This window comes from Bradyrhizobium sp. LB8.2, from assembly GCF_040548035.1.
Classification (GTDB): domain Bacteria; phylum Pseudomonadota; class Alphaproteobacteria; order Rhizobiales; family Xanthobacteraceae; genus Bradyrhizobium.
Genome location: NZ_JBEPQV010000001.1, coordinates 399009 through 455532 on the forward strand (window position 1 = coordinate 399009; position 56524 = coordinate 455532).

55 protein-coding genes (2 of these 55 only partly in view) are annotated in these 56524 nt (G+C 64.6%); 28 read left to right on the plus strand and 27 right to left on the minus strand.

Going from position 1 to position 56524, the window contains the following annotated elements; genetic code table 11:
* A protein-coding gene (locus tag ABIB06_RS01810) for a lytic murein transglycosylase (protein WP_354045740.1) crosses the window boundary here: on the minus strand, positions 1–802 show its 5' portion. Its footprint begins 500 nt before the window's first position; 802 of the gene's 1302 nt are visible here — the first part of the coding sequence; the start codon lies at positions 800–802; its stop codon lies off the left edge, out of view.
* A gap of 186 nt (positions 803–988) precedes the next feature.
* On the opposite strand from ABIB06_RS01810, the gene htpX reads away from it, so the two are divergent.
* Together htpX and ABIB06_RS01820 are read left to right on the plus strand one after the other, a co-directional pair.
* Positions 989–1921, plus strand: a complete 933-nt coding sequence (gene htpX, locus ABIB06_RS01815) for a zinc metalloprotease HtpX (protein WP_247340440.1) — start codon at positions 989–991, stop codon at positions 1919–1921.
* 134 nt (positions 1922–2055) lie between these two features.
* Positions 2056–2700: a tetratricopeptide repeat protein gene (locus tag ABIB06_RS01820; protein WP_354045742.1), complete on the plus strand. Its 645-nt coding sequence runs from the start codon at positions 2056–2058 to the stop codon at positions 2698–2700.
* A 5-nt stretch (positions 2701–2705) separates the two neighbouring features.
* Here the strand turns inward: ABIB06_RS01820 and ABIB06_RS01825 are convergent, their stop codons facing one another.
* Positions 2706–3053, minus strand: coding sequence for a hypothetical protein (locus ABIB06_RS01825; protein WP_354045744.1), 348 nt, complete (start codon positions 3051–3053; stop codon positions 2706–2708).
* 164 nt (positions 3054–3217) lie between these two features.
* Positions 3218–4024, minus strand: a complete 807-nt coding sequence (locus tag ABIB06_RS01830) for a hypothetical protein (protein WP_247340435.1) — start codon at positions 4022–4024, stop codon at positions 3218–3220.
* A gap of 229 nt (positions 4025–4253) precedes the next feature.
* On the opposite strand from ABIB06_RS01830, the gene ABIB06_RS01835 reads away from it, so the two are divergent.
* Positions 4254–4547, plus strand: coding sequence for an antibiotic biosynthesis monooxygenase (locus tag ABIB06_RS01835; RefSeq protein ID WP_027543691.1), 294 nt, complete (start codon positions 4254–4256; stop codon positions 4545–4547).
* 112 nt (positions 4548–4659) lie between these two features.
* On the opposite strand, the gene ABIB06_RS01840 is transcribed toward ABIB06_RS01835, so the two are convergent.
* Positions 4660–6105 carry a helix-turn-helix domain-containing protein gene (locus ABIB06_RS01840; RefSeq protein WP_354045748.1) on the minus strand — a complete coding sequence of 482 codons (1446 nt, stop codon included), beginning with the start codon at positions 6103–6105 and terminating at the stop codon, positions 4660–4662.
* Between the two features lie 228 nt (positions 6106–6333).
* Here ABIB06_RS01840 and ABIB06_RS01845 point away from each other — a divergent pair, with 228 nt between their 5' ends.
* The 3 genes from ABIB06_RS01845 to ABIB06_RS01855 all read left to right on the plus strand — a co-directional run bounded on the left by ABIB06_RS01845 (position 6334) and on the right by ABIB06_RS01855 (position 8942).
* Positions 6334–7965 carry an isocitrate lyase gene (locus ABIB06_RS01845; RefSeq protein WP_354045750.1) on the plus strand — a complete coding sequence of 544 codons (1632 nt, stop codon included), beginning with the start codon at positions 6334–6336 and terminating at the stop codon, positions 7963–7965.
* Positions 7966–7995: 30 nt separating this feature from the next.
* On the plus strand, positions 7996–8202 hold the full coding sequence (locus tag ABIB06_RS01850) for a DUF4170 domain-containing protein (RefSeq protein ID WP_007595122.1): 207 nt from the start codon (positions 7996–7998) through the stop codon (positions 8200–8202).
* A gap of 185 nt (positions 8203–8387) precedes the next feature.
* Positions 8388–8942, plus strand: coding sequence for a hypothetical protein (locus tag ABIB06_RS01855; protein WP_354045753.1), 555 nt, complete (start codon positions 8388–8390; stop codon positions 8940–8942).
* A 31-nt stretch (positions 8943–8973) separates the two neighbouring features.
* Here ABIB06_RS01855 and ABIB06_RS01860 read toward each other — a convergent pair whose 3' ends face one another.
* Positions 8974–9855 (minus strand): metallophosphoesterase family protein, encoded by an 882-nt coding sequence (locus tag ABIB06_RS01860; protein WP_354045755.1) that lies wholly within the window; start codon positions 9853–9855, stop codon positions 8974–8976.
* Positions 9856–9946: 91 nt separating this feature from the next.
* On the opposite strand from ABIB06_RS01860, the gene ABIB06_RS01865 reads away from it, so the two are divergent.
* From ABIB06_RS01865 to ABIB06_RS01890, 6 genes are all read left to right on the plus strand, one after another.
* Entirely contained in the window at positions 9947–10438 is a 492-nt protein-coding gene (locus ABIB06_RS01865) for an NUDIX domain-containing protein (protein ID WP_247440758.1), read from the plus strand.
* 59 nt (positions 10439–10497) lie between these two features.
* Complete coding sequence (locus tag ABIB06_RS01870; protein WP_247340425.1) at positions 10498–11445, plus strand: glycosyltransferase family 2 protein; 948 nt, start codon at positions 10498–10500, stop codon at positions 11443–11445.
* A gap of 123 nt (positions 11446–11568) precedes the next feature.
* Positions 11569–12084 (plus strand): GNAT family N-acetyltransferase, encoded by a 516-nt coding sequence (locus tag ABIB06_RS01875; RefSeq protein ID WP_354045758.1) that lies wholly within the window; start codon positions 11569–11571, stop codon positions 12082–12084.
* A gap of 37 nt (positions 12085–12121) precedes the next feature.
* Positions 12122–12823 (plus strand): methyltransferase domain-containing protein, encoded by a 702-nt coding sequence (locus tag ABIB06_RS01880; RefSeq protein WP_354045760.1) that lies wholly within the window; start codon positions 12122–12124, stop codon positions 12821–12823.
* Positions 12824–12856: 33 nt separating this feature from the next.
* A complete protein-coding gene (locus ABIB06_RS01885; protein WP_354045762.1) occupies positions 12857–14014 on the plus strand; it encodes a hypothetical protein in 1158 nt (385 codons plus the stop codon).
* 307 nt (positions 14015–14321) lie between these two features.
* Positions 14322–15011: an alpha/beta fold hydrolase gene (locus ABIB06_RS01890; protein WP_354045764.1), complete on the plus strand. Its 690-nt coding sequence runs from the start codon at positions 14322–14324 to the stop codon at positions 15009–15011.
* Positions 15012–15070: 59 nt separating this feature from the next.
* Here ABIB06_RS01890 and ABIB06_RS01895 read toward each other — a convergent pair whose 3' ends face one another.
* From ABIB06_RS01895 to ABIB06_RS01920, 6 genes are all read right to left on the minus strand, one after another.
* Positions 15071–17437 (minus strand): TonB-dependent receptor, encoded by a 2367-nt coding sequence (locus ABIB06_RS01895; protein ID WP_354045766.1) that lies wholly within the window; start codon positions 17435–17437, stop codon positions 15071–15073.
* Positions 17438–17585: 148 nt separating this feature from the next.
* Positions 17586–17990 carry a DUF2946 domain-containing protein gene (locus ABIB06_RS01900; RefSeq protein WP_354045768.1) on the minus strand — a complete coding sequence of 135 codons (405 nt, stop codon included), beginning with the start codon at positions 17988–17990 and terminating at the stop codon, positions 17586–17588.
* 150 nt (positions 17991–18140) lie between these two features.
* Complete coding sequence (locus tag ABIB06_RS01905) at positions 18141–20204, minus strand: hypothetical protein (protein ID WP_354045770.1); 2064 nt, start codon at positions 20202–20204, stop codon at positions 18141–18143.
* Positions 20205–20271: 67 nt separating this feature from the next.
* Entirely contained in the window at positions 20272–23085 is a 2814-nt protein-coding gene (locus ABIB06_RS01910; protein WP_354045772.1) for a DUF4159 domain-containing protein, read from the minus strand.
* Entirely contained in the window at positions 23082–24026 is a 945-nt protein-coding gene (locus tag ABIB06_RS01915) for a DUF58 domain-containing protein (RefSeq protein ID WP_354045774.1), read from the minus strand. Before ABIB06_RS01915 ends, ABIB06_RS01910 begins: the two co-directional genes overlap by 4 nt.
* Positions 24026–25024 carry an AAA family ATPase gene (locus ABIB06_RS01920; RefSeq protein ID WP_247340414.1) on the minus strand — a complete coding sequence of 333 codons (999 nt, stop codon included), beginning with the start codon at positions 25022–25024 and terminating at the stop codon, positions 24026–24028. Before ABIB06_RS01920 ends, ABIB06_RS01915 begins: the two co-directional genes overlap by 1 nt.
* A gap of 260 nt (positions 25025–25284) precedes the next feature.
* Between ABIB06_RS01920 and ABIB06_RS01925 the strand changes: the two genes are divergently transcribed.
* The 8 genes from ABIB06_RS01925 (at position 25285) to ABIB06_RS01955 (ending at position 31985) form a co-directional block, all read left to right on the plus strand.
* Positions 25285–25896, plus strand: coding sequence for a DUF1285 domain-containing protein (locus ABIB06_RS01925; RefSeq protein WP_247340413.1), 612 nt, complete (start codon positions 25285–25287; stop codon positions 25894–25896).
* On the plus strand, positions 25893–26564 hold the full coding sequence (locus ABIB06_RS01930) for a CoA pyrophosphatase (protein ID WP_354125554.1): 672 nt from the start codon (positions 25893–25895) through the stop codon (positions 26562–26564). The genes ABIB06_RS01925 and ABIB06_RS01930 overlap by 4 nt, the downstream gene beginning before the upstream one ends.
* Positions 26561–26824 carry a DUF6111 family protein gene (locus tag ABIB06_RS01935; protein ID WP_247340410.1) on the plus strand — a complete coding sequence of 88 codons (264 nt, stop codon included), beginning with the start codon at positions 26561–26563 and terminating at the stop codon, positions 26822–26824. Before ABIB06_RS01930 ends, ABIB06_RS01935 begins: the two co-directional genes overlap by 4 nt.
* 10 nt (positions 26825–26834) lie before the next feature.
* The gene (locus ABIB06_RS01940) at positions 26835–28091 is read left to right on the plus strand and encodes a CCA tRNA nucleotidyltransferase (protein ID WP_354045780.1); all 1257 of its coding nucleotides are present in this window, start codon (positions 26835–26837) and stop codon (positions 28089–28091) included.
* Positions 28088–28858 carry a sulfite exporter TauE/SafE family protein gene (locus ABIB06_RS01945; protein ID WP_354045782.1) on the plus strand — a complete coding sequence of 257 codons (771 nt, stop codon included), beginning with the start codon at positions 28088–28090 and terminating at the stop codon, positions 28856–28858. Before ABIB06_RS01940 ends, ABIB06_RS01945 begins: the two co-directional genes overlap by 4 nt.
* A 324-nt stretch (positions 28859–29182) precedes the next feature.
* On the plus strand, positions 29183–29344 hold the full coding sequence (locus tag ABIB06_RS38855) for a DUF6894 family protein (protein WP_502916516.1): 162 nt from the start codon (positions 29183–29185) through the stop codon (positions 29342–29344).
* Positions 29345–29382: 38 nt separating this feature from the next.
* Complete coding sequence (locus ABIB06_RS01950; protein ID WP_354045784.1) at positions 29383–30384, plus strand: glycosyltransferase family 2 protein; 1002 nt, start codon at positions 29383–29385, stop codon at positions 30382–30384.
* Positions 30385–30911: 527 nt separating this feature from the next.
* Positions 30912–31985 carry a TauD/TfdA family dioxygenase gene (locus ABIB06_RS01955; protein ID WP_354045786.1) on the plus strand — a complete coding sequence of 358 codons (1074 nt, stop codon included), beginning with the start codon at positions 30912–30914 and terminating at the stop codon, positions 31983–31985.
* A gap of 113 nt (positions 31986–32098) precedes the next feature.
* Here ABIB06_RS01955 and ABIB06_RS01960 read toward each other — a convergent pair whose 3' ends face one another.
* From ABIB06_RS01960 to ABIB06_RS01985, 6 genes are all read right to left on the minus strand, one after another.
* Positions 32099–32302 (minus strand): YodC family protein, encoded by a 204-nt coding sequence (locus tag ABIB06_RS01960; protein WP_247340403.1) that lies wholly within the window; start codon positions 32300–32302, stop codon positions 32099–32101.
* Positions 32303–32638: 336 nt separating this feature from the next.
* Positions 32639–33391 carry an HAD family hydrolase gene (locus ABIB06_RS01965; RefSeq protein WP_354045788.1) on the minus strand — a complete coding sequence of 251 codons (753 nt, stop codon included), beginning with the start codon at positions 33389–33391 and terminating at the stop codon, positions 32639–32641.
* Complete coding sequence (gene hemF / locus ABIB06_RS01970) at positions 33382–34281, minus strand: oxygen-dependent coproporphyrinogen oxidase (RefSeq protein ID WP_354045790.1); 900 nt, start codon at positions 34279–34281, stop codon at positions 33382–33384. The genes ABIB06_RS01965 and hemF overlap by 10 nt, the downstream gene beginning before the upstream one ends.
* 4 nt (positions 34282–34285) lie before the next feature.
* Complete coding sequence (locus ABIB06_RS01975) at positions 34286–34651, minus strand: 6-pyruvoyl trahydropterin synthase family protein (RefSeq protein WP_247340587.1); 366 nt, start codon at positions 34649–34651, stop codon at positions 34286–34288.
* A 17-nt stretch (positions 34652–34668) separates the two neighbouring features.
* Positions 34669–35301 carry a 7-carboxy-7-deazaguanine synthase gene (queE, locus tag ABIB06_RS01980; protein WP_354045792.1) on the minus strand — a complete coding sequence of 211 codons (633 nt, stop codon included), beginning with the start codon at positions 35299–35301 and terminating at the stop codon, positions 34669–34671.
* A gap of 27 nt (positions 35302–35328) precedes the next feature.
* Entirely contained in the window at positions 35329–35796 is a 468-nt protein-coding gene (locus tag ABIB06_RS01985; protein WP_354045794.1) for a tRNA (cytidine(34)-2'-O)-methyltransferase, read from the minus strand.
* Positions 35797–36075: 279 nt separating this feature from the next.
* Between ABIB06_RS01985 and petA the strand changes: the two genes are divergently transcribed.
* The 6 genes from petA (at position 36076) to ABIB06_RS02015 (ending at position 43796) form a co-directional block, all read left to right on the plus strand.
* Positions 36076–36606: a ubiquinol-cytochrome c reductase iron-sulfur subunit gene (petA, locus tag ABIB06_RS01990; RefSeq protein WP_247340393.1), complete on the plus strand. Its 531-nt coding sequence runs from the start codon at positions 36076–36078 to the stop codon at positions 36604–36606.
* Positions 36607–36668: 62 nt separating this feature from the next.
* The gene (gene fbcH / locus ABIB06_RS01995; RefSeq protein ID WP_354068492.1) at positions 36669–38741 is read left to right on the plus strand and encodes a cytochrome b/c1; all 2073 of its coding nucleotides are present in this window, start codon (positions 36669–36671) and stop codon (positions 38739–38741) included.
* Between the two features lie 150 nt (positions 38742–38891).
* Positions 38892–39566, plus strand: coding sequence for a dienelactone hydrolase family protein (locus ABIB06_RS02000; RefSeq protein WP_354045798.1), 675 nt, complete (start codon positions 38892–38894; stop codon positions 39564–39566).
* A gap of 82 nt (positions 39567–39648) precedes the next feature.
* Positions 39649–40833, plus strand: coding sequence for a DMP19 family protein (locus tag ABIB06_RS02005; RefSeq protein ID WP_354068490.1), 1185 nt, complete (start codon positions 39649–39651; stop codon positions 40831–40833).
* A 248-nt stretch (positions 40834–41081) separates the two neighbouring features.
* The gene (locus ABIB06_RS02010; protein ID WP_354045802.1) at positions 41082–43247 is read left to right on the plus strand and encodes an anthranilate synthase component I; all 2166 of its coding nucleotides are present in this window, start codon (positions 41082–41084) and stop codon (positions 43245–43247) included.
* A gap of 9 nt (positions 43248–43256) precedes the next feature.
* Positions 43257–43796: an adenine phosphoribosyltransferase gene (locus ABIB06_RS02015; RefSeq protein ID WP_045005226.1), complete on the plus strand. Its 540-nt coding sequence runs from the start codon at positions 43257–43259 to the stop codon at positions 43794–43796.
* 25 nt (positions 43797–43821) lie between these two features.
* On the opposite strand, the gene ABIB06_RS02020 is transcribed toward ABIB06_RS02015, so the two are convergent.
* The 9 genes from ABIB06_RS02020 to ABIB06_RS02060 form a co-directional block, all read right to left on the minus strand.
* Positions 43822–44154, minus strand: a complete 333-nt coding sequence (locus tag ABIB06_RS02020; RefSeq protein ID WP_354045804.1) for a GIY-YIG nuclease family protein — start codon at positions 44152–44154, stop codon at positions 43822–43824.
* Positions 44155–44239: 85 nt separating this feature from the next.
* The gene (locus ABIB06_RS02025; RefSeq protein WP_247440802.1) at positions 44240–44908 is read right to left on the minus strand and encodes a hypothetical protein; all 669 of its coding nucleotides are present in this window, start codon (positions 44906–44908) and stop codon (positions 44240–44242) included.
* A gap of 62 nt (positions 44909–44970) precedes the next feature.
* Entirely contained in the window at positions 44971–45723 is a 753-nt protein-coding gene (locus ABIB06_RS02030) for a P-loop NTPase family protein (RefSeq protein ID WP_247340374.1), read from the minus strand.
* Between the two features lie 216 nt (positions 45724–45939).
* Complete coding sequence (locus tag ABIB06_RS02035) at positions 45940–47160, minus strand: M48 family metalloprotease (RefSeq protein ID WP_354045806.1); 1221 nt, start codon at positions 47158–47160, stop codon at positions 45940–45942.
* Positions 47161–47192: 32 nt separating this feature from the next.
* A complete protein-coding gene (locus ABIB06_RS02040; protein WP_247340369.1) occupies positions 47193–47753 on the minus strand; it encodes a LemA family protein in 561 nt (186 codons plus the stop codon).
* 136 nt (positions 47754–47889) lie between these two features.
* Positions 47890–48870, minus strand: coding sequence for a small ribosomal subunit Rsm22 family protein (locus ABIB06_RS02045; RefSeq protein ID WP_354045808.1), 981 nt, complete (start codon positions 48868–48870; stop codon positions 47890–47892).
* A 79-nt stretch (positions 48871–48949) separates the two neighbouring features.
* On the minus strand, positions 48950–52414 hold the full coding sequence (gene smc, locus ABIB06_RS02050) for a chromosome segregation protein SMC (protein WP_354045810.1): 3465 nt from the start codon (positions 52412–52414) through the stop codon (positions 48950–48952).
* Positions 52415–52632: 218 nt separating this feature from the next.
* Complete coding sequence (locus ABIB06_RS02055; protein WP_354045811.1) at positions 52633–53289, minus strand: DsbA family protein; 657 nt, start codon at positions 53287–53289, stop codon at positions 52633–52635.
* Between the two features lie 127 nt (positions 53290–53416).
* Positions 53417–53911 carry a DUF721 domain-containing protein gene (locus ABIB06_RS02060; RefSeq protein ID WP_247340360.1) on the minus strand — a complete coding sequence of 165 codons (495 nt, stop codon included), beginning with the start codon at positions 53909–53911 and terminating at the stop codon, positions 53417–53419.
* Between the two features lie 122 nt (positions 53912–54033).
* Between ABIB06_RS02060 and mutY the strand changes: the two genes are divergently transcribed.
* Both mutY and ABIB06_RS02070 read left to right on the plus strand, forming a co-directional pair.
* Entirely contained in the window at positions 54034–55134 is a 1101-nt protein-coding gene (gene mutY, locus ABIB06_RS02065) for an A/G-specific adenine glycosylase (RefSeq protein ID WP_354045813.1), read from the plus strand.
* 68 nt (positions 55135–55202) lie between these two features.
* A complete protein-coding gene (locus ABIB06_RS02070; RefSeq protein ID WP_354045815.1) occupies positions 55203–55631 on the plus strand; it encodes a PaaI family thioesterase in 429 nt (142 codons plus the stop codon).
* A 194-nt stretch (positions 55632–55825) separates the two neighbouring features.
* Here ABIB06_RS02070 and ABIB06_RS02075 read toward each other — a convergent pair whose 3' ends face one another.
* On the minus strand, positions 55826–56524 hold the 3' portion of the coding sequence (locus ABIB06_RS02075) for a flavin-dependent oxidoreductase (RefSeq protein ID WP_354045816.1). It continues 582 nt past the right edge of the window; the window shows 699 of its 1281 coding nt (coding positions 583–1281); its start codon lies beyond the right edge, outside the window — the gene reads right to left on this strand; the stop codon is at positions 55826–55828.

Genomic DNA, 56524 nt, shown 5'->3' on the forward strand with positions numbered 1-56524 from the left:
GGTTTTGCGGCACCTTGATCTCCTCCAGCCACGGCTCGCCGCGCCGCCACTTCAACCCGTTGGCGATGTAGTTCGCGGTCGAGCCGATCACGTCGTCTTCGCTGCGCAAAAGGTCGCGTCGTCCGTCGCCGTCGTAGTCGACGGCATAGTTGACGTAATGCACGGGCAGGAATTGGGTCTGGCCGAGTTCGCCGGCCCAGGAGCCGATCATCTCGTCGGGTGTGAGATCACCGCGGTCGATAATCTTCAGCGCGGCGATGGTCTCGTTCACGAACATCTCTGAGCGGCGGCAGTCATAGGCCAGCGACACCAGCGATTTCAGTGTCGGCAGATTTCCCATGTTGACGCCGAAATCGCTCTCCAGTCCCCAGAACGCGGCGATCACCGCCGGCGGCACGCCGTATTCCTTTTCGGCGCGCGCGAACGCGGCCGCATGTCGCTTGATGTGCTGCTGGCCGTTCTGCATGCGATAGGGCGCGGCCATGCGGCCGGCAAATTCAGTGAAGAGCTGGCCGAACACGCGCTGGCCGCGGTCGCGATTGACGATGCCCTGGTCGTAGACGAGGTAGGGCGAGGCCTGCGCCATCGTTCGCTGCGACACGCCGGTCGCCACCGCCTGCTGTTTTACGTCAGCCAGGAAGCGATCGAAGTTCGCGCCATTGTGGCACGACGCCGCGCGCGGGGAGGGCGCAGTGGCCCTGGGGGCCGCTGGCTTTGCGGGCGGTGGCGCGAACTGTGCGGAGGCGGGAAAGGCGAGTGTGAGCAGAGCGGTGGCCGCGATCGCAATTCGGGTCTGGAGCATGAGGTTTCCGCAAGGGGAGGAGACGCTTGGATTCTTGACCAAGCTTAATGGAGCGATTGCCTTCAAACCAGTGCCGCGGCTCCGCGACGCACCTGGAAACCTTGCGGGTGGGGCGGGGTCGTCCCTACCTCATGCTTGCCGGCCTGCAGCGCCTCCAGCGGCGGCGACCGGACCCGGGAGAGGGCCATGAACTATCTTCGTACCGCAATGCTGCTCGCAGGCCTCACCGCCCTGTTCATGGGCGTCGGCTATCTGATCGGCGGTGCTGGCGGCGCCATGATTGCGCTCGTCATTGCCGCGGCGACCAATCTCTTCACCTACTGGAACTCCGACCGCATGGTGCTGAGCATGTACGGGGCTCATGAGGTCGACCGCAGCAGCGCGCCGGAGCTGGTCGGGCTCGTCGCCGAGCTTGCGCGCCGCGCCGGCTTGCCGATGCCGCGCGTGTTCCTGATGGACGAGCCGCAGCCCAACGCGTTTGCCACCGGGCGCAATCCCGAGAATGCCGCGGTTGCGGTCACCACCGGGTTGATGCAGCAGCTCAGCCGCGAGGAGCTCGCCGGCGTGATCGCGCACGAGCTCGCCCATATCAAGCATCACGACACGCTGCTGATGACTGTTACCGCGACCATTGCCGGTGCGATCTCGATGCTGGCGCAGTTCGGCATGTTCTTCGGAGGCAACCGCGACAACAACGGCCCGGGCATCGTCGGCTCGATCCTGATGATGATCCTCGCTCCGATCGGGGCCATGCTGGTGCAGATGGCGATCAGTCGTACGCGCGAATACGCCGCGGACAATCTCGGCGCACGCATCGCCGGTCAGCCGATTTGGCTCGCATCGGCGCTGGTGAAGATCGAAGACGCTGCGCATCAGGTCCCGAACCTCGAGGCGGAGCGAAATCCCGCCACCGCGCATATGTTCATCATCAATCCGCTATCGGGCCACGGCGTGGACAATCTGTTCGCCACCCATCCGTCGACGCAGAATCGTATCGCGGCGCTTCAGCAACTCGCAGCCGAGCTTGGCGCTCAGGCGTCGCCGTCGATCGGCGCCAACGAGAACTATCCGCCGCGGGGTCCGTGGGGTCGCTCCTCTTCACGCGGCCCTTGGGGCTGATGCGGACGCGGCTGGAATTTGCATGCTTTGTGACCTGACGCACACAGGCTGGTCCCAGCCGGTGTTAACACCCTGGCGAAACTGTTCCTTCGAAAGGGGATGCGTGGCCGGCCCGCTGCCTGCCACGGTCGAAGATGACCAAAGCTGCAGTACCATTGCTGATCGTCCTGGGCGTGCTCATTGGCCTGTCCACGCACACGGTCGTCAATTGCGGGGACGAGGACGATCCCGACATCTGCTCGGCGGTGATCGGCTTCTCGCCGCTCCGTGGATCGCTGATCGCCTTTGCCTATGAGGGGCGCGGACGGATCGCGCTGCGCCATGGCGACTGGCGGCGGGCGATCGCGGATTTCGACGAGGCCATCCACCTCAATCCCAACCGCGCCTCGCTCTATCGCGACCGCGCTCTGGCGCGCCGGCAGAACGGCGATTTCGAACTTGCCATCGAGGATTACGACGAGGCGATCGCGCATGATCCGAGGCTCGCCGCGCCCTATCACCAGCGCGGTCTCGCGCTCGCCGCCACCGGCGATCTCGATCGCGCGATCCTGAGCTACAACACCGCGGTCCGCCTCGACCCCTCGGATGCGCAGGCCCGGCTCGCCCGCGGCCTCGCATTCCTCGCCCGCGGCCGGGCGGATGACGCACGCGCCGATTTCGAGGCCACGCTGGCGCTGCCCGCCGGCAAGGATGATGCCCACACTCGCGATGCGGCGCGCGCAAAACTCGCCGAACTCGCGAGCGCCGAGCCAACCGAAGTGGCCGCGCCAAGACGGTGAGTAGCTTACTTCGACTTCTTGGCTTTGGCCTTCTTCGCCTTCTTCACAGGCTTTTCCTTGGCGGCTTTCTTCTCCACCTTCGCCGCGGCCGGCGTGCTGGCGGCGATCCGCATCGACCGTGCGTAGCTGTCGGCGACATTGTCGGCGGACATCTGCAGGCGCTTGGCGGCGGCGGTAGCCTGCTCCATGGTAGCCTTGGCCATCATCTTGAAGCGATCGCCGGTCTCCTTGCCTTTGGCCTTGGCCGCAAGGCCGTTGAAGCGATCCCGCCGCTCCTTGGCGCGGGTCATCAGGCCCGTATGCAGCTGTCTGGCCAGTTGCCGGATCACGACATCCAGGTCGGCGTCCGCCATGTTGTTCTATCCTCTTCGAAAACAGTATCGATGCGGGCGGGACTATGCAGATCGGGCCCCGCCTTGGCAATTCCCCGCCGGGAGTCATCCGCAGCTTCCGGTTTACAAAACAAAAGAGCCGCGCATTTCGCGCGGCTCTTTTGTTTGGTTTGGCGCTTTCCGCCTCACTTCAGCGAGGCGACCGGGCCACTTGAAGCTGCCGGATCGGGGTCGAAGCCGAACACTCCGACCAGATATTTGTAATAGTCCGGCATCTTCTCCTTGAGCGTCTCGCGCGACTTCGGGTCGTGGAATTCGCTCTTTCCGGCCAGGAAGATGCTGGCGGTCACCGCAAAGAACTCCATGTGATTCTTCATCGCATAGGCTTCCTTGGGCAGGAGGTCCTTGGACTTGGCAAAGGCGTAATAGCCGATCACGCCCTTGTTGGCGTAGCCGTCCGGCAACAGCCGCGCGTGATAGGCGTGCAGGAGTTCGTGCAGCAGCACGGCCTCCTTCTCGTAACGCATCATGTCGGGCCGCAGCATGATTACGCCGAGGCCCGAATCGACCGCGAGGTCGACGGCATTGGGATTGGTCCAGCGCTGCGTGGCATGGTCCCAAACAGTGAGCGTTCGCGGCACGCGGCGCTCGACGTTCGGGGCGACCCGGCCGTAACAGGCAGTCGCGGCGCCGTCGTCGAGGCAGGCGAGCTCGCTCGCAATGATCGGGACGGTGCGGAAGAAGCGCAGGACGCGCGGCGAGAGGCCGGCACCCTCGACCACGTCGATCTGGCTCTTCAGATTCTCGGTGAGCTTGTCGACATCCTTGCGGTCGGAATTCTCCGAGATGTCGAACATGTAGCCGCGGTAGCTCTGGAAGCCCGGCGGCAGCGCTTGCGCCGCGCCGGCGGACGCATCGAGCGGTCCGGCATTGGATGGATTGGCCATGAGCGCGCCGACAATGGTCGCGGTCAGCAGCAGCGCAATGCGCATGATGAACCCCCTGATGTCACTTGACGCGGCAGACTAGGCCATCGTTCTTTGCGAAAAGTGAGTGGGGCGAGACTAAGGCACCGATGTTGAGGCGTGCTTAACCGTTGGTTGCAGATCGCGGAAGTGGATTAGTGCCGGGTTAACCAACCGTGGATCGCCCGCACGGTTCGGCGTAGCATGCGGTGCGGGCACCAGGTCCGTAGATCAAGACAGCCGGTAGGAGGATGCCATGTATGCCGCCATCCGTCAGGCCAAGGCGAAAAGCGGGAGCGCCGAAGAGCTGGCGCGCCGCATCAAGGACGGCGCCGTTCCGATCATCAGCGACGTCGACGGTTTCCGCGCGTATTACGTCGTCTATGCCGGCGACGACACCGTGACCGCGATCTCGATCTTCGACAAGTTCGAGCAGGCGGAGGAGGCGAACCGGCGCGCGATCGCCTGGATCGAGAAGGATCTGGGCCCGCTGCTTGCAGGCGACGCCCGCGCCGCCGCGGGGCCGGTGATCGTGCATACGCTGGCGTGAGTCTTTCGTCATTGCGAGAAGCGAAGCGACGAAGCAGTCCAGGCTGTCACTGCGGAGACCGTCTGGATTTCTTCGCTTCGCTCGCAATGACGAGAAGGCTACTGCGCGCCCCTCACAGCTCCCTCGCATTCGAGAACGCGAAACTCGACACCCGCCGCGTCGTCTCGTCCAGGATCAGCGTGCGCGTGATCGGTGGCTCCGCGCGCTGAGCGCAGTTTTCGCGCTCGCAGAGGCGGCAGTTGACGCCGATCGGCGTGCCCTCTGTTTTCTCCAGATCGATGCCGGCGGCGTAGACGAGGCGCGCGGCGTGACGGATCTCGCAGCCGAGGCCGATGGCGAAGCGCGGCTGCGGCAACGGGTGCGGCGCGACGGGACGGCGCACCATCTGCGCGATCGAGAAATAACGCGTACCGTCGGACAGCTCGATCACCTGCTTGAGCAGGCGATCCGGGGTGTCGAAGGTCGAGTGCACGTTCCACAGCGGACAGGTGCCGCCGAATTTCGAGAACGGGAATGTGCCGGAGGAGAAGCGCTTCGAGACGTTACCGGCATTGTCGACACGCAGCAGGAAGAAGGGAATGCCGCGGGCGTTCGGCCGCTGCAGGGTGGTGAGCCGGTGGCAGACCTGCTCGAAGCCGGAATTGAAGCGCTGCGCCAGCAAATGGATGTCGTAGCTGAGCGCTTCCGCAGCGGCGAGGAACGCCGGGTACGGCATCATCACGGCGGCCGCAAAATAATTGCCGAGCGTGATGCGGAATAGGCGCCGCGGTGTGTCGTCGAGCGGGCCGGCGCGGCCGATGATGGTCTCCAGTTGCTGCGCGCATTCGCCCAAGCCGAGCTGGAAGGCGAGCTGGAACGCGCGGCCGGGCGCGTCGACCAGCTCGGAGATCAGGAGCTGGCGGCGGTGGCGGTCGAAGCGCCGCAGCGTCTCGCGCATCACGTCCACCGGCATGATGCGGGTCTGGATCGAATGCTTTTCGCGCAGTCGTGCCGCGAGCGCCGCATAAAGCTCTTCGGCCGGCACGTTCAGTTCGTCGCGCAGAGTTTCCGCGGCTTGCTCGAGTTCCGGAAAATAGTTGCGGTTGGCCTCGATAAGCTCGCGGACGCGTTCGACCGGATTGGCCTCATAGCGCGTGCCGACGTCACGGTCGGCCATTTGCGCTGCCGCCAGGGTCTCGCCCTGGCGCGCCTCGGTATAGGCGGCGTAGAGCCGCTGCAGCGCATGGGTGACGCCGGGGCAGAGTTCGGCGAGATCGCGCAGTTCCTGCTTGGGAACGTCGATCTGGCGGAACAGCGGGTCGGAGAAGATCTCGTTGAGCTCGGCGAAAAAGCGATCCTCGTCGGCGGTGGCGAGGTCGCGCAGGTCGAGGTCATAGGTTTCGGCCAGCCGCAGCAGAATCTGCGCGGTCACTGGACGCTGGTTGCGCTCGATCAGGTTGACATAGCTCGGCGAGATCCCGAGCCCCTCGGCCATCTGGGTCTGCGACAGCCCCAATTGCTGCCGGATCCGCCGAAAGCGCGGGCCGACGAAGAGCTTCTTGCTGGAACCGGCGGGCATTTTCAGGTCTCCCGAGGCATCAAGGACAGTTTGATTGACCTGCGTCATTACAAAATTTACAAAATAACATCCATTACACGTTCCGATGTTACACGACATCATCATTCAAATACAAGGCCTCTATACGACCTGAGCTTTCTCGCGTTTAGCTCCTGACACGCATCTCGCAATGCATTGTCAAGAATGTCGATGGCAGACATCGCCGTTGTCAGCGAAAGGATCAGGCACATGAACTACCAGCCCCGCGGCATCAGCACTCTCCAGGGCCCGGCCTCGTATCAGAGCGAGATCGAGGCGGCCCAGTCGCTCCTTGAGACCCAGCCGACCTGGAACGGTGTGTCGGCCGAGGCCGTCGCCCGCATGCGCCTGCAGAATCGCTTCAAGACCGGTCTCGACGTTGCCCGTTACACCGCGGCGCTGATGCGAGCCGACATGGCCGCCTATGACAGCGACCCGACCAAGTACACCCAGTCGCTGGGCTGCTGGCACGGCTTCATCGCCCAGCAGAAGCTGATCTCGGTCAAGAAGCACTTTGGCAGGACCGATCGCACCTATTTGTACCTGTCCGGCTGGATGATCGCGGCGCTGCGCTCCGAGTTCGGTCCGCTGCCCGACCAGTCGATGCACGAGAAGACCTCGGTGCCGGCGCTGATCGAAGAGCTCTACACCTTCCTGCGTCAGGCCGATTCGCGCGAACTGAACGACATCTTCCGCAGCCTGGATGCCGCCCGCAAGGAAGGCGACAAGGCGAAGGAAAAGGCGCTGATCGAGAAGATCGACAACTTCAAGACCCATGTCGTGCCCGTCATCGCCGACATCGACGCCGGCTTCGGCAATGCGGAGGCGACCTATCTGCTCGCCAAGAAGATGATCGAGGCGGGTGCCTGCGCGCTCCAGATCGAGAACCAGGTCTCGGACGAGAAGCAGTGCGGCCATCAGGACGGCAAGGTCACCGTGCCGCACGAGGTGTTCCTGGCGAAGATCCGCGCCTGCCGCCACGCCTTCCTCGAGCTCGGGGTCGAAGACGGTGTCGTCGTGACCCGCACCGACTCGCTCGGTGCCGGCCTGACGCAGCAGATCGCCGTCAGCCACAAGCCCGGCGACCTCGGCGACCAGTACAACAGCTTCCTGGATTGCGAGGAAGTGACGGCGGAGAACGCCCGCAACGGCGACGTCATCATCAACCGCAACGGCAAGATGATGCGTCCGAAGCGGCTGCCCTCCAATCTCTATCAGTTCCGCCCGGGCACCGGCGAAGACCGCTGCGTGCTCGACAGCATCACCTCGCTGCAGAATGGTGCGGACCTGCTGTGGATCGAGACCGAGAAGCCGCATATCGAGCAGATCGCCAAGATGGTCGATCGGATCCGCAAGGTCGTTCCAAACGCCAAGCTGGCCTACAACAACTCGCCGTCGTTCAACTGGACGCTCAACTTCCGTTGGCAGGTCTACGACGCGATGAAGGAGGCCGGCAAGGACGTCAGCAAGTACAATCGTGCCGAGCTGATGAAGCAGGAATACGACGATACGCCGCTGGCGAAGGAAGCCGACGAGCGCATCCGCACCTTCCAGGCGGATTCGGCCAAGCGCGCCGGCATCTTCCACCATCTGATCACGTTGCCGACCTACCATACGGCGGCGCTCTCGACCGACAATCTGGCGAAGGAGTATTTCGGCGACCAGGGCATGCTCGGCTATGTCAAGAACGTCCAGCGCGCCGAGATCCGTCAGGGTATCGCCTGCGCCAAGCATCAGAACATGGCCGGCTCCGACATCGGCGACGACCACAAGGAATACTTCGCCGGCGAAGCTGCCCTGAAGGCGGGCGGTGCCCACAACACGATGAACCAGTTCGGCTAACGCATCACGCTATTCGACAGGAGACTGACAATGACCAACAGCAATTTCTGGGTGATCGGCGGCGAGTTCGGTTCGATGAACTTCCACAAGCTGGTGGAAGGTTCGGCCCAGGTGCAGGGTCCGTTCAAGACCCGCAAGGAGGCCGAGGACGCCTGGCGCTCGGTCTCGGAAGAGAACCGCCACAAGGCCGGAGTTCGCTTCTCGATCGTGGAAGAGCCGTCGCGGGTCTCGGCCTGACAATCTGAACTGATAAGAAGACGTCCAAGGACGGATGGTCCCATCCGGCGCAAGCCGGGTGGGATCGTCTGTTTTTGGCACAGGTGAACGGCCTGTGGGCGCCGTAAGTAACTGGAATTGTGGGGCCTTTGCGGACACATTGGTTGCTGATAGGTTAATGGAAGGAAGTCAGGACGAGGCCGACAATGTCAGAGCCCGAAACCAGCGGGATCCACCCCGGCCAGCCACGCCCGGTGCGGCTGCGCGATGCGCTGTTGCGGGCGCGGATCGAGGCCGCCGACCGGACCGGCGTCGTCGTCGATTTGCGCGATGCCGAAGTGGCAAGGCTCGAGATCCTCAACGATTCGCTCGATCCCCTGTTCGCGCAGGTGCCCGAGCGGATCGACCTGTTCGACCGCGGCATCAGCCAGGGCGATACGCCGAGACTCTGGATCGACGTCGTCGCGCACATCGTGATGGGCCGCGACAAGCGGATGTACCGCTTCGTGCAGGACACCCGCTTCGGCCGCATCGTGCTCGCCGAATCCCACGACACCGCTGTCATCGTCGAGGCCGTGACTGATTACGTCGCCCGCCGCATGATCGAGCGCGAGCATGCGATGGTGGTCCCGCCTGAGCCGAAGCCCGAGGTCGCGCCGCCGTCGCGCCGGTCGCGCGTCTGGCCGTTCGTGTTCGGATTTGTGCTCGGCGCCGCCGCGCTGTTCGGGGTTGCCGTGCTGGCGGCCCTGCGAAACTTGTGAATTTCTCCTCCGTCGCAATGACGGCGTGGCCTCAAATCAACCTGACATGCTTCATCTGTACGATCTGAAGCCCAGCCCCCAGGCTCCGCACCGCCTGCTCGCAACGCCAGCCGGCATTGTCCTTCTCGATCGTGAACAGATTATAGGCCGCGGCCGGGGTGTGCCCGTGCGCGAGCGCGGAGGCCGACGGCGCGCCGATCGCGGGAATGTTGCCGTTGGGGCCCTCGAACCACATCGTCGAATGAACGTGGTCGTGTCCGTGCAAGATCAGCTCGACGCCGTGGCGTTTCAAAAGCGTCAGCAGCCCGGCGGAGTCAGTCATCCGCTTGTGGTACGCGCCGGACTTCAACGGATGATGCACCAGCAGCACGCGAAAGACGTCCTCGGCTGCAAGTCGTTCGAGCACCTCTTCGAGGGCCGCGAGCTGATCGCGTCCGAGCGTGCCCGTCGCCATCAGCGGCAAGGTGGGCACCGCCGTGGACAGGCTGATCAGCGCGAGCGGCCCGCGCCGGCGCACGGAAGGAAAGCCGATACGGCCGTCGTCGCCCGCAAGATAGGGCGCGAAGGTCTCGCCGAAACGATGCGAGGTGGCGCGGACATAGGCGTCGTGATTGCCGGGAATCGTGGTGACGCGGTCGGGCGGGCCGACGCCGTCGAGCCAGGCCCGCGCCGGCGCGAATTCGGCTTCCAGCGCGAGATTGACGAGATCGCCTGTGACCGCGATGTGGTCGGGACCTTGCGCCTTCACGTCGGCGACGAGTGCGTCGAGCACCTCGCGGCGCTGGTATTTGTGACGGTTGCGCGTCCAGTTGATATAGCCGAGCGCGCGCTTGCCGGCGAGCTCGATCAACCGCGGCTTCGGCAACTGCGGCAGATGCGGGTCGGACAGATGGGCGAGCGTGAAGGGGGCCATGGAGCGCGATTGCCTCGCTATTCGTCCGCTGTAATGGCAAGGTCGCAGGCAACGCGCAAGCGAAGCCTGAACGGGGCGCCACGGGAGCCTGATGGGAGATCGTCTCAATAGCGTCCGACGGATATTCGAGCCGCTGCTGCGGCGAATCTTCCACGCCTATTTCCTGCTCGTCCGCGGCATGACGCTCGGCGTTCGCGCCGTGGTGCTGGATGCCGAGAGCAGGGTGTTCCTGGTCAGGCACAGCTACGTCACGGGCTGGTATCTGCCCGGCGGCGGCGTCGATCTCGGCGAGACCATGGAGCAGGCGATGCGGCGCGAGCTCAAGGAAGAGGGGGATATCGATCTCACCGGCGCCGCCGTGCTGCACGGCATCTTCCTCAACAGCCACGTCTCCCGCCGCGATCATGTCGCGGTCTACGTTGTCAGGCAGTTCAAGCAGGATCGCCTGCCGCAGCCCAACCGCGAGATCGCCGAATGCGGGTTCTTCGCCGTCACGGCGCTGCCCGAGGGGACCACGCCCGGCACGCGGTTGCGGATCGCGGAAGTCCTTCACGACAGGCCGCAGATTGCGACGTGGCGATGATGGCTGCCTGTGCTAGTAAACCGCGCCTGCGGTCTCGGCGCATGGACGAGGGATGAAGATTGTCTGAATCGACGAGGTCATGGCCATTCCGGGTCGCCGTGCTGGTTCCCTGCTACAATGAGGAAGCCGCCGTTGCGACGGTCGTCGCCGATTTCCGCAAGGCACTGCCTGCGGCCGAGGTCTACGTGTACGACAACAACTCGACCGACCGCACCGCGGCGATCGCGCGCGAGGCCGGAGCAATCGTGCGCAGCGAACGGCGCCAGGGCAAAGGCCATGTCGTGCGCCGCATGTTCGCGGACATTGAGGCCGACATCTACGTGCTCGTCGATGGCGATGCGACCTACGACGCGCCGAGCGCGTCGCGCATGATCGACCAGCTCCTCGATGATCATCTGGATATGGTTGTGGGTCTGCGTGTCGATCAATCGCAGGCGGCCTACCGGCGCGGTCATCGCATCGGCAACCGGCTGTTCACCGGTTTCCTGGCTTCGACCTTCGGCCACGCCTTCACGGACATCCTGTCCGGATACCGCGTGTTCTCGCGCCGCTTCGTCAAATCCTTTCCCGTCCTGTCCGGCGGTTTCGAGATCGAGACCGAGTTTGCGGTCTATGCGCTGGAATTGTCGCTGCCGGTTGCCGAGGTCGAGACGCCCTATTATGCGCGCCCGGAAGGCTCCTTCTCCAAGCTCAATACCTGGCAGGATGGGTTGCGCATCTTCAACACAATGCTGAAGCTCAACCGGTCGGAGCGGCCGCTGCGCTTCTTTTCGGCGATCGGCATCGTCCTCGCGCTGCTGTCGATCGCTTTCGGAGTGCCCGTCGTGATCACCTTTCTCGAGACCGGTCTCGTACCGCGCCTGCCGACCGCCGTGCTCTCCATGGGCCTGATGATCATGGCGCTGCTTTCGGCTTCGTCGGGGCTCGTGCTCGACACCGTGACGCGCGGCCGGCGGGAAATGAAGATGCTCGCCTACCTGTCCCAACCACCGCTCGGGAGGAACTGAAAACCTCCGGGGGCGGGCGCAATCCCATGGACCGTTGCCCTCCAAGGTGATATCCCGCCGACGCCGCCTGACGCGTTTTTCCGACGCGAACCGATGACTCCCGCCTGAAGATGCCGTGACGCGATGAACGATCTCTCCCTCACCATCCGGTCGGAAGCCGCCGGCGATGCTCAGGCGATCGAGCGGCTGCACGAACGCACCTTCGGACCCGGCCGCTTTGTGCTCAGCGCGTACCGCATTCGCGAGCATGTGGATCACGTGCTCGATCTATCCTTCACCGCGCGCGTCGGTACGTTGCTGGTCGGATCCGTACGGCAATTGCCGGTTTGCGTCGGCGACACGCCTGCACTGCTGCTCGGGCCCCTGACGGTCGAGCCTCCGTTCCGCGGCCGCGGCGTTGGCCGGCTGCTGCTCGAGCGCGCGCTGAAGGACGCCAAGGCGCAGGGGCATCGCCTGGTGCTGCTGGTCGGCGACGAGCCCTATTACAGCCGCGTCGGCTTCAAGCCGGTGCCGAAGGGGCGCGTCACCATGCCGGGTCCGGTCGATTACAGCCGGCTCCTCGTCGTCGAGCTCGTCGAGGGCGCGTTCGAAGGCGTGTCGGGGCCGGTCGGTCCCGACTGGAGCAAGACGCAAACCTGACGCGCCATCGCTTCGAAGCTCACATGAAGGTAGGGCAGTGCCGGTCGATCAACAATATTACCGGGAGGTGGCGTCCGGGAGCACGGCGGAAAAGCTGCTGATCGCGGCGCGCGACCGCATCTTCCAGGATTTCATCGCCCAGATGCAGCCGTCTGCCTCGGACGAGATCCTGGACGTCGGTGTTTCCGACGTGATCAACGACGGCGCAAACGTGCTGGAAAGAAGCTACCCGCATCAGCACAGGATCACGGCTTGCGGGCTTGGCGAAGGAATAGGGTTCAAGGCGGCTTTTCCGCTTTGCCGTTACGTGCAGATCGAACCGAATACGCGGCTGCCGTTTGACGACAATGCGTTCGATGTCGCGACGTCCAATGCTGTGCTCGAGCATGCCGGCAGCCACGGAAAACAGGTGCTCCTGGTCAAGGAGCTTTGCCGCGTTGCGAGGCGGGTGTTCATCACGGTGCCCAACAGGTTCTTTCCGGTCGAGCACCACACGGCCATCCCGCTGGCGCACTATCTGGACGGCACCTTCAGGATCGCCTGCAGGATCGCCGGCAAGTCGGAATGGACCGACGAGCAGAACCTGATCCTGATGACGCGAAAACGGCTGCTGGGGCTCGCTGCGCTGGTCGCCAGGTCCGAGATCGTCAAGTCTGCGGGTGCCAAGTCCGCAGCAGTGGGCTACACCGGTTTGTCGCTCGGCCCGCTATCGTCCAATCTCTATCTCGCATTCCGCTAAAGCAGCGCCGCCTCCCGCCGCATCATGATCCCGATGAAGAAAATCCATACCAGCAAAGCCGTCTTCGCCGTGTTGTTTCTCGCGGTGCTGGTCGGCCATTTATGGACAATGCTGCGATGGAATGAGGCGCGCGGCGTCTATGACGACATCTGCTACCTGCGGCAGGCACATCTTTTCCAGAGGTTCGGTCTCGCGGAGGGCTTCGACACCAGCCTCACCCGCGACGATGATGGCTATCTGAAAGCAAAACTGAGGGAGATCGGCTACCCCAACTGGGACGATACGACCGCTGCGCCCTGTCACAATTTGATGCCGGCAACGGGGAAGGTCGTCATTCAATACCCGCCGGGTGTCGGCCTCGTGTTGGCGTTGTTTCCCCCAGGGCACCAGGTCGTGCCCATGTACATGCTGGCGACCATCGTCGTCCTCGGTTTTGCGCTATTTGCTCTTTCGCTCGCGCGCAGCACGAGATCGGTCCTGATGGCCGGGACGTTCGGCTGTCTTGCGATCTACCTGATGGTCAATCCGGTCAAGGCGAGCTATTCGATGGCCCCGACGGTCGTCGTGTGCGCGCTCGCAGGATGTCTCACGGCGCGATGGCTGGCGAGCCCGCGATCCCAACCGAGGATCTGGCTGCTGGCGCCAATCGGTTTCCTGCTCGGATTGACCGTCGATTTCCGATTGGCCAACCTCTTCCTGGCGTCCGGCTATGGCCTGTTTCTCCTCGTCATGTTCCTTGCGGAACGGACGATGTCCCGGTTTTTGCAGGGGGCGGTGTTCGGCGTCGCGTTGCTGGCCGGCGTGATACCGACCATCCTCTCTTACGCCGTCAACGCCGGCAATCCGTTCGCGTCGACCTACGGCAACAACCCCGATGTCAGGCCGCTGGATTTTTCGTTCGCAGTGGTCCGGGACTATCTCGCCGACCCGCTCCAGACCTTGCTGATCGTCTTCGGAATTGCAGGCTCGATCTGGCTGCTGCGGCAGGCGAATGGCACTCGCCGTGTCGCGCAGCTCACGATGGCCAATCTGGCGCTCAATCTCGCCTTCTTCTTCACCTATCCGATCGCGACGCCATACTATACGATCCCCATTTCCCTCCTGACAGTGTGGAGCCTGCTGTTTGCCGTCCTGTTTCAGGAAGCGGCAGAGGATGCCCCTGGAGCGGCCGCTTTAGCCAAAGCGCGATGAATTCAGGTTAGCTGTCGCGCTTTCGGCGTCGCAGATGCTTCGTCCTGTCGTGCACTTCCGCTCCATCCGAGCTACGCCGCGGCCTTTCGTTTTCCCGTTCCTTTTGTCCATTCGCACGGAAAAGCTCAGCGGCTGTGCTTGAACAGCTTCACCAACGAAGCTCAAACGATATTGTCTCACGGGCAACGGATGTTGCTTCACTGACAGGATGACGACGGCGCGACAACACCTGGTGATGTGTGCGGCCGTGTGCCTCCTGAAGGACGCGAATCCGGCTCATCCAAATCGAAGGAAAAGGAGACGTATCATGGCAATCGGAACCGTCGTGCTCGTGCACGGAGCTTTCGCGGATGGCTCTTGCTGGGCCAAGGTCATTCCTCTTCTCACCAAGCGCGGGCTGAAGGCTCTCGCCGTGCAGAACCCGCTGAGCTCGCTTGCCGATGACGTCGTCGCCACTCACCGGGTCGTGGACATGCAGAAGGGTCCGGTGCTCATGGTCGGACACTCCTGGGGGGGAGCCGTCATCACCGAGGCCGGCAATCATCCCAAGGTCAAAGGTCTCGTCTATGTCGCCGCGGGCGCGCCGGACAGCGGCCAGTCGTTCGACGCGTGGTGGAAGCCCTACAAGCCGGCCCCCGGAGCGGCCGAGATCAGGCCTTACGGCGAGGGCTATGTGGCCTTGACGCAGGAGGGCGTCCGCAAGCACTTCGTCCAGGATATTCCGACAGACGAAGCCGACATCGTCTACGCAACGCAAGGCCCGCTTGCGGTCAAATGCTTTGGCGACACGATCTCGACGGCGGCGTGGCGCTCGAAGCCGTCATGGTACATCGTTGCGGCAAACGACGAGACCATTCCGCCGGACGTGGAGCGCGACTCGGCAAGCCGCATGGATGCGAAGACGCTCGTGCTTCAGAGTTCGCACGTGCCGATGCTGTCCCAGCCCGAGGCCGTGGCGGAGTTCATCGCAAGCGCTGCCGCAACTCTCGAAGCATAGCGACAGCGCCGCAGTTGGCGATGTCAGTCGGGGCCGTTTAGGCCCCGACTGACGCAATGCTAGAACTTGAAGTTGGCGAACGCCCTGACGCCGATGCCGGGCATCAAGACCTCGTCCTTGGTGTAGGACACCGAGTTGCGGATGTTCTCGTTCAATAGATTGTTGCCGACGAGGCCGACCAGCATCTCGCGCGCGCCGAATGCATTCGGGTTGAGCCTGGTCTTGTAGCTGACCTCGGCCTTCAGCAAATTGTAGCCCGGTGTCGGCGTCTCCGCGATCACAGCGACGTTGTTCTGAGCGAAGGCGTGCAACAGATTGACGCGCATCAGCCAGTTGTCGTCGCGCCAGAACACGCCGCCGCCCAGTCTCAGCGGCGGAATCCGCGGCACGTTGGTGCCGTCGGTGAAGGTGGCACGCACGACGTCGAACTGGTTCTCGATGCCCCAGATGCCGCCCTGGAATGCACCGACATCGAACTGCGACTGGAATTCGCCGCCGCGGAAGTTGGCATTCCGCTGCGAATAGACCGCCAGGTTCAGCTCGGCACCGGGCGTGCCGCAGGAGGCAAAGTCGCCGTCGCACATCACGCCGGTGAGGCGGCGATAGATGAAATTGTCGAAATGCGTGTAAAAGGCGGTCGCCTCGAACCGGAACGGTCCGGTCGCCTTGCGCAAGCCGATTTCGACGGACTTCGCGGTCTCGATCGTCAGGTTTGGATTGCCGATGTCGAAGGTCGCGGTCGCATCATGGCCACCGCGCGAGAACAGTTCGGCCGGCTTCGGCGCGCGCTCGACATATTGTGCGGTGATGCTGCCGACCATGCCGCCCGGCAGGTCCTGCAACAGGCCGATGCTGCCGCTCTTCGGCGTGAACGACGGATTGTGGACGATGCTTGTTTGCGGTGCCCCGTCGGGCAGGAAGTCTGCGGGGAAATCGGGCGTGGACCCGTGCAGTTCGACATGTTCGATCCGGCCCGCGATTTGCGCCCTGGTCTGTTCGCTGAACTTGAACTCGTTGAAGACGTAACCCGCGACGCGGTAGTTTCGGTTCGGGTCCCACAACCCGTTGAACAGCGCGCCCGGATCGTCCGGACTTGGCGCCGTCAGCTCCTGGTGGCCCGCCTGGAAGCCGAACGCGGTCGTCACCTCGGCAAAACGGGCGTTGAACGGCATCAGCTGCACCTCGGTGCGGATCTCCTGCTCCTTGTTGGTGAAGGTCTGCCGCACACCGTCGGTGTTGGGGTCGGCGGGATCGGCAAGCCCGATCTCGTTGTGCCGGTAGTCGGTCGCGCCGGCCCAGAAGCGAACGATTTCGATCGCCGCAGCGTCGGGATGGTACTCGCCCTTGACGTTGATCTTGGTCTGGTGAGCGTCGATCCGGGTGTTGTGGTCGGCGCCGTCGATGCCGGGGATGTGGTAGAGCGCGTCGTTCTGCGTGATCGCCGCACCGATATAGCCGCCCTGGAAGAAGTAGGAGCCGCCGATCGAGCCGCCGTCCGAGCGCGTCGCCGAATTGGGCTGGCGCCCGTTGGCGATGGAGCGCGTCTGGTCGGCGAGGTACGGGTAGCTCGGGATGCTGTAATCGGTGGTGTTGCGGCCGTAGACGTCAGCATGGAAGGCGTAATTGCCGCCCCCGGTGTCGAGCAGCACGCCGCTCTCGACGCCGCGATCGACCGAGCTGAACGCGCTGCGCGTTTCGGCGGTGACGCAAGGCGACGTCGCGGCGCCGGCGAGCGGCGCCTTGACCGGCAGGCCGAAACTCTGGAACGGCTGGGCACCGCAGTTCGGCAGCGCATCCGGAATCCGGTTGTTGGTGGCGCTGACGACGCCACCGATCGAGGTCGAGCCATAGCGCAGCGCAGCCGGCCCGCGCACCACCTCGACCTGGTTGGTCGCCAGCGGATCAATCGGGACGAAGTGATCCTCGCCGAGGTCGGAGGCGCCGCCGGCATTGGTGCCGTTCTCGACGATGCCGACGCGGTTGACGTCGAGACCCCGGATGATCGGCCGGCTGGAGGCGCCGGGCGCGAAGCTCGAGCCGGTGATGCCCGGCTTGGAGAACAGGAGATCGCCGAGCTGACCGCCGCCCTCGCGGCGGATCTCCTCGTTCGGCACGACCGTGACGGTGGCGAACTGGTTGGTCACGATCGGCAGCACGCCCTGCTGAGGTGCGGCGGGCGTGGAGGCTGCCGGCGTGGCGTCCGCCGCGCGTTCGTGGCTGCGTGCCCGCGCGGTTCGCGTGGCGCGGCCCGGGCTGCGGGTCGGCACCACCGCCCTGCGCACGATGGGGCTCGGAGCCGTCACGGTGACGGCGGGGATTTCGGTAGATGCCGGCTTGTCCTGAGCCAGCGCCGGGGTGGCGGCGGCGCCGAGCAGGAGCAGGCTTGCTCCGCCAAGGCGCTGCGCGCGCCGCAATTCAAATGACATGGTCCTGATTCCAGTCAGGCGCCGTCCGCATGATTGTGTGTTGATCGGAGGCGGCCTGCCGTCGCTGCGCGACGGAATTCGACTTCAACGTCTCCCGGTCATGCGCCGACATGCGGCGAGCCCGGGCGTGATCAAGTGATGTCTGGAGTCAGGACGCGGGAGGGGCGCGAGGCTGGAACGCCGTGGCGGCCGATTTCAGGTGGACGAATTCGGCATCGGTGGTGCGGTAGAGCAGCTCGATCGCCTGCGGTAGCAGCAGCACAGGCGGCGCCGCAAACATGACGGTGCCCGCCATCGCGACCAATGCGCAGATCGCGCAATTGTCCTCGCCCGGCAGCTCCCGGTCGGGACCTGCCGGCGATTGCCTCTCGACCGCGGCACGGTGGATCGAAGCGACACCGTTGGTGCTGTCGATCTGCTGGAGCGAGGCCTGGGCGAGGGGAGCGGCCTGGGCGAACCAATGGCTGTGGCCGAACGTCAGCGCGAACTGCACCAGCATCGCGAAGATCGCGAGCCGGGCGCCGTGCCTGATATTCGACCGGAACCACTTCATCTGAAAACGCCACCCCACATCGCGGGGGCATCATCCCCTGATCCCGCGACGTTATAATGTAACATCGCCAGATCGGTCAGCGGATGTCAACCGCAGTCGCACCGATCCGCTCGGGCGGATTGCTGATGTGTCGTTCGCGCAACGGGACGTTCAGCGCCCTTCGCGGACCCAGGTCGCGGCAAAGGCGCCGAGCAGCAGCAACAGCCCGATCAGGCCGGCGAAGATCGGCAGCACGCCGACGCCCTTCACGACGCTGGCGTCGCGCATCCGCACGCCCATCCAGCCGTCGCCATGGAAGACGCTCGCCGAGCGGACCGGCAGGATGCGCGGCAGCTCGACGCTGGCGCCGTCGACCACCCGCACGGCATTGCCGCCGGTCGCCTGGGTCAGGGGCTTCAACGTCTCGGTGGTCGAGGTGACTTCCGAAAACTCCTTCGGATTGGTCGGGCCGACATTGATCAGCGCCTTCAGCGTGCCGTCGGTCGCCTGCCACAGGCCGAGCTCGCTCGCCGGCAGGCTGGCGCGCCATTCGCCGGGATCGCCGGGCGCAAGCGTCAGATCGCGCGCCACGCCCGACGGCGAGGTCACGCTGACCGGCTGGACGCTGTCCGCCATGGTCTGGCGCACCACCACGAGATTCTTGCCCTGCACCTGCAGACGCAGCGCTTCCTCGTCCAGATCGGGCTGCTTCATCAGCCAGTGCGACATGCGCCGCAACAGATCGAGATGCGGGCCGCCGCCTTCATAGCCGCGCGCCCACAGCCAGATGTGGTCGGAGAGCAGCAGCGCGACGCGGCCCTCGCCAAAACGCGACAGGAACAGCAGCGGCTTGCCGTCGGCGCCGGTCATCACCGGCGGGTTGACGGAATTGCGGGTGTCGACGGTGCGGAAGAAGCGGCTCCAGTGCGGCGGCTCGCTGGCGGAGCCTTCGAGGCCGCGCGTGACGGGATGGCGTTTGCCGACATCGGACAGATGCGCGTAAAACGGCTGTTCCGTCACGCCGACCGGCTCTGCCGGCAGCACCGAATCCAGCGGCGTGCGCCAGATGCTGGTGTTGGAGGCGTAGTCGGGGCCGGCCGAGACCAGCACCGCGCCGCCGCCGCGAACGTAGCGTGCGATGTTGTCGAAATAGGCGATCGGCAGCACGCCCTGGCGGGCATAGCGGTCGAAGATGATCAATTGGAATTCGTTGATCTTCTGCTGGAACAGCTCGCGGGTCGGAAACGCGATCAGCGACAATTCGTTGATCGGCGTGCCGTCCTGCTTCTCCGGCGGACGCAGAATGGTGAAGTGGACGAGATCGACGCTGGCGTCGGACTTGAGCAAATTGCGCCAGGTGCGCTCGCCGGAATGCGGCTCGCCCGAGACCAGCAGCACGCGCAGCTTGTCGCGCACACCGTCGATGGCGACGACGGCGCGGTTGTTCACCGGCGTCAATTCCCGTTCGAGCGGCGAGGCCTCGATCTCGACGATGTTCGGCCCGGCATGCTTGATGTCGACGTCCACGCTTGCCGCCTGGCCGCTTCCCAGCGTGCGCTCGTTGATGACCTCACCGTCCCTGCGGACCGTGACCTTGGCGCGCTCGCCGCTGACGCCCTGGTCGTCGAGGCGGTAGGTGATGGTCTGGGGCTGCCCGACGATGCCGAAGCGCGGCGCCGCCAGGATCGCGATGCGGCGGTCGCGCTCGTCTTTCTGTCCGGTGATCAGCGCGTGAACCGGCGCCTGGAAGCCGAGCCCGGCGGCATTGGCCGGAATGTCGTGGACGCGGCCGTCGGTGATCAGGAAGGCGCCGGCGACGCGGTCGACCGGCACGTCCGCAAGTGCCGAGGCCAGCGCGCCGAATAATTTGGTACCGTCGGTCTCGCCGTCGGCCTGTCCGGCGTCGACGACGCGGACCTCGAGCCCCTTGATCTTCTTCAGGCTGTCGACCAGCGCCTCCTGCGCCTGCGCAGCCTCGCGATTGCGGTTGCCGAAGTTCTGGCTCGGGCTTTTGTCGACGACGACTGCTGCGACCGAGGTGAGGGGATCGCGGTCCTCGTGGGTGAAGGAGGGATTGGCGAGCGCCAGCAGGAACAGCACCAGCGCGGCGACGCGCACGGCAGCGCCGCGCGCACGCGCCAGCAGCAGCACCAGCGCGGTGACGACGATCGCGGTCAGCGCGAGCCACAGGACGATCGCGGGAACAAGCGGTGTGAACGCGATGCCGTAATTCATATCGCACTTCTATTCATTGTGAGCATGACCTCTTCGGAAAACCGGTTCCCACTTTTCCGGATCATGCTTATTGCCCCAGCCGTTCAATCAACGCCGGTGCGTGCACCTGGTCGGCCTTGTAGTTGCCGGTCAGCGTGTACATCACGATGTTGGCGCCGGCGCGGTAGGCGAATTCGCGCTGGCGGGGGTCGCCGCCGGTCACCGGCAGCATGGCCTGGCCGTCGGGCCGCACGGCCCAGGCGCCGGCGAGGTCGTTCGAGGTGATGATGATCGGCGAGACGCCGTCGCCGCCTCGTGCCGGCCGCTGCGCGCTGTCGTCGTCGTCTTCGCGCGGCAAGGTCTCGACCCAGGTCTGGCCGGTGTTGAAGCGGCCGGGGAAGTCGCGCAGGAGATAGAAGGTCTTGGTCAGCACGTGCTCGCGCGGCACCGGCTCGAGCTCGGGCACGTCGAGCGAGGAGAGGATTTCGCGGAGCGTCTGCATGGCGGGGGTCTGCGCGGCGCCGTTTGCGCCGGGCGGTGCTTCGACCGCGTCGCGGGTATCGAACAGCACGGTGCCGCCCTGCTTCATGTAGGCGTCGATCTTGTTGATGGCGTCCTGCGGCGGCTTGGGCGCGCCGGGCACGATCGGCCAGTAGATCAGCGGGAAGAAGGCGAGTTCGTCGCGCGCCGGATCGATGCCGACGGGATCGCCGGCCTCGAGCGCGGTGCGTTGCGCCAGGAACAGCGTCAGTCCGGACAGGCCGGCCTTGACGATGGAATCGACGTCGGCATTGCCGGTCACGACATAGGCGAGGCGGGTCTGCGACACCGCCTTCATCGCGAACTCGTCGGACGCGCTGTCCGCGTGCGACGGCGTCGGCACGAGTGCCACGAAGCCTGCGAGCGCCAGTCCGAAGACGATCATCGCGGGCGCGGCGCGGCGGCGCAGCAGCGCGGCGAGGCCGCCGCCGAGCACCGCGACGATGATGGCGTCGATCAGGAACAGCGCGAGCGCCGTCGACAGTAGCCAGCCGCGCAAGTCGCGCGGCTCGGCATTGGTGTAGGTGGCGTGCCGGGCGCGCAGGCTCGCGGTGTTCAGGGCTGCGATACGGTCGGCGCTGGCAAGCGTGTTCACGGCGAGCGGTCCTTCTGCCGGACCATAGAAGCCCGGCGGATGATCGGGTGTGGCGCGGTCGCGATAATCCGCGGGCAGCGGCTTTGCGGCGGCGGGCGGCGGGCCGAAGGCTCCGAAGCCGTCGAGGATGTGCAGCGGCGCCACCGTCTCGGCAGTCGCCTCAGTGGCAACCCCGGCGCCGGGCTTGGCAGTATAGCCGGACATGTCGACGACACGCCGCAGGATTTCGACGAAGGTGCCGGACATCGGCAGATCCGACCAGCGCATGTCGGCGCTGACGTGGAACAGGCTGACCACGCCCTTGCCGCGATGCTCACCGGTCACCAGCGGCGTGCCGTCTTCCAGCGATGCCCAGCTCTTGGTGGCGAGCACGGCGTCGGGCTCGGCCAGCACCTGGCGGTTTATGGTGACGTCCTTGGGGACCACGACGCCGGCAAACGGACCGTCGGCCGCGAACGAGGCCAGATGTTGCGGCTTCTCCCAGGTCAGGCTGCCGCCGAGAGTCCGGCCGCCCTTGCGCAGCTTGACCGGCACGAGATCGTCTTCGGCCTGCGCCAGCCGCGGACCGGCGAACCGCACCAGCACGCCGCCCTGGTTGATCCAGGCATTGAGACGCTCGCGGATTTCAGGGGCGATGGTGCCGACATCGGCAAGGATGATCATCGGCAGCTTCTGGTCGAGGAACTGCGTGATGCCCTGCTGCGGCGCGCCCTTGTCGGCGAGCCGCACGTCGGCGAACGGCGCCAGCGCGCGTGTGAGATAAAAGGTCGGCGCCAGCAGCGGCTGCGCTGTCTCGCTGCTCGCGCCCGAGACGATGCCGATGGCGCGGCGGCGCCAGCGCTTGTCGAGCAGCTGCACCGCACCGGCGGAGCGCTCACCGGCAATTTCAAGCCGCGTGATGTCGTTGCGCAGCTCGACCGGCAGATCGAACGACGCTTCGGTTTCCTTGTCCTGCGGACCGAACGAATAACGCGCTTCTCCGATCGGCGAGGCCTTCTGGTCCAGCGCGCGCACGGTGCCGATGGCAATGCCGCTGTCGGTGCGCAGCACCTTCACCGTCATCCTGGCGGCGGCGTTCTCGGCCGCGACCAGAGCCAGCGGCGAAGAGGTGCCGCCTTCGAACACGGTCAGGCTGCGGTCGCCGATGCTCTTGCGGAGGCCAGCCACGAATTCCTCGCCGCGACCGGTGTCGACGCCGTCGGAAAGCCAGGCGATCTCGCAGTCGCCGGTCGCTTTCAGGAAGCGATCGATTGCGGTCAGGGTCTCGACGCGGTCGATCGAATAGGGCTTCGGCGTGAGCTGCCGCAGCGCCACGCGCGCGGCGCCCGCCGGCATCAGGGTGATATCGCGGTTCGGCTCGGACAGCGGCGCCAGCGCAATCGCACGGCGGTCGTTCTCGGCATTGGCGATCAGCTCGTCGGCGGCCCTGATCCGGATGTCCCAGTTCGATGCCGCGCTCCAGCCGTCGTCGAACATGATCATCAGCGGCGCCTTGCTGGCGGCGATGCCTGTTTGCGGATTCCAGATCGGGCCGGCGGCGGCGAAAATGACGAGGGCCGCAGCCAGGAGCCGCAATGCGGTCAGCCACCACGGCGTCCGTGAGGGCGTCTCTTCGCGCGGTGTGATGTCGAACAACAGGCGCGTCGGCGGAAACTCGATGCGGCGCGGCCGTGGCGGCATCACGCGCAGCAGCCACCACAGCACCGGCAGGCTGACGAGGCCGATCAGGAGCAGCGGTTCGGTGAAGGCGAGCGGCAGTCCCATCATGCGGCGGGCCCCGCCTTGATGGTCGTGGTGCGGGCGCCCGACTTGCTCACTTGCATGCCGGCATGCAGGAACAGCAAGAGCTCGGCGGCGGAGCGGTCGGTCGCGTGCGTCGTGAACAGCCAATCGAGCTTGTTGGTCTCGGCGCGGATCTGGTCGCGGTGCAGCGCGAGCCGCGCGGTGTAATCCTGCGCCCAGCTCTCGGCGCGGCCGGCGGTGATCACGCCGAACCCTTCGGGCTCGACAAACTCGACGCGTCCGGAATAAGGAAACGACTCTTCGGCGGGATCGACGATCTGCACCAGCATGCCATGGGCGCCGGAGCCGGACAGGCCCGCGAGCGTCGTCCCGATCTCGGAGATCGGCGACCAGAAATCCGACAGCACGATCGTCTCGGCCAGCGCCGCGGGCACGAAGGACGGCGGCAGGCTCAGCCGGTCGGCATCGTCATGCAGCATCGCCTGCGCCATCTTGTCGATGACGCTGCGGCTCGCGGTCGGTGTCATCAGCCCGGGAATGCCGACACGTTCGCCGCCGGAGACCAGCAGCTCGGCCAGCGCGAAGGCGACGATCAGCGTCCGCTCGAGCTTGGATTCGCGCGCCGTCTTCGAGGCGAAGGCCATCGAGGGGGAGCGGTCGGGCCAGATCCAGACCGTGTGCGAGGCTTCCCATTCAAGCTCGCGGACGTAGAGATGATCGTCACGCGCCGAGCGCCGCCAGTCGACGTTCTGCGCCGGCTCGCCGGAGACGAAGCGGCGGTACTGCCAGAAATTTTCGCCGGCGCCGGCGCGCCGTCGGCCGTGCAGGCCGTGAATGACGTTGGCGGCGATACGGCGGGCCTCGAGCACCAGGCGCGGCAGCGAAGCGGCGAGCGTGCGGCTTTCGCCATCGGCACGTCGGATCGCGATGATCTCCTTCGCTGCTTGCCCGTTCTCTGCGGCCATCAACCGATCCGTGTTTTCAATTGCCGGATCACGTCCGGAATCGTGCGGCCTTCGGCGCGCGCCTGGAATGTCAGCGCCATGCGGTGCTTCAGCACGGGCTCGGCGAGGTCGAGCACGTCGTCGATCGAGGGCGCGAGGCGCCCGTCGATCAGCGCGCGTGCGCGCACCGCGAGCATCAGCGATTGGCTGGCGCGCGGGCCCGGTCCCCAGGCGATGAACTTGCCGGTCTCGCCGCTCTCCGGACCCGGACGGGCCGAACGGACCAGCGACAGGATCGCCTCGACCACGGAATCGCCGACCGGCAGGCGCCGGATCAGCCGCTGTGCGGTGATCAGCGCGTCCGCGGTCATCGATCCCCTGGCCAGCGTCTCTTCCGCGCCGGTGGTCTCGAACAGGATACGGCGCTCGGCGTCGCGATCGGGATAGTCGACGTCGATCTCCATCAGGAAACGGTCGAGCTGCGCTTCCGGCAGCGGATAGGTGCCTTCCTGCTCCAGCGGGTTTTGCGTGGCGAGTACATGGAACGGCTTCGGCAGATCGTGGCGCGCGCCGGCCACGGTGATGTGCTGCTCCTGCATCGCCTGGAGCAGCGCCGACTGCGTGCGCGGGCTGGCGCGGTTGATCTCGTCGGCCATCAGCAGTTGCGCGAACACAGGGCCGGAGATGAAGCGGAAGGCACGCTTGCCGCTGGTGCTCTCGTCGAGCACTTCGGCGCCGAGAATGTCCGATGGCATCAGGTCGGGCGTGAACTGGATGCGCTTGGCATCGAGGCCGAGGGTGATGCCAAGCGTCTCGACCAGCTTGGTCTTGGCGAGACCGGGGACGCCGATCAACAGCGCATGACCGCCGGAGAGGATGGTGACCAGCGTGTTCTCGATCACGCGGTCCTGGCCGAAGATGACGGACGCGATCGCATCCTTTGCCGCGCGAATCTGGCTCGACACCTGCTCGGCCGAACGGACTACTCCGTCTTCGAGCTTCTCGACACTCTCCGCCATCCGTTAGCTCCTTCAGCCTGCCATGCGGCTCGCTTGCGTCGTCATGTCATCACATGGCCCCTATGCTAGACTTGCAGGAAGGCCATGTATTCGTTGAATTAACCTATCCCCACCTTATCGGCTTAGGGCTATGTAGGGCATCACGAAGTGGAGACCTCCACACCGGACTGATCCGGAGTGGAACCGTGCACCGACAGGCGACGTAGACTTACAGTTCAGACCTGCACCAAACGTGCCAAATGACAGAGTCAGGGCAAACCATGGCGAACCAAGGGCAGAGCGCCGATCGCGGTCTTGAGGGGCTGACTGCCGCCGCCAAAAGTGCTGCCGATGCCGAAGGCGTCAAAAAGGGCCTGCCTCCGGTGCATCTGTGGAATCCGCCGTTTTGTGGCGATCTCGACATTCGAATCGCTTCCGATGGCACTTGGTACTACATGGGGACGCCAATCGGCCGCCACGCGCTGGTCCGTCTGTTCTCGACCATCCTCAAGCGTGAAGGCGACAAGCATTTCCTCGTCACGCCGGTGGAGAAGGTCGGCATTCGCGTCGACGACGCGCCGTTCATGGCGGTCGAAATGCAGAAGGACGGCGAGGACAACCACCGCGTGCTCCGCTTCCGCACCAATGTCGACGACTGGGTCACCTGCGATGCGGCGCACCGGCTGCGCTTCGAACGGGGCGAGGGCGGCGGACTGACGCCCTATCTGCATGTCCGCGCCGAACTCTGGGCCAAGGTCACCCGCGCGCTCTATTACGATCTGGTTGACATGGGTGAGGAGCGGATGGTCGATGGCCAGCCGATGTTCGGCGTCGAATCGGCCGGCGAATTCTTCGCCATGGCCGATGCGGAGCAGGTGAGGGCCGCGCTTTGAACAAGCCTATCCTGAAGACCGATCCCGCCACGTTCGGAGCGGCCGATTTTTTCGCCCGCTCCAAGACGCGATTAGGCCTCGACGTGCCGCCCGGCCTGTTCGATCCCAACATCATTCCGGCCTCGGGCGATCCCGGCACCGACAAGATGCTCGAGATCGTCGCGCGTGAGCAGCCGGTGCGGCCGGCGGCGGTTTTGATCGCGGTGGTCGATCATCCCGAGCCAACCATCCTGCTGACGCAGCGCTCGGCGCATCTGAACGACCATGCGGGCCAGATTGCCTTTCCCGGCGGCAAGATCGACGCGACCGACTCCTCGCCGCTCGATGCGGCGCTGCGCGAGGCGGAGGAGGAGATCGGGCTGTCGCGCGACTTCGTCGAGCCGATCGGCTATCTCGATCTCTACGGCACCGCGTTCGGCTTCCGCATCCTGCCGACCGTAGCCCGGGTGCGGCCGGGTTTTGAGCTGACGATCAACCATTCCGAGGTTGATGATGCGTTCGAAGTGCCGCTATCCTTCCTGATGAACCCGGCCAACCACCAGGTGCACAGCAAGGAATTCCGCGGCATGGAGCGGTCCTACTACGCGATGCCGTTTGCGGAACGCTACATCTGGGGGGCGACGGCCGGAATGCTGCGTGTGCTTTACGAGCGGATCTATTCATCATGATCCGTCCAGTTCTGACCGAGATCGGAATTTTCCTCGTTCCCTTCGCCGTCTATGCGCTGTTCCTGGCCGCCAGCCGTTCCGGGCTGTTCGTGCAATCGTCCTGGCCGATCACCATCGTCGCGCGTCTCATGCTGGCGGCACTCGTGCTGGTGATCGCGGGGCTGATCGGGTTTGCGCATTTCTCCGGCGCGGCTCCGGATTCGACCTATGTCCCCGCCCATGTCGAAAACGGCAAGCTCGTGCCGGGCGTGGAAAGATAGGGGCCGGCCGATGAGCGCGGAGCCCATGCTCGCCGATGCGCCCTGGCTGATTTCGGGAGGGACCGCGCGCGTCCTGGAGCTGCTCAACGCCGATGGCGAGGAGGCGCGGGTGGTCGGCGGCGCCGTGCGCAACGCGCTGCTTGGTCTCGTGCCCGGTGATATCGACATCGCGACCACGGCGCTCCCGCACGAGGTGGTGCGGCGCGCCAAGAGTGCCGGCATCAAGAGCGTGCCGACCGGCATCGATCACGGCACCGTCACGCTCGTCATCGACAGCCAGCCATACGAAGTCACGACGCTGCGCGAGGACACCGAGACCTTCGGCCGCAAAGCCAAGGTCGCGTTCGGCCGCGACTGGGTAAAGGACGCCGAGCGGCGCGACTTCACGATGAACGGGCTGTCGGTCGATGCTGATGGCGTTGTCTACGATTACGTCGGAGGCGTCGCGGATGCGGCCGCGCGGCGCGTGCGCTTTATCGGTGATCCCGACCAGCGGATCGCCGAGGATTTCCTGCGCATCCTGCGTTTCTTCCGCATCCACGCCGCGTTCGGCGCCGGCGATCCCGACCGCGACGGCTATCTCGCCTGCATCCGGGGACGCGGGGGCCTTGCGAGCCTGTCGGCCGAGCGGCTGCGCATGGAGATGCTGAAGCTGCTGGTCGCTCGCGGCGCGTCTGCCGCCGCGCTTGCGATGGCGGATGGCGGATTGCTGCAAGCGCTGACCGGCGGCGTCGCCTACACCGGGCCGCTCTCGGCGATGATCGCGATCGAGCGTGAGCTCGGCCTCGCTGCCAGCGCAACGCGGCGGCTCGCTGCGCTGACGGTCGCCGTGACTGAAGATGCAAAACGCGTCGCCGCGCGCTTGAGACTCTCCAATGCGGAAACCAAGGCGCTGGATTCGATGGGGCACCGCTGGTGGCGCCTGGCGATCAAGGACGAAGCCGATGCGCGGCGGCTGCTCTACCGGCTCGGTGCGGAGCGCTATCACGATCGCGTGTTGCTTGGCTGGGCGCGAGGCGGCGATCACGTCGGCTCGTCGCGATGGCGTGTGCTCGCCGAGCTGCCGCAGCGCTGGACTGCGCCGAAATTTCCGCTGAAAGCTGCCGACTTCATCGCGCGCGGCATGGCGGAAGGACCCGCGCTCGGGCATGTGTTGACGCTCGCCGAGGACGCTTGGCTTGCGGCGGATTTTCCCCTAGAGGACACCGCACTCGCTTCCATCGCCGATCAAGCAGCGGCACGCGTCAGCCGCGACGAGAAAACGTGACCATCGTCTCAGGCTTCGCCGACATCTCGATCTTTCAGCTTCTGCTGGTCGCGTTGATGGCGCTGTTTGCTTCGATCATCGGGGGTCTCGCCGGCTACGGCACCGGCGCTCTGATGCCGCTGGTGCTGGTCCCTCTCGTTGGCGCCGAGCCGGTAGTGCCGATCATCGCGATCTCCGCGATCTTCACCAATTCCAGCCGCGCGATTGCCTATCTGCGTTACGCCGACCGCCGCCGCGCGCTGATCGTGCTCGCCTGCGCGGCGCTGACGACGGCGCTCGGCGCTTACGGCTACACCCGGCTGACCAACGCCGGCGCCGCGCTGGTGATCGGCTCCATGCTGATCCTGAGCGTACCGCTGCGCCGGATGCTCCGCCGTCGCCAGGTCAGGATCGGCAACACTGGTCTCGCGGCCGGCTCCGTCGGCTATGGCGTGCTGGTCGGCGGCACCTCCGGCTCTGGCGTGATCCTGCTGTCGCTGCTGATGGCCGCGGGGCTCGAGGGCGCCGCCGTGATCGCGACCGACGCGATGATCTCGCTTGGCACCGGTCTGATCAAGATTTCGGTGTTCGGCCTCGCCGGCGCGGTCACCGCGCAGGTGCTCGCCTTTGCGCTGCTGATCGGGGCGATTGCGATCCCCGGCGCGTTCCTCGCCAAAGCCTTCGTCGAGCGGATGCCGGTGCATATCCACACCGCGATCCTCGATGTCGCGGTGATCACCGGCGGGCTGGTGATGATCTCGGCGTCCGCGAGGCAACTGATCGGGTAGATTATCGCGGAGCGGAACGCGTAGTTTACCTCTCCCCGGGACAGAGCGCATATCGGCGCCGAAGCTTCCACAACGTCATGGCCGGGCCCGTCCGGACAAGCCCGGGCATGATGACCTTTTGGGTTACGATGACAGTGAACTTAATCATCGCCGTCAGACTGCGCTGGCTTCGGTCCGCGCTTGCCGGGCTTGAAGCGGGTCGGGTCAATTGGGTGTATCGTAATTCCCGCTGCTGTTGCCTTCGCCTTCCGGTATCGCTCCGCCGGTTCTAAGTGTCATATGTGACTTTTGGAACGGAGGCGCTTCGTCGGGCGTTTCCGGAGCATGCCGAGGTACGTCTTCCGCGTCCACAATGTTGCGTCCAGCAAGGACGAGCAAGGGGAGGAACTGCGAGACGACAAAGCCGCGTGGCGAGAGGCCACGAGCTTCGCTGGCTCTATTCAAGGATGTCGACGGCAATTCCGCCCGGCCAAGAGTGGAGCCTAGGCCTCGACCCTCTTTGCGATGGTCTGTGGAGACAAGAAATGAGCTCCGTAGACATTGTTGTTCCCTGCTTCCGGTATGGGCACTTCCTGCGGGAGTGTGTCGAGAGCGTTTTGGCGCAATCCGGCCCCGAGTTGCGCGTGCTCATTATCGATGATGCGTCGCCCGACAATACAGCGGAAGTTGCGGAAGAGTTAGTCCGCTCCGATCGCCGGGTGGATTATCGCAGGCACACCTCGAATCAAGGGCTCATTGCTACCGCCAATGAAGGCATCGCCTGGGCGAGAGCCGACTATATGCTTCTGCTGTCTGCGGACGATTACCTGTTGCCCGGCGCCCTTGCGAGATCGGTCGAGCTGATGGACGATCATCCGTCTGTCGCTTTCACCTTCGGCGGCGCGGTTGTTCTTGATCAACAGGGGGAGCGTTCGCGGCGTAGAACAGGCGTGGGATCAAGAACCAACATTTTGTCGGGCCTCGATTTCATTACACTTAGCGGCGCAAAAAACATTGTGCTATCACCAACAGTAGTGGTTCGTACGAGCCTGCAGAAAAGATTGGGCGGGTATTTAGCTGATTTACCCTACGCTTCTGACATGGAAATGTGGTTCCGGCTCGCCGCGCACGGCGACGTCGGGGTCATTGCCGCTAATCAAGCCGTGTATCGAGCGCACTCGGCCAACATGTCAAGCGAGCCTTCGCGGGAGCAAGACCTGCTCCAACGCAAGGCGGCGATTGAACATTTCCTGACTAATGGTGCTGCCAGGTTGACCAACGCTGCTGATCTTCGTGCCTGGATGAACCACATGTTGGCACTTGAAGCGATCGGTTGCGCAAGCACTGCCTTCAACGAAGGAGCGATAGAAAGCTCAGCAGGCCTTTCTAAATTTGCGGTCGGGATTGATCCGAGCGTTCGAAGAACGCGTCGTTGGTGGTTTCTTGCCTGCAAGAAGGTTCTTGGGCTGCGAGGATGGCAGCTCGTGCGGCCTGCAGTTGAATGGTTTAGAGCTATCTTACCGAACGAGCCCCGCGGAGCGGACTGAATGTGCGCAAGTTGAGATCTGAGATTTTACCCCGAACGGACCTCGTCAAGCGAACGCACCTGTTGCAGACGATCTGTACAACACGTACCGTCGCCGATACCGATGCAAGGAACCCAATGACTGATCGAGAAAAGATTCTAATTGCCCTTCGCGAAAAGCCTCTGAAGACTTTCGAAATCATGAAGCGCGTCAACATAAAGAACCAGGACGACTGCCAATCGCTCCTGTTGAAGATGCGTGACGACGGCGCCGTGAAGTTCGATATTCATAAGGGGCATTGGCTCGTTGCGTGACGACGTTCGCTTGGTCACCAGCGGCTGGTGGAACTGCTTCCAAGTTCCTTTCAGCGGAGAGAACGACTAGCCGCCTTCGGGCGGCTTTTCTCTTGGCAATAACTTCCGTTGGTCACTTTTCAGAAATGGCCTTGGGCTGCGGGATGTCCGTTCGCAGGGGGCGCCAAGTTGCAAACAAGCGATCGGCACAATATCGTCGATGGTCCGCCCCCAATCTTCTCAGGAGCCAACACTATGAATGTGGTCTCAGTGCCCAGCGGGATCAATCGTCCTCCAGGGAGGGTCGATATCCCGTCTGCCTGGCAAGGCGCTGAGATGAAGGCCAATCCTGATCGATGGTTGATATCGCTCTCTGCCGGCGAGATCGCCGAGCTCGAGAACGCAGCTGAAACATATCTCGGTAGAAGCAAAGAAATCGCAGAGATCACGAAGGAAAGCTTTCCGCTTCCTCATCTCGGCGCGCACCTGGAAGATCTCAAGAAGAAGCTGTTGGTCGGCTTGGGCTTCGAAGTCATACGCGGCCTCCCGGTGGCAAAATATAGCCAGAAGTTTGCCGCTACGATATTTTGCGGGGTGGGCGCGCATCTTGGATCGGCGCGGTCTCAGAATGCAGCGGGTCACATTCTCGGTCACGTCCGTGACACAGGAGCCGATGCGAAGGATCCGAACACTCGAATTTATCAGACTTCGGAACGTCAGACATTCCACACGGATTCGTCCGACGTGGTCGGATTGTTATGCATTCGCGAGGCGATGGAGGGAGGGGATTCTCTCCTTGTCAGTACGACGACAATCTGCAACGAAATGTTTGACAGGCGTCCCGACCTTGCCGCTCTCTTGTTTGATCCGATCGCGACAGACCGGCGAGGCGAGGTGCCGGAGAACGAAAAGCCATATCTTGAAATCCCGGTGCTGAATTGGCATGCGGGGTTCCTGACCGGGTTCTATCAGCGCCAGTATATCGATAGTGCGCAGCGCTTTCCCGATGCGCCGAGACTGACGCCCGCTCACGTCGAGGCGCTCGATCTCTTTGACGCGCTCGCAAACAGCCCCACTCTGCATTTTGGCATGCGGCTTCAGCCGGGTGACATGCAGTTCGTTTACAATCATGCTTTGTTGCATGATCGGACCGGATTCCGTGATTGGCCCATTGCAAACCAAAAGCGTCATTTGTTGCGGCTTTGGCTCAGCATGGAAGGCGACCGGCCGCTGCCCGATTGTTTCAAGCAGCGCTATGGTTCGATTGAGATTGGCAACCGTGGCGGCATTATCACCAAAGGTACCAGTCTGAACGTTCCGCTGGATTGACGTTCGAAGCATCCAGCGATGTCCGCTCTTGCGCCGTTGTTGGCATAGAAGCGGACATCACGTGCGGCGGAGCCGAGCACTCCGACCTAACGAGGACGCGGTCTCAGGCGTGCCTACTCCTCGTCTTCGTCCTCGTCATCCTCGTCCTCGTCCAATTCTTCCAGCTGTTCGAGCACGGCCAGCGGCAGCGTCTCGCGGAACAGGTCGCCTTCCGCGCCCATCCAGAGGCAGAGCACGTCGTCGCCCTTCACTTCCGCAACGGTGAGCGGCTGCCCGCCGGATTTCAGCATTACGATATCGCCGACTTTCAGTTCCATGGATGGTCCTTTCAGGTTGATTGACAGAGAGTTGATTGACGAGAGAAGAGTTAGCAAGCCGTCATGACATGCCGATCACGGCTGCGGGTCCGCGGATGCGCTACGGCTGCGCGTGTCCGCCGCGCAGACTGCAACGTCGATGACGGAGGTTCGAGTGGGGGATCGCTCGAGAGGCACGCAAGGGCTCTTCGGTCCTGGGCGCGGCGATGATGCCACCATGCCCGTGTTTTGCCCGACGAGTCAAAGGGTTTCGTTAAATCCGTAAGTCATTGGTTTTGCAGCGGTCGGCTACTGTGCATGGGGTTGTTTTCGATGTTTTTGTTTTCGCGGCCTTGATCATCCCGGCAAAAGTTCGCCGAGCGAGCGGATGATGCGGTCAGGCTTGACGGGCGACCCTTCGGGCAGGCCGTCGCCATGCACGTCGATCCAGATCGAATAGATGCCGAGACGCTGCGGAGTCACCACTTCCCATTCCAGATTGTCGCCGATCATCCAGGTATCTTTTGCGGTGACGCCGAGCGTGTCCATCGCGTGCAGGTAGGCGCGCTCCTCGGGCTTGCCAAAACCGTGCTCGCCTTCGATCTGGATGTGGTGGAAGCGGTGCGCCAGCTCGAAGCGCTCGACCTTGGCCCGCTGGGTGTCGGCGGCGCCGTTGGTCACCAGCGCGAGCTTGATGCCGAGCGCTTTCAATTTGTCGATGGCCTCATGCGCGCCGGGGAAGACGAACATCTCCTCCTCGCGATAGGTGGTGAAGCGGTCGGCGAGGCGAATGGCGAGGTCGTCGGGCAGGGCGCGGTAGCCGGCGGCGGCGAGCGCGGCAAAACCGCCCTTGACCGTGAGGTGACGGGCTTCGGCAAGCCTGAGCCGCCACGAGGCGTCCGCATTGGCCCAGAAGTTTTTCGCGAAAGCGAGCACCGTGGTTGCGACCTGCTGTGGCGGCAGCGGCGCGAGCTCTTCGGCAAACTCGTTCGCGATCGTGTTCCAGGCGATCTCGGGCCGGCCATAGGCCGACAGGATGGTGTCGTCCATGTCGATCAGCATGGCGCGCGGCAGCGGCCTGATTGCGGGCTTCATCGGAGTCATGGCCATTTCACCTCCGGCGGCAGCGACGACAGGATCGAATCGACATTGCCACCGGTCCTGAGCCCGAAGATGGTGCCGCGATCGTAGAGCAGATTGAATTCGACATAGCGGCCGCGCCGGATCAATTGCTCCTCGCGATCCTCGGCCGTCCAGGCGGTCGCGAAATTGCGCCGCACGATCTCAGGATAGATCTCCAGGAAGGCGCGGCCGACATCGGCGGTGAAGGCGAGGTCGGCGTCCCAGTCGCCGCTGTCGTGCCAGTCGTAGAAGATGCCACCGATGCCACGGGCTTCTTTCCGATGCGGCAGGTGGAAATACTCGTCGCACCACTTTTTGTACTTGTCGTAATCGGCGATGCCGTTCTGCTGCGTGCAGGCCTGTTTCATCGCGGCGTGGAAGGCGATGGTGTCGGCGTCGTCCTGCGTCCGCCGGCGCTCGAGCACTGGCGTCAGATCGGCGCCGCCGCCGAACCAGGCTTTTGTGGTGACGACGAAGCGCGTGTTCATGTGCACCGCCGGCACGTGCGGATTGCGCAGATGCGCGATCAGCGAGATGCCGGAGGCCCAGAACTTTGGGTCGTCCGCCGCGCCCGGAATTTGCGCGCGAAACTCCGGCGCGAATTCGCCGTGCACGGTCGAGCAATGCACGCCGACCTTCTCGAACAGACAGCCGGACATCATCGACATCACGCCGCCGCCGCCGGCCGCGCCGGTATGATCGGTGCGCTGCCAGGGCGTGCGTTTGAAGCGGCCCGGCTCGCCCGGATAAAGATTTTGCGGCGCGTCGTCTTCCAGCCGCTCGAAGCTCGCGCAGATGTCGTCGCGCAAGGCTTCGAACCAGGCGCGTGCCCGCGTCTTGCGGTCTTCGATCAAGCTCGGGTCCAATGTGGATGTCATTCTTTCAGCCCTGCGGACCGTAATAGGTGCAGCTCTCGCTGCAACTGTCGCGATGGATGCTGACGCGGGTCAGCTTGCCGATATGCGCCAGCCGGTCCCAGACGAAGAGCGAGAGGTTTTCCAGCGTCGGTGTGCCCAGCGCCTCGATCTTGTTGAGGAACTTGTGGTCCAGCATCACGCGCACATCCTCGATGGCGCGCTGAAGGAGGCCGAGATCGACCACCATGCCGGTCGCAGGGTCCAGCGTGCCGCGCACCGTCACCTCGGCGCGAAAGGAGTGGCCGTGGATCTCTTCGCTGGCCGCGCCGAACGTCGTTCCCGACAATGAGTGCGCCGCCTCGAAGCGAAACGATTTCGTCAATTCCCACATCTGTTCGAAAACCAATCCTATCTGATACCGAGCGACTTGTGCGTCTGCACGCTGAGCCGCCATTGCGGATGATTGAGGCAATAGTCGATCGCGCGCGCGGTGTTTTCGGCGACCTCGGGCCCGTCCATCGGCTGCAGCGAGAAGCGCTCGAAGGCGAGGCCTGCGAAGGCCTCCGGTGCGGCGAGTGGCTGCGGATAGACCAGCTTCAGCTCATGGCCGCGCCGGACCACCAGGTCGCTGCCGCCCTTCGGGCTGACGCAGATCCAGTCGAGCCCCTCGGGCGGGGCGATCGTCCCATTGGTCTCGACGCCGATCTCGAAGCCGCGAGCATGGAGCGCATCGACCAGTGCGGCATCGACCTGGAGCAGCGGCTCGCCGCCGGTGAGCACCACGTAACGGTTGTCGGTAGAGGCTGTCCACTGCGCGGCGATGGTGCCGGCCAGTTCCGCGGCCGAGGCATAGCGCCCGCCCAGCGTGCCGTCGGTGCCGACGAAGTCCGTGTCGCAGAATTTGCAGGTGGCGCCCGCGCGGTCGGCCTCTCGCCCGCTCCAGAGGTTGCAGCCCGCAAAACGGCAAAATACGGACGCGCGTCCGGCATGTGCGCCTTCGCCTTGCAGAGTCAGGAAGATTTCCTTGACCGCGTAACTCAACCGTCTCTCCTCAATCCTATGGGCCCTTCAATCCTGTGAGGCCTCGGGGTTCCGGATCTGCCGCAGCGCTTCGCCTGCGGCCATCGCCGCGGTCATGGCGACATTGAGCGACCGTAGCCCCGCCGCGATCGGAATCACCAGCCGCGCGTCCGCGGCTTCGACCACCGCGTCGGTGACGCCGGCGCTCTCGCGCCCGAATAGCAGGATGTCCGTCGTCTGGTAACGGAAATCGCGGTAGTCGGTGGCCCCTTTGGTGGTGAACAGCAGCAGGCGGTAGCCCTGTGCCGCGCGCCATTGCTCGAATTTCGACCACGAGTCGTGGCGGTTGATGCTGACCTGATCGAGGTAATCCATTCCCGCCCGGCGGAAATGCCGGTCGGAGACGGGGAAGCCTGCCGGTTCGATGATATGGGCGGCCAAGCCCAGACAGGCGCAGAGCCTGAGAATCGTGCCGGTGTTCTGGGGGATGTCGGGTTGGAAAAGCGCTATCTGCATGGGCTGTGCCGGGTTCGGTGCGGGCCGGAAATGTCTCAATAAAACATCGCTGGCCGCGGAATTCGTGCATTGCACGCTCCCGCGCCGATAGCGGGCTTGCGCTCGCCCGGCAAGGGTGCCAATAGAACGATTCTGGACTGCTGTTTTCGCCTTGTTTTGGTGGGGACACATGAAGTTCTGCCGCCGCGGGGGGGCCGCGGGCGCTAGCAGGCTGTTCTGGGGACCTTGGCGGCCTCTGGAGCGGTTCCGCCGGCAGAATAAGAAGAAAGGGTTGGAATCGTGACGACAGCGTCTTCGGCGGACCATCCGACACGCCGTGATTTCTTATTCGTTGCAACGGGGGCAGCCGCAGCAGTAGGGGGCGCAGCCGCGCTCTGGCCCTTCGTCTCTCAAATGAATCCTGATGCGTCGACCATCGCCGCCGGTGCGCCGATCGAGGTCGATCTCAGTCCGGTCGCCGAGGGACAGGACATCAAGGTGTTCTGGCGCGGCAAGCCGATCTATATCAGCCACCGCACCAAGAAACAGATCGACGAGGCGCGCGCCGTCAATGTGGCGAGCCTGCCCGATCCGCAGTCCGACGAGGCCCGGGTCAAGTCCGGCCACGACCAGTGGCTGGTTGTGATCGGCATCTGCACCCATCTCGGCTGCATCCCGATCGCACATGAAGGCAATTACGACGGGTTCTTCTGCCCCTGCCATGGTTCGCAGTACGATTCGTCCGGCCGCATCCGCCAGGGGCCCGCGCCCGCGAACCTGCCCGTGCCGCCGTACCAGTTCGTTTCCGACACCAAAATCCAGATCGGCTGAGCTTCGGACCCGCGTCCGAAGCTTCGCGCCGTCTCGTCGTTATATTTCCTCAGGATCGCATCATGAGCGGACCATCCGACTACCAGCCGAGCAATCCGGCCCTGCAATGGATCGAGCGACGTCTGCCGATCATGGGCCTCGTCCACTCGTCCTTCGTTGTCTATCCCACCCCGCGCAACCTGAACTACTGGTGGACCTTCGGCGCCATCCTCTCCTTCATGCTTGGGATCCAGATCCTGACCGGCGTGATCCTGGCGATGCACTACACGCCGCATGCCGATCTCGCCTTCAAGTCGGTCGAGCTATTGGTCCGTGACGTCAATTACGGCTGGCTGCTGCGCAACATGCACGCCGTCGGCGCCTCCATGTTCTTCGTCGCTGTCTACGTCCACATGCTACGCGGCCTCTACTACGGCTCCTACAAGGAGCCGCGCGAAGTGCTCTGGATCCTCGGCGTCATCATCTACCTCCTGATGATGGCGACCGGTTTTATGGGCTACGTGCTCCCCTGGGGCCAGATGAGCTTCTGGGGCGCCACCGTCATCACCAATCTGTTCTCCGCCATTCCCTATGCCGGCGAGAGCATCGTGACGCTGCTGTGGGGCGGCTATTCGGTCGGTAACCCGACGCTGAACCGCTTCTTCTCGCTGCACTATCTGCTGCCGTTCCTGATCGCGGGCGTCGTCGTGCTCCACGTCTGGGCGCTGCACGTCGCCGGCCAGAACAATCCTGACGGCGTTGAGCCGAAGACGGAAAAGGACACGGTTCCGTTCACGCCGCACGCCACCATCAAGGACGGCTTCGGCGTCGCCTGCTTCATGCTGCTCTACGCCTGGTTCATCTTCTACATGCCGAACTATCTCGGTGACGCCGACAACTACATTCCGGCCAACCCGGGCGTGACCCCGCCGCACATCGTGCCGGAATGGTATTACCTGCCGTTCTACGCGATCCTGCGTTCGATCCCGAACAAGCTCGCGGGCGTGATCGGGATGTTCTCGGCGATCATCATCCTGTGCTTCCTGCCCTGGCTCGACGCCGCCAGGACGAAGTCGTCGAAGTACCGTCCGCTGGCCAAGCAGTTCTTCTGGATCTTCGTCGCGGTCTGCATCCTGCTCGGCTATCTCGGCGCGCAGCCGCCGGAAGGCATCTACGTGATCGCTGGCCGGGTCCTGACGTTCTGCTACTTCGCCTACTTCCTGATCGTGCTGCCGCTGCTCTCGCGCATCGAGACGCCGCGGCCGGTGCCGAATTCGATCGCAGAGGCGGTTCTTGCAAAGACCGGCAGCAAGTCGACGCCGATGGTGTCGACCGTGATCGCTCTTGCGCTGGTGGGCGCGTTGTTTGCGGGCTCAGTCGACAGCGCCCGCGCCGAGGAAGGCGGCACCAGGCCGCCGGGCAACAACTGGTCCTTCTCCGGCCCGTTCGGCACGTTCGACCGCGGCGCACTCCAGCGCGGTCTGAAAGTCTACAAGGAAGTCTGCGCCAATTGCCACGGCCTGTCCTTTATCGCCTTCCGCAATCTCGGAGATCCCGGCGGCCCCGGCTATTCGACCGCGCAGGTGGCAGCCTTCGCCTCCGACTACAAGGTCAAGGACGGTCCGAACGATCAGGGCGACATGTTCGAGCGCCCGGGCCGGCCGGCGGACTATTTCCCCTCGCCGTTCCCGAACGAACAGGCTGCGCGTGCGGCGAACGGCGGTGCGGCGCCGCCAGATCTGTCGCTGATCACGAAGGCGCGGTCCTACGGGCGCGGCTTCCCGATGTTCATCGTCGACTTCTTCACCCAGTTTCAGGAGCAGGGCCCGGATTACGTCGCGGCAGTGCTGCAGGGCTTTGAGGACAAGGCGCCTGAGGGTGTGACCATCCCGGAGGGCTCCTACTACAACAAGTACTTCCCGGGCCACGCCATCAAGATGCCGAAGCCGCTCAGCGACGGGCAGGTGACCTATGACGACGGCTCGCCGACGACGGTCGCGCAGTACGCCAAGGACGTCACCACGTTCCTGATGTGGACCGCCGAGCCGCACATGGAGGCGCGCAAGCGCCTCGGTTTGCAGGTGTTCGTGTTCCTGATTATCTTCGCGTTCCTGATGTACTTCACCAAGAAGAAGGTCTGGGCCGACTCGCACTGAGCGGTTCGAGGCGAAACGAGAATTTAAGAAGCCCCCGCGAGGGGGCTTTTTTGTTGCACACGAGCGTGTGTTGTCAGGCGCGATTGCCTATCGCGCTCCCAGCGGCCAAAGTACCGCCAACCGCTCCCCAGAAACTCATCGGAGGACACCATGGGAACCGCCATCACCTTCAAGCGCCCGGACGGCAAGGACGGATCGGGCTATCTCGCCAACGCCGCACGCGGCAACGCGCCGGGCGTGGTCGTGATCCAGGAATGGTGGGGCCTGTCGGACCAGATCAAGGGCTTGTGCGACCGCTTTGCACTGGCCGGCTTCGACGCGCTCGCGCCCGATCTCTACAAGGGCAAGGTGGTGCCGTATCACGATACGGACGCCGCCGGCAAAGAGATGAACTCGCTCGATTTCATGGACGCCACCACGCAGACCGTGCGCGGCGCCACGCAATATCTGTCGCGCAATGGGGCCAAGGTGGGGCTGACAGGCTTCTGCCTCGGCGGCGCGGTGACCATCATCGGCTCGGTGCACGTGCCAGAGCTCGCCGCCGGTGTCGTGTTCTACGGCATTCCGCCGGAGCAGGCGGCCAAGCCCGCCGACGTCAAGATCCCGCTCCAGGCCCATTTCGCCAACAAGGACGATTGGTGCACGCCGCAGGTCGTGGATGCCTTCGAAAAGGGCATGAAAGCGGCCGGCAAGTCGCTGGAGCTGTTCCGCTATGACGCCGAGCACGCCTTCGTCAACGAGCAGCGCCAGGCCGTGCACGACCGCGAAGCCGCCGAACTCGCCTGGGGCAGGGCGACGGAGTTTTTTAGGAAGCATCTGGGGTAGGCCGGGCGGCGGCCCGCCGCGATCAGCGCTATTGCCGCATCGCATTTGAAAATTGATCACTGCAATCATAGGCTGCAGCCGCATGGCATTCGCCATGCGACTGCAGGAGGGCACGATGATTGTGGATGGCCGCTTGACCATGGTTGTGGTGCCCAGCAAAGCGCTGGAAGCGGCCCGCAGCCCCGAGAAAGCCGACCATCTCACTGGCGCTGTGGTCGACTACGTCAACGAAATTCAGAGCGTCGGCGTCTACACGGCAGGTGAGCTGCCGGCCGTGGCCATACAGGCCTATCATGCCGACTACTATCTCTCTCAGGTCTACAACGGCGGTCACAGCCAGTTCATCGGCAACACAGGGCTCGAGATGCTTCCGACGACATCTGGTGATGCGCTCGCGGGACTGAAGGCCATGGGTGCGAGTGCGCAACACCAGATCTTGCAGGAGATGATCGCCTGGGTGGAGGCACATCCCGGCGAGGCTGCGCTGCAGACCGGATTCGAAAACCGCGCCGCGGCGCTCAGCGCGCTTGATAGGCGCTTCTTTGCGGCAGAACGGCAGCAACCAATGACCCAACTAGCGGCCCGATGGATCGCAGGCTGGCCCGAATTGCACGCCGTCACGCAGGAGCAATATTCTTCCGAAATCGAGCGGCTTGCGCAGCTTAACCCACATCTGTCCCACCGCCGGATCTGGCGAAGCGTTCGCCACATCCGTTTCCAGATGACTGACGACTTGCAGATCACGGTCGCCGCGGCCTGCGGAGCGGTGAGGCCTGACCCGGAGCTCAACGTCATGGTGCTTCCAGGATTCGACACGGATGTGGAGGGGCAGCAATGCACTGCGTTCGGCGTAAGGACCAACAAGGGCTCGCGGCTATGCGTCTTTGACGAGGCGGGTGGACGACTTTATGAACTTGCCACGCGCCCTATGATAGTGGGCGCGCGGCTGTCGACTGTGGGGACTGACACGATCCAGAATTTCTTGAGAATTGCCGAGCAAAACTTTGCGGCCGAAGCGATCGACCTGCTGTTGCGGAAGTTAAGTCTGGGTCCCACCGCGGCGATCACGGCCTTGAGCGTGAGCGACGATCGAGCCAGTTGGTGTGCGGTCACAGGAGAGACCAGCGTTTTGGTCGAAACCTTTGGCGACCGCGCCCAGGTCATCGGATCTGACGGCGAGCTCGTGCTCACGGTAATGCGAGACGAAATCGAGCGTCATGCCGCAGACGCGGCCGTTGGGCGCGACAGCCTGCAAGACCGGCCATAACCCTCGTTGCGTTTGCGCCATTTTGCCGGTCGGGCCGGCCCAGCCGCTCTTGACGCCGTCCCCGCGCCATGATGAGTATCCGCCCATGAGCACCACCGTCCGCCCATCCCGTCTTTGGTGGCGCACCTCCTAAGAGGTGGCCGGTGCGATTTATTCTCCCAAAATCGTCTGAGGTCGCCCACGCAGTGCGGCGGCCTGATCGTTTGTCCTGTGTGGCGTTCCCTCGGCAAGTTTCGTAAGAGGACGACATGAACAGGACCGTCTTTGCCCTCCCGGCTCGAAGCGACTATGTGACCCGCGCGGGGCTTGCGATCACGCGCGTGGCCGAGCAGTTCACCGGCGGCGCCAACCGGCTCGACGATCTCGTCAACCTGCTCGACCGTCGCCGCGGCGTGGTGCTGTCCTCGGGCACGACCGTGCCCGGCCGCTACGAGAGTTTCGACCTCGGCTTCTCCGATCCGCCGCTCAAGCTCGAGACAACAGGTTTCAATTTCAATCTGGAAGCATTGAACGAGCGCGGGCAGGTGCTGATCGCCTTCGTCGCCGACGTCTTGCGCGAGCCCTGCGTCGTGATCTCCGAGAAGACGTCCACGCGCCTTGCCGGTCATATCGTCCGCGGCGAAGCCCCGATCGACGAAGACCAGCGCACGCGGCGTGCCAGCGTGATGTCGCTGGTGCGCGATCTCGTCGCCGCCTTCTCGGCCAATGACGACGGGTTGCTCGGCCTGTTCGGCGCCTTCGCCTACGACCTCGTCTTCCAGATCGAGGATCTCGTGCAGAAGCGCGCGCGCGAGAGCGATCAGCGCGACATCGTGCTCTACGTCCCGGACCGCCTGCTGGCCTATGACCGCGCCACCGGCCGCGGCGTGGTGCTCACTTACGATTTCGCGTGGAAGGGCAAGTCCACCGCGGGCCTGCCGCACGAGACCGCCGAGAGCCCGTACCTCAAGACGCCGCGCCAGGGTTTTGCCGATCACGCGCCCGGCGAATATCAGGCCACGGTGGAAACCGCGCGCGCGGCCTTCGCGCGCGGCGATCTCTTCGAAGCCGTACCTGGCCAGCTGTTCGCCGAGCCCTGCGACCGCTCGCCGGCCGAAGTGTTCCAGCGGCTCTGCGTCATCAACCCGTCGCCCTATGGCGCGCTGATGAATCTTGGCGAGGGCGAGTTTCTCGTTTCTGCCTCGCCCGAAATGTTCGTGCGCTCGGACGGACGCCGGGTCGAGACCTGCCCGATCTCGGGCACGATCGCGCGCGGCAGCGATGCGATCGGCGACGCCGAGCAGATCCGCCAGCTCCTGAACTCGGAGAAGGACGAGTTCGAGCTCAACATGTGCACCGACGTCGATCGCAACGACAAGGCGCGCGTCTGCGTGCCCGGCACGATCAAGGTGCTGGCGCGCCGGCAGATCGAAACCTACTCGAAGCTGTTTCACACTGTCGACCATGTCGAGGGCATGCTGCGCCCCGGCTTCGATGCGCTCGATGCGTTCCTCACCCATGCCTGGGCCGTCACCGTCACCGGCGCACCAAAGCTCTGGGCGATGCAGTTCGTCGAGGATCACGAGCGTTCGCCACGGCGCTGGTATGCCGGCGCCATCGGCGCGGTGAATTTCGACGGCAGTATCAACACCGGCCTCACCATCCGTACCATCCGGATGAAGGAAGGCCTCGCGGAGGTGCGTGTCGGAGCGACCTGTTTGTTCGACTCCGATCCCGCCGCCGAAGATCGCGAATGCCAGGTCAAGGCTGCCGCCTTGTTCCAGGCGCTGCGCGGCGATCCGCCGAAGCCGCTGTCGGCCTTTGCGCCCGATGCGACCGGTTCGGGCAAGCGGGTGCTGCTGATCGACCACGACGACAGCTTCGTCCATATGCTGGCCGACTATTTCCGCCAGGTCGGGGCTGACGTCACCGTGGTCCGCCATGTGCATGCGCTCGACATGCTCAAGCAGAAGCGGTGGGATTTGCTGGTGCTGTCGCCCGGCCCCGGCAGGCCTGAGGATTTCGGGATCAAGAAGACCATCGACGCGGCGCTGGAGAACAAGCTGCCGGTGTTCGGCGTCTGCCTCGGCGTCCAGGCGATCGGCGAGTATTTCGGCGGCGAACTCGGGCAGCTCACGCATCCCGCCCACGGCCGGCCCTCGCGGGTGCAGGTCCGCGGCGGGAGGTTGATGCGCAATCTGCCGAACGAGATCGTCATCGGCCGCTATCACTCGCTCTATGTCGAGCGCGACAGCATGCCAGAAGTTCTCGATGTCACCGCCAGCACCGAGGACGGCGTGGCCATGGCGCTGGAGCACAAGACCCTGCCGGTCGCCGGCGTGCAATTCCATCCGGAATCGCTGATGTCGCTCAGCGGCGAGGTGGGATTAAGAATTGTCGAGAATGCGTTCCGGCTGGAAGCGCGCGTTGATTGAGAGGCACCAATGAATTTCGACCACGATCTGAAGGCGAGCGTTCGCACCATCCCGGACTATCCAAAGCCGGGGATCATGTTCCGCGACATCACCACGCTGCTCGCAGATGCGCGCGCGTTCCGCCGTGCGGTTGACGAACTCGTCAATCCCTGGGCCGGCAACAAGATCGACAAGGTCGCCGGCATGGAGGCGCGCGGCTTCATCATCGGCGGCGCGGTGGCGCATCAGGTGTCCGCCGGGTTCGTGCCGATCCGCAAGAAAGGCAAGCTGCCGCACACTACCGTGCGCATCGCTTACTCCCTCGAATACGGCATCGACGAGATGGAGATGCATGTCGACGCCATCCAGCCCGGCGAACGCGTCATTTTGGTCGACGATCTCATTGCCACCGGCGGCACCGCGGAAGGCGCGGTGAAGCTGCTGCGGCAGATCGGCGCCAATGTGGTGGCCGCCTGCTTCATCATCGACCTGCCCGAGCTCGGCGGTGCCGCCAAGCTGCGCGCGATGGATGTGCCCGTGCGCACGCTGATGACGTTCGAGGGGCATTGAGCGGCAACGGCGCCGCTGGCGACGTTCAGATCGCCTCGGCCTTTAGCTCCGACAGCCAGTGCAGCATGCGCTCTTTGAGCAGCGCATTCCTGACATAGGCGCTCGCCTCGTCCTCCAGACGCTCGCATTCGCCAAATGTCAGGCCGGCCTCGCCATGCGTGGTCCACGCAGCCTGGAGGCTGCGGCAGGGGTGGCTGCCGTGGCGCAGCGAGAACCAGATGCGGTTCTGGATTGTCTCGAGGTTCGGGGCCTGTCCGACCCATGTCTCGCCCGACGCCGCGCAGCCGACGACGTAGATGCCTGCGACGGTCTTCCGCTCCCTGTAAGCGGCGATGGCGGCTTTCCGGTCGATGGTCACGGTGAGGGGCCTTGCTGAGGAACGCGGGTGCGCAAACTCAGTAGCGGCGGGTCCGCCGCAAGTCAATATTATCCGGGTAAAATATTCAAGACCGCTGCAGGATCAGGCTGAGCTCAAGCTCGCGGAAGGCGAGGTAATTGCGCCGGGTCCACTGGTGCAGCTCGGTCGAGGCATCCTTCTCCTGGCGCAGATACCCGGTGAAGGAGAAGTTCAGCCGGCCGACATAGGTTTTCAGGAAGCCGGGCAGCGCGGGCAGGCGGAACACCCGACCGGCAGCCATCGCGGCCGGCAGCTCGCCGCGCACGATGTGCTCGTTGTCCACCGTGATCAGGTTCATCCGCGGGATCTGTTCGCGCAACATTTCGTAGGCGCGGGCCGAGGCGCGGTCGGTGTCGGCGACGAACAGGATGATCGGCGCGACGTGGCGGCGCGCGGCCTCTTTCAACAGGCCGATCTCGTCGGCCATCTTGAAGAACTCGTCAAAGGCGTGGAAGCCGAGGTCGATCACCTTGGCAAGCCCGTCATCGACGATGACGCGATCCATCAGCTGCATCTTGCCATAGGTGTCGATCACGTCGGCGGTCTCCGTGATCTTTGGCAGATAGTCGAGCAGCGACGGCTCCTTCAGGTTGACGTCGAAGGCCGCGACGTTGCCGTTCTTGAGCAGCAAAAATTCACTCAAAAGCCGCGCCAGCAAGGTCTTTCCGACCTGCGGGCGGGGCGAGCAAATGATGTAGAGGGGCGTTGCTGGCATCACGAACTATTATCTGAGCGAACTCACCGCCCAATCCAGCCGTATCCGCCCGGGGTCCGCAACTATTTTTCGCTGTTGCGGGCGGCGGGCTTGGAGCCGACGATGTCGGTCAATCGGATCCGGTCGAATTCGCTCCAGACGTTCGCCAGCCAATGCCGGACATAGCCGCGGAGCACGAACGAATAGTTCGCGGCCTCGTCGTTGATGCCCTTGTTGGCGACGAATTTGAGGAACGGGACCGAGGACACCTCGACCTGCTCATAGGCCATTTCGTTGAGTTTTGGGATGGTCAGCTCGGTCGCATCCTTGATGCGGTGGAAGTATGAATTGTAGGTCGCCTGGTCCCATTGGAAGAACTGCGTGTCGTTGATGAAGTTCTTCACCAGGAAATACTTTGCGCCGGTCATGAAGCCGGCTGTCTCGGCGATCTCATCCAGTGAGGCGATCGAGGGTCCGAGGATGTGGAACACTGCGAAGGTGATCTGGCCGGCCTTGGCGGCGTCGAGGAAACCGATGTCGCGCAGCGAGGCCAGCGCCGGCGAGAGCAGGCCGGCGCGGACGTCGATCACGGTCACCGACGGGCTCGTCGCGTTGAGCGTATCGAAGATCTTCATCTGATCGGACGTCGTCGTCATGTCGACGATCTCGGTGATATCAGGGTGGAAGCGCTTCAGGGTTCCGCGCGGCGACTCGGTGTCGAAGGCGCGCGTCGGCACGTTGTTGGCGGAAAAATAATCGAGCAGGGTGCGCGACACCGTGGTCTTGCCGACCCCGCCCTTGTCCGCGCCCACCACAACCACTGCCGGCTTTGCCATTGCTGTCCCCTAACGCGCCCCCGATCGCGAGATCGCAATCGGCCGGGCCCCAAATCGATGTCCCAAGGATGTCCCGAGGATGTCCCAAGTCTGCTGTTGGGCGCGAACATGGCAGAAACAAGGGAGAATTCAATTCCTCGGCATGCAGTTACAGCAATTCCCGAGGTTTTTCCCAATCGCGACCAAACCTCCCGCGCGTCGCGTCAAATCACGCGTTTAACGGCGGCCCCAAGGACCCATTGGATTGCCCAACGGATTGCCGCTTGCGGTTCCGGCAGGGCAGGATGCGGGCACGGGCGGTGGACTGGCCGAGCTGCCTGCATCGCTCCAAGGACCCTGGCGCAGCGGCGGTGGCGTGCCTTGCTGGCCGGCTTGTGCTTCCGGTTCTTCCTCCTCATTGCCGGGTGGCGGCAGCGGACCGGGATCGTGGCCGCCGGCGAACTTGACCAGCGCGTCGACCCGGGACTGCACCGAGGGGTGAGTGGCAAACAGGTCTGCAAAGCCCTCGCGCGGATTGTCGACGCAGAACTCCATCACCGCCGAGGTTGCGCCCGGCAGCTCGCCGCGGTTTTCGATCTTGCGCAGCGCCGAGATCATGGCGTCCGGGTTTTTTGTCAGCTCGACCGAGCCCGCATCGGCGAGATATTCGCGCGAGCGCGACAGCGCGAGCTTCACCACTTGCGACAACAGCCATGCCACCACGATCAGAACGACCGCGATGATGATGACGACCACCGCGCCGCCGCCGGAGCTCTTGCTGTCGCTCGACGACGAGGACGATCGCGATGACGAGGAGGAGCCTGACGACCAGGAGCCGCCGCCGGAGCTCCAGCTGAAATTCGTGAACAGGCGGAAGAACAATTCGCCGAAGAAGCCGACTACGCCGGCGATGATGACGGCGACCACCATGAGCTGCACGTCGCCGTTCTTGATGTGGGTCAGCTCGTGGCCCAGCACCGCCTCGATCTCCTTGTCGTTCAGTGCGTTGAGGAGACCGGTGGTGACGGTGATCGAATATTGCCGCGGGTTGAGGCCGGTCGCGAACGCGTTCAGCGCCGGGCTCTCCATGATCTTCAGCTTCGGCATCGTGATGCCGCGCGAGATGCAGAGGTTTTCGAGCAGATTATAGAGCCGCGGCTGTTCCTGCCGGGTGACGTCGTGGCCGCCGGTCACGGCATCGATCATCGACTGGTGGAAGAAATAGGCGATCACGATCCAGGCCGCTGCCACGACGGTCGCAACCGGCGCGGCGACTTTCAGGTCATAGAAGGCGCGGCTCAGATAATAGACGACGGTCTCATTGCCGTTGATGACGACTTCGGCGATCAGCGCACCGGCATAGACCAGCACATAGACCAGCGCGAACAGGCCGGCGAGCAGCAGCATCGAACGAAACTTGTTCGAGGCGATGTGCGTGTAGAGACCGTACGCGGCCATGACGCAATGCCCTGCCGGCCTATCGGCTCAACTCAGAACTTCACCTGCGGCGTGGCCTCGACCTCGGTGCGGCTGGCGCCGAGATCGAAGAAGTCCTTTTTGGTGAAGCCGAACATGCCGGCGAACAAGGCGGCGGGCATCTGCTGGATGCCGGTGTTGTATTCCTGGACTGCGCTGTTGAAGAAGCGCCGGCTGGCCGCGATCTTGTTCTCGAGGTCGGAGAGCTCGCTGGCGAGCTGCTGGAAATTGGCGTTGGCCTTGAGGTCGGGATAGGCCTCCGACAGCGCGATCAGCCGGCCGAGCGCGCCGGAGAGCTGGTTCTCGGCTGCGGACACCTGCGCCGGTCCCTGCGCCGACATCGCCGAATTGCGCGCCTTGACGACGTCGTCGAGCGTGCCGCGCTCATGCGATGCATAGCCCTTCACCGTCTCGACCAGGTTCGGGATCAGATCGTGGCGCTGCTTGAGCTGCACGTCGATGTCGGCAAAGGCCTGGCCGACGCGCTGGCCCAGCGCCACCAGACGGTTGTAGGCACTGAAGGCGAACAGCACGAGGACGACGATGACGCCGAGAACGATCCAGCCGGTCGACATGGAGAACTCCTGAAGGGAATTAAAGCTGGCGCAGCCTAGACCAAATTAGCGCCCGGCGAGAGCCCGCCGCGGAGAGAAGGTAAGACTTGGTCGGATCTGGAACCATCCGAGTTCAAGCCAAAAGCGCCGGACGAGGTTAACTTTCGGACATGACGGCGTCACCCCAGCGCCAGCGACGGGCGCTTGCATAGGCGGCCTTGTCGCGGCGAGGGACCCTGGCAAGTTCAACCCTCTGCTCGGTGCAGAGCTTGGCCGTGATCTCGGCCTTGCCGACATCCGGCGGCGCCAGCACGCGCGCGGCGCGTGCTGCGGGCGGCGTACGGGTCAGCGCCACGTAGATGAAGCGTTCGTCCTCGAACGGCACGTCGGCGCCCTTGATCTGGCGGTGCGCCTGGGAGCGCGGCAGGCGCTGGGAGAAATGGCACCAGTCCGGCGCCATGAGCGGACAGGGCTTTTCGTGGGGGCAGGGCGCGGCGACATAGGCGCCCGCCGTGATCAGTTGCTGGCGCAAAGCGAGGATGCGCGCGTAGCCGGCGGGCGTGCCGGGTTCGATCACGACCAATGCGTGGCGCGCTTTCGCCCACATCGTTTCCGCGAGCTTGTGTTGATCGCCCTCACGGAGCTCGCCGATGACGTAGCTCGCAACCACGAGATCGGCTTGCGAGACCTCGGCGAGGTTCGCGCCGGCATCGCCCGGCAGATAGCGGCACTGCGCAAGTCGCGAGCTATCACGCGCCAGTTCAAGCGCCAGCCTGCTCAGCGCGCCGTTGGCGTCGAGCAGGGTGAAATCTTGCAGCGAGGAGAACGCCTCTGCGGCGGCCCAGCTCGCGGTGCCCGGGCCTGCGCCGACGTCGAGCAACGTTTCCGGAGCGAGGTCCGGTGCGATCTCGGTCAGCGCATTCAGACTTGCCGCCACAGCCGCGTAGGTCGCGGGCATGCGCGCGAGCGCGTAGGCGAGCGCATCGGCATCCGACTTGATGGTGCCGGAGCCGCCGCCTGCGCGATAGGTGGTCGAGATTTGCGACGATCGTCGCGCCGCATCGGTGCGCGAAAAGCCCTGGAGCTTGCCGTCGAGGGCCGCTTTCAGTTCCGCCGGGAGGTTGGGTGAGATCATCATTCGTGGCCATCATCTGCCCGAGTGCGCAATTGCGCACAAGGCGGATGATGACGTCAATGGGTGCGGCCCGTGCGTAGCCTCACGCAACGTTCTGGTCGAGAATGTCCACTGCCTCTTGCAGATTCACAGACACCAGTTGCGAGACGCCGCGCTCGGCCATGGTGACGCCGAACAGGCGGTTCATCCGCGCCATCGTGATCGGGTTGTGGGTGATGATGATGAAGCGCGTGTCGGTCGAGCTGGTCATCTCGTGCAACAGGTTACAATAGCGCTCGACGTTGTGGTCGTCGAGCGGCGCGTCGACTTCGTCCAGCACGCAGATCGGCGAGGGGTTGGTGAGGAACACCGCGAAGATCAGCGCCATCGCGGTCAGCGCCTGCTCACCGCCCGAGAGCAGCGACAGCGTCTGCGGCTTCTTGCCCGGCGGCTTGGCGATGATTTCGAGGCCGGCTTCCAGCGGGTCGTCGCTCTCGATCAGATGCAGCGCGGCCTCGCCGCCACCGAACAGCTCGACGAACAGGCGCTTGAAGTGGCTGTTGACGACCTCGAACGAGGTCAGGAGCCGCTCGCGCGCCTCCTTGTTGAGGCTCTGGATGCCCTGGCGCAGCCGCTTGATGGCTTCGACGAGGTCGTCGCGCTCGGTGACCAGACCGTTGTGCTGGGTCTCGACCTCGCGCAGCTCTTCCTCGGCGCGCAGGTTGACCGCGCCCAGACGCTCGCGATCGCGGCGCATTTTTTCGAGGTCTTCCTCGATGTCGTGCAGCGGCGGCAGCTCCGCGCCGGGTTCGATCTCGGCAAGGCCGGCTACGGCCTGCGGCTCGACTTCCAGCATGTCGCGGATTTCGCGCTCGATGTCCTCGAGCCGGCGCCGCGCGCCTTCCATGCGCTCCTCGGCGCGGGCCGTGGCCTCGCGGGAGCTGGACAGCGCTTCGAGCGTCAGCTTCGCGGCGCGATCGGTTTCGGCCATCGCGGTTTCCGCGCTGGCGAGCGCGTCGGCGGCCATGCGGCGGTCGTTTTCGGCATATTCGATCTCGGTGATCAGCGCGCTGCGCTTCTCCGCGAACACGGCCGGTGCGTTCTCGAGGTCGCTGCGCTCGATGGTGACTTCGGAGATACGGGCCTGGATGGTGTCGATGTGGGAGGCCGCGCTCTCCTTGCGGTTCTGCCACTCGGTGCGTTCGGCGAGGATCGCCTGCACGCGGCGGTCGGCAAGCTCGGCCTCGCGCGCCAGCGCCTGCGCCTCGGCACGGACCTGGGCGGCCATGCGGCGATGGCCTTCGATGTCGCTGCGGACGGCGGCGAGACGGGTTTCGGTGTCCTCGCTCGACGGCAGCTCGGAGATTCCGGCTTCGGCGTATTCGTAGGCGGCTTCGGCCTCGGCGCGATCGGCGGCGAGACGGCTGTGCGCTTCCGACAACGTCGCCTTGCGCGCGGCGTGGCGATTGATCTCGCGCTCGGTGGTGGCGTGGCGCTCGCGCGCGACATTGAGCTCGCGCTGCGCGGCGCGCCAGGCTTCGCGGCTTGCGCCTTCGGTGCTGGCGGCCATCTGCAGCTCGGACTCGGCGTCTTCCAGCGCCTGACGCTTAATCTGCGCGTCGATGCGGGCCTGCTCCAGATCGTTCTCGATGTCGACGAGGCGGGCGCGCTCGGCAAGGCGCCGCGCGGCGCCGGTCGGCGCGTGGGCCGCGGCAACAAAACCGTCCCAGCGCCAGACGTCGCCTTCGGGCGAGACCAGCCGCTGGCCGGTCTTGAGCTGCGAGACCAGCTCGGCGCCGCGCTCGCGCGGAACCACGCCGATCTGCGCCAGGCGGCGGGCCAGCTCGGCCGGTGCCTGCACGTGGCTGGCGAGCGGCACAACGCCCTCGGGCAACTCCGGATCGCCGTCGGTGACACCGGCATTGGTCCAGCGCATCGGCGCGGACGGATCGACCGGGGCGTCGAGATCGTCGCCGAGGGCTGCGCCGATCGCCTTTTCAAAACCCTTGTCGACGGTGATGCCGTCGATGATCGGCGGCCACAGATTTTTGGTCTCGCCGTTGAGGATCTTGGAGATCGTGCGCGCTTCGGTATCGAGCCGCTGCACGCGCTTGTCGGCTTCGACGAGCGGCGAGCGCGAGGATTCCAGCGTCTGCCGCGCGGCGACGTGGGCGGCTTCGCTGTCCTGAGCGGCGGCTTCCGAGGCCGCAAGCGTCTGCTCGGCGTTCTCGACCGTTGCGGTCAACTCGTCGAGATCGCCGAAGCCGCCGGTCTCCGCAGTGAGCTTCTGCTCTTCCGCCGCGACGTTCGAAATCTCCTGGTCGAGCCGGGCGAGCTTGTCGCGGTGGGTGCGAACGTTGGCTTCGAGCTGATGGCGCTTGGCGGTGAGGTCGGCGAGCGCGGTGGTGAGCTCGGCGAACTGGTGCTCGGTCTCGGTCAGCACCGCCTCGGCTTCGCCGACGCGCTCGTCGACGCCTGAGCGCTTCTCGACGCGTGACTTGATCTCTTCCTTCAGCTCGGAATCTTCGGCGTCGAGGCGCTGCAGCGCCACGTCGGCGTCCATGGTCTGCTGCTGGGCGCGCGAGATGTCGCCTTCGAACTGTGCGAGACGGCGCTCGAGCTCGGCGACGCGCTCCTTGGCGCGCTCTTCCTCGCGGTCGAGCAGCTCGCGGGCGTTGGTCAGGCGCTGCAGCCCGGCTGCCGCGCGCGCTTCGGCATCGCGCAGCGCCGGCATTTCGGCGGCGCGGATCGCCTGGATGCGGGCGGCCTCGGCCTGGTGCTGGGTACGCTCCGCCATCTCCCGGACCGCGAGGTCGTGGGTCTGGCCGGATTCGGTGACGTCGGCGTGGGCGCCGATCCAGCGCAAATGGAACAGGGTTGCCTCGGCCTTGCGGACCTTGGCCGCAACTTCGCGATAGCGCACGGCCTGGCGAGCCTGCTTCTTCAGGCCTTCCACTTGCCCTGCGAGCTGGCCGATCACGTCCTCGACGCGGGTGAGGTTGGTTTCGGCCGCCTTCAGCCGCAGCTCGGCCTCGTGGCGGCGGGCATGCAGGCCGGCGACGCCGGCGGCGTCTTCCAGCACGCGGCGGCGCTGCTCGGGCTTGGCCTGAATGATCTCGCCGATCTTGCCCTGGTGGACCAGGGCCGGCGAGCGCGCGCCGGTGGCGGCGTCGGCGAACAGAATCTGCACGTCGCGGGCGCGCACGTCGCGGCCGTTGATGCGATAGACCGAACCGGCCTCGCGCTCGATGCGGCGGGAGATTTCCAGAAGCTGGCTGTCGTTCATCGCCGCCGGCGCGGTGCGATCGGCATTGTCGATCGTCATCGTCACTTCGGCGTGGTTGCGCGCCGGACGATTGCCGGAGCCGGCGAAGATCACCGCGTCCATGTCGGCGGCGCGCAGCGACTTATACGAGGTCTCGCCCATCGCCCAGCGCAGCGCCTCGACGAGATTCGACTTGCCGCAGCCGTTGGGGCCGACCACGCCGGTCAGGCCGGGCTCGATGACGAAGTCGGTGGCCTCAACGAAGGACTTGAAGCCGTGAAGGCGCAGGCGGGTGATTTTCATAAGCACGCATCTCTGTTGGCAGGCGCGAATCCCCCTGCCGGGACACTACCATGGAAGGCAATGTCGCTATCCGGGCGAGTCGCGCGAGGCGCCTCATGCGGCTGGACAATGGCCGCGGTGTGCCGCGAGGGCAACCGGCCAAAGCCGCTTTTCCCAAGGGATTTATGCCGGGAAAGATACGGCCATCGAGATGCGAATCAGGCTTTGTATGCGAAGAATCAGCTCTTCAGCAGCGGATTGATCTTCTTGGCGAATTCCTCGAACGTGGTCTCGCCCTTGATCTTCTCACCGTTGATGAAGAAGGTCGGCGTCGAATCGACCTTCAGAACGTCGCTGGCGTATTTCTGGTCGGCGGCGATCTTGTCGAGCAGGGCCTGGTCCTTCAGGCAGGCCTCGACCTGCTGCTGGGTAAGGCCGGCCTGCTTGCCGATCCGCGTCAAGGTCTCCGTGGTGTTCTTCACCACCCAATCGTTCTGCTGGCGGAACAGCATGTCGGTGACTGCGAAGTATTTCGGCGCGTCGCCATTGGCGATGCAGCGCGACAGCATCGAGCCGGCGGCGGCTTTGATGTCGAGCGGGAACTCGCGGAAGATGTAACGCACCTTGCCGGTGTCGATGTATTCCGACTTGATCTTGGGGAACACCTGCTCGTTGAAGGCCGCGCAATGCGGGCAGGTCATCGAGGCGTATTCGGTGACGGTGACGGCGGCGTCGTTCGGGCCCAGCGCCATGTCGGGCAACGACACCGGCTTCGCCACATCGGTGGCAGCCTGCGCCATTGCTTCGGAGATGAACCGCAGCGGCGAGAACCCGGCGACCGCGGCAAGCCCGGTCAGCGACAGCATCGTGGTGAAGGCGCGGCGGGTGATGATCAAGGTCGGCTCCCGGATTGGCGTGGTCTCGCCCGAAATTCCCGTTCGGGCGGCCTGTCGCTAGCTTGAAACCTCGTTTGAGGCAATGGCGAGCGACAAGGACGGGTCCAGATTGGCAGCCGAATGAGGCTCAATTTCGCTTGATGGCGGCCCCGAGCCGGGCCAGCGCCGACTTGAGCTGTTCATCTTCGATGTCGCCCAGGCTCTCCGCCACCTTGGCCACGGATTTGGCGTCCGGCGGGGCGGGGCGTGCCGGCCGCCGGGCGCGCGAGAGCGGGGCCTGGCGGAAGGCCAGCTTGCCGACCGCGCTCCAGCCGAAGAAGCGGTTGACCCGCTCCAGGATCACGTCGGCGGAGTGCTGGATCTCCAGCGCGATCGGCCCCTCAACCCGCAGCACCAGCGTCGCCGGCTCCTGCGGCTGGCCCTCGACCGGGCGCGGCCACTGCATCTTCAGCGGCTCGGCATGGGCCGCGATCTCCGGCCCGGCAATCTGCGCCCACCGCGTCACCAGTTCGCGCGCGGCAAACCCCTGCTTGGCATAGGCCTCGGCAAAGACGTCGTTGAGCAGGACCGCGAGCGGCTTTGCGCTGATGGGACCGGGTTTGATGGGACGAAGCTTGGACATGCGCCCTTATAGCACTCCGGGGCGTGACCCATAGGCTCCTCGCTGCGAAGAAAGACGTGGATGCCCGCGACGAGCGCGGGCATGACGTGGAGAGATCGGCCTGACGCCGTTACAGTGAAAGCATGAGCCCAAAATCTGCCCTCAAGACGAAATCGGAACCAGTCCAGCCGGAGACCTCATCGCGTCCGCTCGCGCTCCTTGCCTGGTACGACCGCCACCGGCGCCGATTGCCCTGGCGCGCCGCGCCCGGGGAGGCGTCCGACCCTTACCGTGTCTGGATGTCCGAGATCATGCTTCAGCAGACCACGGTGAAGGCGGTCGGGCCCTATTTCGAAAAGTTCGTCGCGCGCTGGCCTGATGTCACGGCGCTGGGGCGGGCCTCGCAGGACGACGTGCTGCGGATGTGGGCCGGGCTCGGCTATTACTCACGCGCGCGAAACCTTTATGCCTGCGCGGTTGCGGTGACGCGCGAGCATGGCGGCACCTTTCCCGGCACCGAAGAGGGCTTGCGCGCGCTGCCGGGCATCGGGCCTTACACGGCGGCCGCGATCGCGGCGATCGCCTTCGACCGCCGCACCATGCCGGTCGACGGCAATATCGAGCGGGTGGTGTCGCGGCTCTTTGCAGTTGAAGAAGAGCTCCCGCAGGCAAAACCGCTGATCCAGCAACTGGCGGCGACGCTGCTTGCCGATTCTCGCGCGGGAGACAGTGCACAGGCGCTGATGGACCTCGGCTCTTCGATCTGCACGCCGAAAAAGCCGGCCTGCTCGTTATGCCCCCTGAACGAGGACTGCACGGGGCGCGCGCTGGGAACGCAGGAAACGTTTCCGCGCAAGGCGCCAAAGAAGACCGGCGCGCTGCGGCGCGGTGCGGCTTTCGTCGTCACGCGCGGCGACGAGCTTCTCGTCCGCAGCCGTCCCGAAAAGGGCCTGCTCGGCGGCATGACCGAGGTGCCGGGCTCGGCCTGGCTGGCCGGGCAGGACGATGCCAAGGCGAAGCAGCAGGCGCTGGAGCTGAAGGGGTTGTCGCGCTGGCAGCGCAAGGTCGGCGTGGTCACCCACGTCTTCACGCATTTTCCGCTGGAACTGGTGGTCTACACGGCCAGGGCCGAGGCCCGCACGCGCGCGCCCGAGGGGATGCGCTGGGTTCCGATTGCGACCTTGGCCGGCGAAGCGCTGCCCAATGTCATGCGCAAGGTGATTGCGCATGGATTGGGTCGCTAGGACCCATCCTGCTGACACCATGCTGTCAGCAACCCTGGGCTACTCACGCAGGGCAACGGAGGGTTCGCATGGTCAAGACCGCGCTCGACAACTTCAAGAGGCCGCCCTGCGCCGAGCTGCTCGGATGGCGCCTGCTCGATGCTCGCCCGGAGGAGGGCTGGATCAAGCTCGCCTTCGAAGGCAAGCCGGAGTTCTGCAATCCGGCCGGTTTCATCCAGGGCGGCATGCTCTCGGCTATGCTCGATGACACCATGGGTCCCGCCGTGCTGGTGATGAGCGAGGGCCGGCTCTACACCACGACGATCAGCATGACCGTGAATTTCCTGGCGCCCGCAAAGCCCGGACCGATCATCGGCGAGGCCAAGGTGACGCAGCTCGGCAAGACGATCGCGTTCGTCGAGGCCCGGCTGACGGCGGAAGACGGCACGCTGCTGGCGACGGCGACCGCGAGTGAGCGGCTGCTGGAGGCGGCGAGGGTGGTGCGACAAATAATCTAGCCGCGCGTGCGGTACCCCTTCTCCCCTTGCTTGCGGGAGAAGGTGGCGCAAAGCGCCGGATGAGGGGTATCTCTCCGCGCGTTCAAATCGTGAGGGACGAACGCGTGGAGATAACCCCCTCACCCAAGTGAGTCTGCGTCGACCGGCGTCGCTGGCGAGGGCACATCAACGCGCATCTCGCCACTTGTGAGGGCTTATCCACCCACGCGCTTCGCACCCGCGCTGACGATCGGTGGCTTCGCATTCAGCGCCTCCACCTGAAACCCGGCGACGCGCTTGTAGTTGGCGGCAATATTCTCCAGCTCCTGCTGCGACAGCACGTCGGTGACGACCTTGTAGCCATCGGGCGCGCGCTCCTCGACGAGCTGCATCACCTGCTCGGGGCCGTTCTTGCGGTTGAGCAGGACCAGGTCGGTGGTCGCAGGCCTCCGCTCGGCCTCATAGGCCAGCAGCGCCGCCTGCGTCGGGCCATGCGCCAGGATTTCGCGGGTGATGGTGCGCGCATCGAGGATCGCCTGCGAGGCGCCGTTGGAGCCGATCGGGTACATCGGATGCGCGGCATCGCCCATCAGCGTGACGCGGCCGAAGGTCCATTGCGAGACCGGATCGCGGTCGACCAGCGGGTATTCGTAGGCATGCGGGCAGTTCTTGATCAGACCGGGCACGTCGAGCCAGTCGAACTGCCAACTCTCGAACCAGGGCAAAAACTCTTCCAGCCGCGCTGTGCGGTTATAGTCCTCGCGCCGCCATTGATAGGTCGGCGACATGTGGCGCTCGGCAACCCAGTTGATCAAATGGTTGCCCGCCGCGTCCGGCTCTTTCGATATCGGATAGCAGACGAATTTTAGGATCTCATGTCCGGCCATGATCATGGTGCGGCCGGTAAGAAAGGC

Coding starts and splice junctions, on each gene's coding strand:
- htpX (WP_247340440.1), top strand. CDS start 989: ATGAACTATCTTCGTACCGCAATGCTGCTCGCAGGCCTCACCGCCCTG.
- ABIB06_RS01820 (WP_354045742.1), top strand. CDS start 2,056: ATGACCAAAGCTGCAGTACCATTGCTGATCGTCCTGGGCGTGCTCATT.
- ABIB06_RS01825 (WP_354045744.1), bottom strand. CDS start 3,053: ATGGCGGACGCCGACCTGGATGTCGTGATCCGGCAACTGGCCAGACAG.
- ABIB06_RS01830 (WP_247340435.1), bottom strand. CDS start 4,024: ATGCGCATTGCGCTGCTGCTGACCGCGACCATTGTCGGCGCGCTCATG.
- ABIB06_RS01835 (WP_027543691.1), top strand. CDS start 4,254: ATGTATGCCGCCATCCGTCAGGCCAAGGCGAAAAGCGGGAGCGCCGAA.
- ABIB06_RS01840 (WP_354045748.1), bottom strand. CDS start 6,105: ATGCCCGCCGGTTCCAGCAAGAAGCTCTTCGTCGGCCCGCGCTTTCGG.
- ABIB06_RS01845 (WP_354045750.1), top strand. CDS start 6,334: ATGAACTACCAGCCCCGCGGCATCAGCACTCTCCAGGGCCCGGCCTCG.
- ABIB06_RS01850 (WP_007595122.1), top strand. CDS start 7,996: ATGACCAACAGCAATTTCTGGGTGATCGGCGGCGAGTTCGGTTCGATG.
- ABIB06_RS01855 (WP_354045753.1), top strand. CDS start 8,388: ATGTCAGAGCCCGAAACCAGCGGGATCCACCCCGGCCAGCCACGCCCG.
- ABIB06_RS01860 (WP_354045755.1), bottom strand. CDS start 9,855: ATGGCCCCCTTCACGCTCGCCCATCTGTCCGACCCGCATCTGCCGCAG.
- ABIB06_RS01865 (WP_247440758.1), top strand. CDS start 9,947: ATGGGAGATCGTCTCAATAGCGTCCGACGGATATTCGAGCCGCTGCTG.
- ABIB06_RS01875 (WP_354045758.1), top strand. CDS start 11,569: ATGAACGATCTCTCCCTCACCATCCGGTCGGAAGCCGCCGGCGATGCT.
- ABIB06_RS01885 (WP_354045762.1), top strand. CDS start 12,857: ATGAAGAAAATCCATACCAGCAAAGCCGTCTTCGCCGTGTTGTTTCTC.
- ABIB06_RS01890 (WP_354045764.1), top strand. CDS start 14,322: ATGGCAATCGGAACCGTCGTGCTCGTGCACGGAGCTTTCGCGGATGGC.
- ABIB06_RS01895 (WP_354045766.1), bottom strand. CDS start 17,437: ATGTCATTTGAATTGCGGCGCGCGCAGCGCCTTGGCGGAGCAAGCCTG.
- ABIB06_RS01900 (WP_354045768.1), bottom strand. CDS start 17,990: ATGAAGTGGTTCCGGTCGAATATCAGGCACGGCGCCCGGCTCGCGATC.
- ABIB06_RS01905 (WP_354045770.1), bottom strand. CDS start 20,204: ATGAATTACGGCATCGCGTTCACACCGCTTGTTCCCGCGATCGTCCTG.
- ABIB06_RS01910 (WP_354045772.1), bottom strand. CDS start 23,085: ATGATGGGACTGCCGCTCGCCTTCACCGAACCGCTGCTCCTGATCGGC.
- ABIB06_RS01915 (WP_354045774.1), bottom strand. CDS start 24,026: ATGGCCGCAGAGAACGGGCAAGCAGCGAAGGAGATCATCGCGATCCGA.
- ABIB06_RS01920 (WP_247340414.1), bottom strand. CDS start 25,024: ATGGCGGAGAGTGTCGAGAAGCTCGAAGACGGAGTAGTCCGTTCGGCC.
- ABIB06_RS01925 (WP_247340413.1), top strand. CDS start 25,285: ATGGCGAACCAAGGGCAGAGCGCCGATCGCGGTCTTGAGGGGCTGACT.
- ABIB06_RS01935 (WP_247340410.1), top strand. CDS start 26,561: ATGATCCGTCCAGTTCTGACCGAGATCGGAATTTTCCTCGTTCCCTTC.
- ABIB06_RS01940 (WP_354045780.1), top strand. CDS start 26,835: ATGAGCGCGGAGCCCATGCTCGCCGATGCGCCCTGGCTGATTTCGGGA.
- ABIB06_RS38855 (WP_502916516.1), top strand. CDS start 29,183: ATGCCGAGGTACGTCTTCCGCGTCCACAATGTTGCGTCCAGCAAGGAC.
- ABIB06_RS01950 (WP_354045784.1), top strand. CDS start 29,383: ATGAGCTCCGTAGACATTGTTGTTCCCTGCTTCCGGTATGGGCACTTC.
- ABIB06_RS01955 (WP_354045786.1), top strand. CDS start 30,912: ATGAATGTGGTCTCAGTGCCCAGCGGGATCAATCGTCCTCCAGGGAGG.
- ABIB06_RS01960 (WP_247340403.1), bottom strand. CDS start 32,302: ATGGAACTGAAAGTCGGCGATATCGTAATGCTGAAATCCGGCGGGCAG.
- ABIB06_RS01965 (WP_354045788.1), bottom strand. CDS start 33,391: ATGGCCATGACTCCGATGAAGCCCGCAATCAGGCCGCTGCCGCGCGCC.
- hemF (WP_354045790.1), bottom strand. CDS start 34,281: ATGACATCCACATTGGACCCGAGCTTGATCGAAGACCGCAAGACGCGG.
- ABIB06_RS01975 (WP_247340587.1), bottom strand. CDS start 34,651: ATGTGGGAATTGACGAAATCGTTTCGCTTCGAGGCGGCGCACTCATTG.
- ABIB06_RS01985 (WP_354045794.1), bottom strand. CDS start 35,796: ATGCAGATAGCGCTTTTCCAACCCGACATCCCCCAGAACACCGGCACG.
- fbcH (WP_354068492.1), top strand. CDS start 36,669: ATGAGCGGACCATCCGACTACCAGCCGAGCAATCCGGCCCTGCAATGG.
- ABIB06_RS02000 (WP_354045798.1), top strand. CDS start 38,892: ATGGGAACCGCCATCACCTTCAAGCGCCCGGACGGCAAGGACGGATCG.
- ABIB06_RS02005 (WP_354068490.1), top strand. CDS start 39,649: ATGGCATTCGCCATGCGACTGCAGGAGGGCACGATGATTGTGGATGGC.
- ABIB06_RS02010 (WP_354045802.1), top strand. CDS start 41,082: ATGAACAGGACCGTCTTTGCCCTCCCGGCTCGAAGCGACTATGTGACC.
- ABIB06_RS02015 (WP_045005226.1), top strand. CDS start 43,257: ATGAATTTCGACCACGATCTGAAGGCGAGCGTTCGCACCATCCCGGAC.
- ABIB06_RS02025 (WP_247440802.1), bottom strand. CDS start 44,908: ATGCCAGCAACGCCCCTCTACATCATTTGCTCGCCCCGCCCGCAGGTC.
- ABIB06_RS02030 (WP_247340374.1), bottom strand. CDS start 45,723: ATGGCAAAGCCGGCAGTGGTTGTGGTGGGCGCGGACAAGGGCGGGGTC.
- ABIB06_RS02035 (WP_354045806.1), bottom strand. CDS start 47,160: ATGGCCGCGTACGGTCTCTACACGCACATCGCCTCGAACAAGTTTCGT.
- ABIB06_RS02040 (WP_247340369.1), bottom strand. CDS start 47,753: ATGTCGACCGGCTGGATCGTTCTCGGCGTCATCGTCGTCCTCGTGCTG.
- ABIB06_RS02045 (WP_354045808.1), bottom strand. CDS start 48,870: ATGATGATCTCACCCAACCTCCCGGCGGAACTGAAAGCGGCCCTCGAC.
- smc (WP_354045810.1), bottom strand. CDS start 52,414: ATGAAAATCACCCGCCTGCGCCTTCACGGCTTCAAGTCCTTCGTTGAG.
- ABIB06_RS02060 (WP_247340360.1), bottom strand. CDS start 53,911: ATGTCCAAGCTTCGTCCCATCAAACCCGGTCCCATCAGCGCAAAGCCG.
- mutY (WP_354045813.1), top strand. CDS start 54,034: ATGAGCCCAAAATCTGCCCTCAAGACGAAATCGGAACCAGTCCAGCCG.
- ABIB06_RS02070 (WP_354045815.1), top strand. CDS start 55,203: ATGGTCAAGACCGCGCTCGACAACTTCAAGAGGCCGCCCTGCGCCGAG.